The organism is Pseudomonadota bacterium, assembly GCA_018817425.1.
Taxonomy (GTDB): Bacteria; Desulfobacterota; Desulfobacteria; order Desulfobacterales; family RPRI01; genus RPRI01.
The window spans coordinates 1-57671 of record JAHITX010000020.1 but is presented as its reverse complement, the minus strand read 5'-3'; the positions used below and the strand labels follow the sequence as shown (position 1 = coordinate 57671).

General features: G+C 39.9%; 52 protein-coding genes (1 of these 52 running past the window's edge). 41 read left to right on the top strand and 11 right to left on the bottom strand.

The window, feature by feature from the left end; translation table 11 throughout:
• The 15 genes from KKC46_04635 to KKC46_04565 form a co-directional block, all read left to right on the top strand.
• On the top strand, positions 1-303 hold the 3' portion of the coding sequence (locus KKC46_04635) for a DEAD/DEAH box helicase family protein (protein MBU1053103.1). The gene continues 2367 nt to the left of window position 1, outside the view; 303 of the gene's 2670 nt are visible here — the last part of the coding sequence; its start codon lies off the left edge, out of view; the stop codon is at positions 301-303.
• Positions 304-317: 14 nt separating this feature from the next.
• Complete coding sequence (locus KKC46_04630; GenBank protein ID MBU1053102.1) at positions 318-1763, top strand: type I restriction-modification system subunit M; 1446 nt, start codon at positions 318-320, stop codon at positions 1761-1763.
• Positions 1760-3100 carry a DUF1016 family protein gene (locus KKC46_04625; GenBank protein ID MBU1053101.1) on the top strand — a complete coding sequence of 447 codons (1341 nt, stop codon included), beginning with the start codon at positions 1760-1762 and terminating at the stop codon, positions 3098-3100. The genes KKC46_04630 and KKC46_04625 overlap by 4 nt, the downstream gene beginning before the upstream one ends.
• Complete coding sequence (locus KKC46_04620; GenBank protein MBU1053100.1) at positions 3097-4680, top strand: restriction endonuclease subunit S; 1584 nt, start codon at positions 3097-3099, stop codon at positions 4678-4680. Before KKC46_04625 ends, KKC46_04620 begins: the two co-directional genes overlap by 4 nt.
• Before the next feature lie 78 nt (positions 4681-4758).
• The gene (gene radC, locus KKC46_04615) at positions 4759-5418 is read left to right on the top strand and encodes a DNA repair protein RadC (GenBank protein ID MBU1053099.1); all 660 of its coding nucleotides are present in this window, start codon (positions 4759-4761) and stop codon (positions 5416-5418) included.
• Positions 5419-5552: 134 nt separating this feature from the next.
• On the top strand, positions 5553-6245 hold the full coding sequence (locus tag KKC46_04610; protein ID MBU1053098.1) for a Fic family protein: 693 nt from the start codon (positions 5553-5555) through the stop codon (positions 6243-6245).
• A gap of 280 nt (positions 6246-6525) precedes the next feature.
• Positions 6526-6933 carry a hypothetical protein gene (locus KKC46_04605; protein MBU1053097.1) on the top strand — a complete coding sequence of 136 codons (408 nt, stop codon included), beginning with the start codon at positions 6526-6528 and terminating at the stop codon, positions 6931-6933.
• 146 nt (positions 6934-7079) lie between these two features.
• Positions 7080-8147 carry a DUF1016 family protein gene (locus tag KKC46_04600; protein ID MBU1053096.1) on the top strand — a complete coding sequence of 356 codons (1068 nt, stop codon included), beginning with the start codon at positions 7080-7082 and terminating at the stop codon, positions 8145-8147.
• A complete protein-coding gene (locus KKC46_04595; GenBank protein ID MBU1053095.1) occupies positions 8147-8476 on the top strand; it encodes a hypothetical protein in 330 nt (109 codons plus the stop codon). The genes KKC46_04600 and KKC46_04595 overlap by 1 nt, the downstream gene beginning before the upstream one ends.
• Positions 8477-8640: 164 nt before the next feature.
• The gene (locus KKC46_04590) at positions 8641-8808 is read left to right on the top strand and encodes a hypothetical protein (protein MBU1053094.1); all 168 of its coding nucleotides are present in this window, start codon (positions 8641-8643) and stop codon (positions 8806-8808) included.
• Positions 8809-9008: 200 nt separating this feature from the next.
• The gene (locus KKC46_04585; protein ID MBU1053093.1) at positions 9009-9299 is read left to right on the top strand and encodes a nucleotidyltransferase domain-containing protein; all 291 of its coding nucleotides are present in this window, start codon (positions 9009-9011) and stop codon (positions 9297-9299) included.
• Positions 9292-9669 (top strand): DUF86 domain-containing protein, encoded by a 378-nt coding sequence (locus KKC46_04580; protein MBU1053092.1) that lies wholly within the window; start codon positions 9292-9294, stop codon positions 9667-9669. Before KKC46_04585 ends, KKC46_04580 begins: the two co-directional genes overlap by 8 nt.
• 167 nt (positions 9670-9836) lie before the next feature.
• The gene (locus KKC46_04575) at positions 9837-10619 is read left to right on the top strand and encodes a hypothetical protein (protein ID MBU1053091.1); all 783 of its coding nucleotides are present in this window, start codon (positions 9837-9839) and stop codon (positions 10617-10619) included.
• A gap of 106 nt (positions 10620-10725) precedes the next feature.
• On the top strand, positions 10726-11097 hold the full coding sequence (locus KKC46_04570) for a VOC family protein (GenBank protein MBU1053090.1): 372 nt from the start codon (positions 10726-10728) through the stop codon (positions 11095-11097).
• A 290-nt stretch (positions 11098-11387) separates the two neighbouring features.
• Positions 11388-11969 (top strand): flavodoxin family protein, encoded by a 582-nt coding sequence (locus KKC46_04565; GenBank protein MBU1053089.1) that lies wholly within the window; start codon positions 11388-11390, stop codon positions 11967-11969.
• Positions 11970-12359: 390 nt separating this feature from the next.
• On the opposite strand, the gene KKC46_04560 is transcribed toward KKC46_04565, so the two are convergent.
• Positions 12360-12686 (bottom strand): AAA family ATPase, encoded by a 327-nt coding sequence (locus tag KKC46_04560; protein MBU1053088.1) that lies wholly within the window; start codon positions 12684-12686, stop codon positions 12360-12362.
• Positions 12687-13115: 429 nt separating this feature from the next.
• Here KKC46_04560 and KKC46_04555 point away from each other — a divergent pair, with 429 nt between their 5' ends.
• From KKC46_04555 to gspN, 13 genes are all read left to right on the top strand, one after another.
• Complete coding sequence (locus tag KKC46_04555; GenBank protein ID MBU1053087.1) at positions 13116-13655, top strand: lytic transglycosylase domain-containing protein; 540 nt, start codon at positions 13116-13118, stop codon at positions 13653-13655.
• 480 nt (positions 13656-14135) lie between these two features.
• Entirely contained in the window at positions 14136-14996 is an 861-nt protein-coding gene (locus KKC46_04550) for a hypothetical protein (protein ID MBU1053086.1), read from the top strand.
• 13 nt (positions 14997-15009) lie between these two features.
• Positions 15010-17190: a type II secretion system secretin GspD gene (gene gspD / locus KKC46_04545; GenBank protein ID MBU1053085.1), complete on the top strand. Its 2181-nt coding sequence runs from the start codon at positions 15010-15012 to the stop codon at positions 17188-17190.
• Between the two features lie 79 nt (positions 17191-17269).
• Positions 17270-18829 (top strand): type II secretion system ATPase GspE, encoded by a 1560-nt coding sequence (gene gspE, locus KKC46_04540; protein MBU1053084.1) that lies wholly within the window; start codon positions 17270-17272, stop codon positions 18827-18829.
• The gene (locus KKC46_04535) at positions 18816-19991 is read left to right on the top strand and encodes a type II secretion system F family protein (protein MBU1053083.1); all 1176 of its coding nucleotides are present in this window, start codon (positions 18816-18818) and stop codon (positions 19989-19991) included. Before gspE ends, KKC46_04535 begins: the two co-directional genes overlap by 14 nt.
• A gap of 24 nt (positions 19992-20015) precedes the next feature.
• On the top strand, positions 20016-20456 hold the full coding sequence (gspG, locus tag KKC46_04530) for a type II secretion system major pseudopilin GspG (protein ID MBU1053082.1): 441 nt from the start codon (positions 20016-20018) through the stop codon (positions 20454-20456).
• Between the two features lie 126 nt (positions 20457-20582).
• Entirely contained in the window at positions 20583-21044 is a 462-nt protein-coding gene (locus KKC46_04525; protein ID MBU1053081.1) for a prepilin-type N-terminal cleavage/methylation domain-containing protein, read from the top strand.
• 2 nt (positions 21045-21046) lie between these two features.
• Positions 21047-21382 carry a type II secretion system GspH family protein gene (locus KKC46_04520; GenBank protein MBU1053080.1) on the top strand — a complete coding sequence of 112 codons (336 nt, stop codon included), beginning with the start codon at positions 21047-21049 and terminating at the stop codon, positions 21380-21382.
• Between the two features lie 19 nt (positions 21383-21401).
• Positions 21402-22040 carry a prepilin-type N-terminal cleavage/methylation domain-containing protein gene (locus KKC46_04515; GenBank protein ID MBU1053079.1) on the top strand — a complete coding sequence of 213 codons (639 nt, stop codon included), beginning with the start codon at positions 21402-21404 and terminating at the stop codon, positions 22038-22040.
• The gene (gene gspK / locus KKC46_04510; protein MBU1053078.1) at positions 22040-22951 is read left to right on the top strand and encodes a type II secretion system minor pseudopilin GspK; all 912 of its coding nucleotides are present in this window, start codon (positions 22040-22042) and stop codon (positions 22949-22951) included. The genes KKC46_04515 and gspK overlap by 1 nt, the downstream gene beginning before the upstream one ends.
• 194 nt (positions 22952-23145) lie before the next feature.
• Complete coding sequence (locus KKC46_04505) at positions 23146-24258, top strand: hypothetical protein (protein ID MBU1053077.1); 1113 nt, start codon at positions 23146-23148, stop codon at positions 24256-24258.
• A 122-nt stretch (positions 24259-24380) separates the two neighbouring features.
• Positions 24381-24809, top strand: a complete 429-nt coding sequence (locus KKC46_04500; GenBank protein ID MBU1053076.1) for a hypothetical protein — start codon at positions 24381-24383, stop codon at positions 24807-24809.
• A 37-nt stretch (positions 24810-24846) separates the two neighbouring features.
• Positions 24847-25605, top strand: coding sequence for a type II secretion system protein GspN (gspN, locus tag KKC46_04495; GenBank protein MBU1053075.1), 759 nt, complete (start codon positions 24847-24849; stop codon positions 25603-25605).
• 153 nt (positions 25606-25758) lie between these two features.
• On the opposite strand, the gene prsR is transcribed toward gspN, so the two are convergent.
• Both prsR and prsK read right to left on the bottom strand, forming a co-directional pair.
• Positions 25759-27117 carry a PEP-CTERM-box response regulator transcription factor gene (gene prsR / locus KKC46_04490; protein ID MBU1053074.1) on the bottom strand — a complete coding sequence of 453 codons (1359 nt, stop codon included), beginning with the start codon at positions 27115-27117 and terminating at the stop codon, positions 25759-25761.
• Positions 27118-27174: 57 nt separating this feature from the next.
• Positions 27175-29280: a PEP-CTERM system histidine kinase PrsK gene (prsK, locus tag KKC46_04485; protein MBU1053073.1), complete on the bottom strand. Its 2106-nt coding sequence runs from the start codon at positions 29278-29280 to the stop codon at positions 27175-27177.
• Between the two features lie 369 nt (positions 29281-29649).
• On the opposite strand from prsK, the gene KKC46_04480 reads away from it, so the two are divergent.
• The 10 genes from KKC46_04480 (at position 29650) to KKC46_04435 (ending at position 42255) form a co-directional block, all read left to right on the top strand.
• Entirely contained in the window at positions 29650-30939 is a 1290-nt protein-coding gene (locus KKC46_04480; protein ID MBU1053072.1) for an acetyl-CoA C-acetyltransferase, read from the top strand.
• Positions 30940-30949: 10 nt separating this feature from the next.
• Complete coding sequence (locus KKC46_04475) at positions 30950-31108, top strand: hypothetical protein (GenBank protein ID MBU1053071.1); 159 nt, start codon at positions 30950-30952, stop codon at positions 31106-31108.
• A gap of 53 nt (positions 31109-31161) precedes the next feature.
• The gene (gene gyrA / locus KKC46_04470; GenBank protein ID MBU1053070.1) at positions 31162-33585 is read left to right on the top strand and encodes a DNA gyrase subunit A; all 2424 of its coding nucleotides are present in this window, start codon (positions 31162-31164) and stop codon (positions 33583-33585) included.
• Between the two features lie 52 nt (positions 33586-33637).
• Positions 33638-34666 (top strand): NAD(P)H-dependent glycerol-3-phosphate dehydrogenase, encoded by a 1029-nt coding sequence (locus tag KKC46_04465; GenBank protein MBU1053069.1) that lies wholly within the window; start codon positions 33638-33640, stop codon positions 34664-34666.
• Complete coding sequence (gene radC / locus KKC46_04460) at positions 34659-35411, top strand: DNA repair protein RadC (protein ID MBU1053068.1); 753 nt, start codon at positions 34659-34661, stop codon at positions 35409-35411. The genes KKC46_04465 and radC (KKC46_04460) overlap by 8 nt, the downstream gene beginning before the upstream one ends.
• Positions 35408-35674, top strand: a complete 267-nt coding sequence (locus KKC46_04455) for a hypothetical protein (GenBank protein MBU1053067.1) — start codon at positions 35408-35410, stop codon at positions 35672-35674. Before radC (KKC46_04460) ends, KKC46_04455 begins: the two co-directional genes overlap by 4 nt.
• A gap of 135 nt (positions 35675-35809) precedes the next feature.
• A complete protein-coding gene (locus tag KKC46_04450) occupies positions 35810-37006 on the top strand; it encodes a phosphoglycerate kinase (GenBank protein ID MBU1053066.1) in 1197 nt (398 codons plus the stop codon).
• A gap of 21 nt (positions 37007-37027) precedes the next feature.
• Positions 37028-37732: a VTT domain-containing protein gene (locus tag KKC46_04445; GenBank protein ID MBU1053065.1), complete on the top strand. Its 705-nt coding sequence runs from the start codon at positions 37028-37030 to the stop codon at positions 37730-37732.
• Between the two features lie 73 nt (positions 37733-37805).
• A complete protein-coding gene (locus KKC46_04440) occupies positions 37806-38738 on the top strand; it encodes a hypothetical protein (protein ID MBU1053064.1) in 933 nt (310 codons plus the stop codon).
• A 304-nt stretch (positions 38739-39042) separates the two neighbouring features.
• The gene (locus tag KKC46_04435) at positions 39043-42255 is read left to right on the top strand and encodes a hypothetical protein (protein MBU1053063.1); all 3213 of its coding nucleotides are present in this window, start codon (positions 39043-39045) and stop codon (positions 42253-42255) included.
• Between the two features lie 383 nt (positions 42256-42638).
• On the opposite strand, the gene KKC46_04430 is transcribed toward KKC46_04435, so the two are convergent.
• The 7 genes from KKC46_04430 to KKC46_04400 are packed head-to-tail and all read right to left on the bottom strand — an operon-like array spanning position 42639 to position 54183.
• Positions 42639-42998 carry a transporter gene (locus KKC46_04430; protein ID MBU1053062.1) on the bottom strand — a complete coding sequence of 120 codons (360 nt, stop codon included), beginning with the start codon at positions 42996-42998 and terminating at the stop codon, positions 42639-42641.
• 18 nt (positions 42999-43016) lie between these two features.
• Positions 43017-46157 carry an efflux RND transporter permease subunit gene (locus KKC46_04425; GenBank protein MBU1053061.1) on the bottom strand — a complete coding sequence of 1047 codons (3141 nt, stop codon included), beginning with the start codon at positions 46155-46157 and terminating at the stop codon, positions 43017-43019.
• A complete protein-coding gene (locus KKC46_04420) occupies positions 46154-47329 on the bottom strand; it encodes an efflux RND transporter periplasmic adaptor subunit (GenBank protein MBU1053060.1) in 1176 nt (391 codons plus the stop codon). Before KKC46_04420 ends, KKC46_04425 begins: the two co-directional genes overlap by 4 nt.
• Positions 47326-49644 (bottom strand): xanthine dehydrogenase family protein molybdopterin-binding subunit, encoded by a 2319-nt coding sequence (locus KKC46_04415; protein MBU1053059.1) that lies wholly within the window; start codon positions 49642-49644, stop codon positions 47326-47328. The genes KKC46_04420 and KKC46_04415 overlap by 4 nt, the downstream gene beginning before the upstream one ends.
• An 18-nt stretch (positions 49645-49662) precedes the next feature.
• A complete protein-coding gene (locus KKC46_04410; GenBank protein MBU1053058.1) occupies positions 49663-52026 on the bottom strand; it encodes a xanthine dehydrogenase family protein molybdopterin-binding subunit in 2364 nt (787 codons plus the stop codon).
• A 52-nt stretch (positions 52027-52078) separates the two neighbouring features.
• The gene (locus KKC46_04405; protein ID MBU1053057.1) at positions 52079-53530 is read right to left on the bottom strand and encodes an efflux transporter outer membrane subunit; all 1452 of its coding nucleotides are present in this window, start codon (positions 53528-53530) and stop codon (positions 52079-52081) included.
• Positions 53530-54183: a TetR/AcrR family transcriptional regulator gene (locus KKC46_04400; GenBank protein ID MBU1053056.1), complete on the bottom strand. Its 654-nt coding sequence runs from the start codon at positions 54181-54183 to the stop codon at positions 53530-53532. Before KKC46_04400 ends, KKC46_04405 begins: the two co-directional genes overlap by 1 nt.
• A gap of 379 nt (positions 54184-54562) precedes the next feature.
• Between KKC46_04400 and KKC46_04395 the strand changes: the two genes are divergently transcribed.
• From KKC46_04395 to KKC46_04385, 3 genes are all read left to right on the top strand, one after another.
• Positions 54563-55024, top strand: coding sequence for an NAD(P)H-dependent oxidoreductase (locus KKC46_04395; protein ID MBU1053055.1), 462 nt, complete (start codon positions 54563-54565; stop codon positions 55022-55024).
• A 330-nt stretch (positions 55025-55354) separates the two neighbouring features.
• Entirely contained in the window at positions 55355-55675 is a 321-nt protein-coding gene (locus KKC46_04390) for a hypothetical protein (protein MBU1053054.1), read from the top strand.
• A gap of 178 nt (positions 55676-55853) precedes the next feature.
• A complete protein-coding gene (locus tag KKC46_04385; GenBank protein ID MBU1053053.1) occupies positions 55854-56609 on the top strand; it encodes a glucose 1-dehydrogenase in 756 nt (251 codons plus the stop codon).
• A gap of 188 nt (positions 56610-56797) precedes the next feature.
• Here the strand turns inward: KKC46_04385 and KKC46_04380 are convergent, their stop codons facing one another.
• Positions 56798-57502 carry a hypothetical protein gene (locus tag KKC46_04380; GenBank protein ID MBU1053052.1) on the bottom strand — a complete coding sequence of 235 codons (705 nt, stop codon included), beginning with the start codon at positions 57500-57502 and terminating at the stop codon, positions 56798-56800.
• Positions 57503-57671: the final 169 nt, after the last annotated feature.

The window sequence follows — 57671 nt, the reverse complement described above, 5'->3', positions numbered from 1 at the left end:
CTCGCAGATATAATTTCAATGATAAAGCATGCCTCTGATTACGATGTTCCCATTCTTACCGCTAAAGAACGAGTGGAGCTGGTTATTTCCCTAATAGCCGGAGCCCATAATTTTAGTAATGAACAACTTACCTGGATAGCCTATATCAAAGAGCATTTAATTGAGAACCTTGCGATTGCTGAGGAGGATTTTGAAATCATGCCTGTTTTTGAGCGACACGGCGGACGCACAAAGGCTAAACAGATATTTGGAAACGAATTTAATACTCTGGTAAATGAAATTAACGAAGCCCTTGCAGCTTGATTAGGAGAAAAAAATTGTCTGATGTTGTCAATAAACTATGGGGCTTTTGCCATACTCTGCGTCACGATGGAATTGATTACGGTGATTATATAGAGCAACTAACCTATTTGCTGTTTTTGAAAATGGCAAATGAAAAGGGTATTGACCTTTCCAAAATGGAATTTGAAGAAAATAAAAAGATGGTCAAAATGGATTGTTCATGGGAGCCCTTTACTGAGAAATCTGGAACAGACCTGCTTGATACATTCACGCAAATCATGCGTGCCTTAAGCCGTCAGTCCGGCCTTTTGGGTGATATTTTTATACAGGCTATGCCCCGATTTACCAATCCGGTCAATCTGAAAAAAGTTATCAATATGATTGATGAAGAGGACTGGTCGTCAATGGAGGTTGATATCAAGGGCGCGGCCTTTGAAGGACTTCTGGAAAAGTCGGCAGCAGAAGGCAAAAAGGGTGCAGGACAATACTTTACTCCCCGTGTGCTTATTAGCTCAATTGTTAATGTGATGCAGCCCGATCCCCGGGTGGCGAAAGAATACAAAATTTGTGACCCCGCCTGCGGCACTTCCGGCTTTTTGATGATGGCGTATGAATGGTTGATGAAAGTTACCAAAGGCGCGTTGGATAGAAAAGATGTGCTCCGCATTAAAAAACAGACTTATTACGGCCAGGAACTGGTGCCACGTCCCCGCAGGCTTGCGCTGATGAACCTATTTCTGCATGGCCTTGAGCCGCAGATTTACCTTGGCGATAGTATTTATGAACCGGAACGTGGAGAACGCTATGATTGTATCCTGACCAATCCCCCTTTTGGCACCAAAGGTGCGAATCAGGCGCCGGTGCGGGATGATTTTACGGTTGCCACCAGCAATAAGCAGCTCAACTTTATTCAGCATGTGTTTACGATACTAAAACCCGGTGGACGGGCGGCAATGGTGTTGCCGGATAATGTGCTTTTTTCCGATGAGGCAGGTGATGTATTCAAGTACCTGATGGAAGACTGTAATGTACATACTTTATTGCGGCTGCCAAATGGAACCTTCACGCCATACAGTCAGGGCGTAAAAGCAAATGTGATATTCTTTCAGAAAGGTCTTAAAACCGAGAATACCTGGATATATGACTGTCGCACCAATATTCCGGGAGTGACAAAAAAAGACCGTCCACTAACTGCGGCAATGTTTGCAGAGTTTGAAAAATGTTATGAAAAAGACCCCAATGGGCAGGTTAAGCGCAAAGACCTTGGAGAAGAAGGCAGATTTAGAAACTTTTCCATATCATATATTAAAGAGCGCGATTACAACCTCGATATCACCTGGCTGAAAGATAACAATCTGGAAGACCCAAATTCACTTCCCGAACCGCAGATACTGGCAAGTGATGCTATCACGGAACTCAATGCCTGTGTGGACGAGTTGCAGGAAATACTTACTCTGATTGAATCGGAGGAAGTGGAATGAGCAGTAAAAAAAGCAAACAGTCAGCAGTGGGCAGTCAGCAGTTAGGAGAGAGTAAGGAACTGCAGGCTGCTGAATATTCACTGGCAACTATTCAAATTGCCGGCACTAATCTCTTTGACAGAGTTGTGTCCATTCTTGAACAGGCAAAGTCTAATGTTGTTAAAGCGGTAAACAGTAACATGGTAATCGCTTACTGGCTAATCGGACAGGAAATTGTACAAGAGATTCAACACGGGGAGCAGCGGGCTGAGTATGGAAAACAAATCATCGAAAACCTGTCCAGGGAGCTAACTGAAAAATACGGCAGAGGTTTTTCTACAACTAATCTATGGTATTTCAGACAATTTTATACCTTATATGCCGATCGTAATCCCCGGATTCTCCACAAAGCCTGTGGAGAATTCCCGAGTTCTGAAAAACTCCACAAGGCTTGTGGAGAATCTGAAATTGGTCACAAGCCTTGTGACGTTTTTGAAGATATGAGCCTTGCAATTAAAAATCCTTCTGAAATAACAGGATTTTCGCCTCTTTTAAGTTGGTCGCATTACCGCACACTGACTAAGGTAGAGCATAAAAACGAACGGTTGTTTTACGAAATTGAAGCTGAGAAAGAAGGTTGGAGCGTACCTGATCTGCAAAGACAAATACATACTTTTCTTTTCGCCAGATTGCTGAAAAGTCAGGATAAAGCCGGAGTAATGGAGTTGGTTCGTGAGGGTCATATTATTGAAACAGCTTCCGATATAATTAAGAATCCATACATTCTGGATTTTTTGGGCTTGCCTGAATCACACAAACTGCACGAGTCTAAGCTGGAACAGGCCATCATAGAGAACATCCAATCTTTTCTGCTTGAGCTGGGCAAAGGCTTTGCTTTTGTCGCCCGGCAAAAACGAATCTCTACGGAAACCAAAGAATTTTATATTGATCTTGTTTTTTACAATTACCATCTGAAATGCTTCGTATTAATTGACCTTAAAACCGGAGAGCTGACTCATCAGGATGTGGGTCAGATGGATATGTATGTGCGTATGTTCGATGACCTGCAACGGGGAGAAGGTGATAACCCTACGGTGGGACTGATTTTATGCACCGATAAAGATAAAACCATTGTAAAGTATTCTGTATTAAGCGAAAATAAACAGCTCTTTGCAGCTAAGTATATGCTCTATCTGCCCAGCGAAAAGGAACTGGTGAGAGAGCTGGAAGAGAGTCGGCAGCGGGCAGTTGATAGTGGGCAGGGATCAGTTGGCAGGGGGCAGTCGGCAGGGGGCAGCGAGAAAATAGATACTGCGGACAGTGAACTGCAAACTGATGATGAGGAGGAAGTGGAATGAGCGGGGAATTAGTGGGCAGTAGGCAGTGGGCAGTGGGCAGTGAAAAACTGGATACTGCGGACTGTGGATTGCGCACTGACAAGCGTGAGACGCTTCCGAAGGGGTGGATAGAAATTGCTATAAGTGCGATATGTGAGCATATTAGAGGAGTCTCATATAATAAAAACGATATGCGTTTTGAAATGAATGAGAATTATGTGCCCTTATTAAGAGCAAATAATATTAATGGTTCAATAAACCATAATGAGTTACAATATGTACCTAAAGCCATTGTTAATAAAAAGCAATTCCTCCAAAAAGGTGATGTTGTAATAGCAATGTCAAGCGGTAGTAAAAAAGTCGTTGGTAAAACAGCTCCAATTTTAGAAAAATGGGAAGGTACCTTTGGAGCATTTTGTGGTGTATTAAGACCGGTTTCCTCTCTTAATATTGAAATATTTCCTTATTTTTTTCAAACCCATTATTATAGAAATAAAATTTCTGAATTGGCTACCGGAACAAATATCAATAACATAAAGACCACTCATTTTAACGACATCGATATCCCTCTTCCACCCATCAACGAACAAAAACGCATTGTCGCCAAGTTGGACAAAATCATGCCCCGTATTGATTCGGTAAAAGCGCGGCTGGATAAGGTTCCGGCGATAATCAAACGCTTCCGCCAGTCGGTGCTCACTGCCGCGGTTAGCGGGAAACTGACCGAGAAGTGGCGGGAGGAGAATACCGATGTTGAAAGTGCGGAGATATTGTTGGAGAGGATAAAAGATTTTAGAGTCTCCAATGCAGAAAACAAACGGGAATTGAATGCTGTTGAAAAGAATTATCAAGAAGGCGAAATTCGATTACAAAACAAAGGAAGTGACTATGAATTTCCTGAAACTTGGAGATATTGTGAAATAAACAATATTGGCAATGTATATAATGGTAGCACACCATCTCGTAAAGTTAAAAATTATTGGGCCGGCAATATCCATTGGGTTAGCTCTGGTGAGGTAGCTAATTCAAGGATAACAGATACACGTGAAAAAATAACAAAATCAGGGTTTGATAATTCTTCTGTTAAATTGCTACCTAAAGGCACCGTGCTTCTTGCTATGATTGGCGAAGGGAAAACAAGAGGACAATCGGCAATTCTTGATATTGAAAGTACTTGCAATCAAAATGTTGCTGCCATTGTGATAAATCATGGGTTGGTTTTACCTGAATACCTCTTTAACTGGTTATTCATGCAATATGAACGGAATAGAAGCGTTGGCAGTGGTTCAGGCCCCAAAGCACTTAACTGCCAGCGTGTAAAAGAGCTTGATTTTGTACTCCCGCCCCTCAAAGAACAAAAAGAAATCGTCCGTCAGGTGGACAAACTCTTTGCCCTTGCCGATAAACTGGAAAAGCATAACCAAAAAGCCAAAGCACGAGTGGACAAGCTCTCTCAATCTGTCCTTGCCAAAGCCTTCCGTGGCGAACTGGTTCCGCAAGATCCCAACGACGAACCCGCAGAAAAACTGTTGGAACGGATAAAAAAAGAAGTAGATAGTCGGCAGTCAGCAGTCGGCAGAAAAAAGAGGTTGCAACGATGAATACTATTCCATCAACTGCCCACTGCGCACTGCTCACTGCAAACTACCCACTGCCCACTGCTTACTGAGAACTGAACCATGAAAAAAATAAAAGATCTTCCCCAAAACGAACGCCCCCGCGAAAAGCTCCTTGAAAAAGGAGCCGGGTTTCTTTCTGACCAGGAACTGCTTGCAATTATCCTTGGCAAAGGCACCCAAAAAGATGATGTACTTTCGCTATCGAAAAAGATCGTAAAAATCATTGATGAAAAAGGTCTGGAGTTTCAGGCAAAAGATATCATTGAAATTGACGGCATTGGTGAAGCCAAAGCAACTGCCATTTCTGCGGCATTCGAATTTGTCCGCAGACGAATAAAACCGGAAGGATTGAAAATAAAATTTCCCGCAGACATTCTTCCGCTCATCCGGCATTACGGAGACAGGAAACAGGAGCATTTTATTTGTGTTTCTATAAACGGTGCAAATGAAGTTATGAATGTAAGGGTTGTAAGTATCGGTCTTGTAAATAAAACACATGTTCATCCCAGAGAAGTATTTGCTGATGTGATAGCAGAACGGGCTTCCGCTGTTATAGTGGCACATAATCACCCGAATGGAGAATTAATGCCAAGTTCTGAAGATATACAGATTACAAAGAGACTGAAAGATGCCGCTACTATTTTAGGTTTGAACCTTTTAGACCATATTATCTTTAATACAAAAGGATATTATTCTTTCGCAGAAACAAATGGAATATAAAAAACTAAGGTATATATTGGGAATGCCCTTTACATTTAAAGTCATTGCATATCAACGAGACATACTCCTTAGGGAAGTCAGAACGCCAATGCTTTTATGCAAAATGAAATATTTGATATTCAGGAGCTGGGCTTATGAGTTTTGATCCGGAAAAACCTTATAATGATCTTCCTTATTTGCCGCCAAAGGCGGAGATTGAAACCAAAGCTGTGTTAACAAAGCTGGTTGCCGCCAGCCAATTCCTTGCGGAGCTGAGAGGATATGCCGAACTTCTGCCCGACAAAGCCATTATTCATTATCAGTTTGAATCAATTCATCCTTTTTATGACGGGAACGGAAGAACCGGACGAATTATAAATGTTCTCTATCTGGTGATGAAAGGATTGCTTTCAGAACCTCTTTTGTATTTAAGCCGTTATATTATTCAGCATAAAGCCGATTATTATAGGTTGCTCAGAAAGGTAACTACTGAAAATAGTTGGGAAGAGTGGATATGCTTTATGCTTACGGCTGTCGAAAAAACAGCCTGTTTCACTTTGGGGTTAAGTAAAGAGATTGTGACGCCCATGGAAAATGTCCGTAAATCTATACAAAACAAACTGCCAAAAGTATATTCCCATGAACTTGTGGAAATACTTTTTACCAATGTATATACGAGAATAGACCATTTGGTGGGAAAGAATATTGCCTCCCGCAATGTAGCCGGAAGATATCTTAACCAACTTGAATCAATTAATATTTTAAAAAAAGAAAAGGTCGGACGGGATGTTTTTTATATAAATACCGCACTGTATGATTTGTTTAAGACCTTTTCTGATATGCACTGATATTGGTAGAATCAGTGCATATTAGAAAAATGTGCACTAGTGCAGTGCATATTTAAGATTCTCTCAAAATAACATGTCCATGTTGTGGATATGACAATAAAACGTGTCCAAATTATTTAATTTTATGTACACGTTATTTGTATATAATGTCGGGAGAGCGGAACGCTCTTAACTTGTTAACTTGAAACTATGGATTTTTACCAATACTTCATTGATCCAACGCAAACATATTCGGAAGTATTGGCTTTACTTATCAGTATTAATCGTGGGTGATATTATAATGGAAGACAATCGAAAAAAATCTATACCAAATTTATTCCAAGTAGATCTGATAAAAAACAGATACCACATCTTTGATTTAAGCAAAGCTAAGGCAAAGAATTACTACCCAAAAGAGTTGTTGAAATTAATACCGAAACTGTCAAGTTTCAATCGAAACTTTGAAATTGTAGTAGGCAATATTTATAGTACGAGAGCATTTTTTGCAATATCTGAACCAATTGATAATGAAGTTAAATATGAAAGTGGTTACCTTGATTTAAAAATAATTATGAAAGAAAATAATGTTTTTATAGGGGAGGTGGTTACATCCTTGCCTCCGGTATTCATTTTGCAAAAAGGCTCAAAAATAAAATTTAAAAAAGATAACATATTATATAAACCAGATTACAATTCAATTAAGAAGTAATAACGCCGATGATTTTATGTAATGTGAAATATTTGACTTTCAGGAGCCGTGCTTATGAGTTTTAATCCGGAAAAACCTTATAACGATCTTCCTCTTTTGCCGCCAAAGGCGGAGTTGGTAAAGCTATTGGGAGAAACAAACTGATTATGGCAAAGAAAGATTCTTTACCCGTAAATTATTCCAAAACTCTGGACGAAATCAAAACCAGGGTGCGAACGGCCCAATATGAAGCACTCAAGGTCGTCAATAGGGAACTTATCACCCTTTATTGGGATATTGGCCGTATCATTATTCATCGCCAACAGGAGATAAGCTGGGGAAAGTCCGTAGTGGAGCGTCTGGCTTTCGACCTACAAAAGGAATTTCCCGGTATGAACGGCTTTTCCCGGCGAAATATTTTCTACATGCGGGAATTCTATCTGGCATACCGCGATTTACCAAAAGTGCAACCATTGGTTGCACAAATCGGATGGTCACATAATCTTGTTATTTTTCAACGCTGTAAAGATCCTTTGGAACGTGAATACTATATTCGCATGGTCAGTAAATTCGGCTGGACCAAGAGTGTCCTGGCTCTTCGCATCCAGGACCAGACTTATGAAAAGACTCTGTTAGGCCAGACCAATTTCGATAAAAACCTACCCGAACCCATAAGAAACCAGGCCAAGCTGGCGGTTCGCGATGAATACACCTTTGACTTTATGGAGCTTGGAGAAGAACACAGCGAGAGGGAGCTTGAACGCGCCATTATTGCCCGTGTCGAACACTTTCTGCGCGAAATGGGCGGCATGTTTGCCTTCATGGGCAGTCAGTACAGGCTGGAGATTGATGGTGAAGAGTTTTTTATCGATCTTCTATTATATCACCGCACCCTTAAATGTCTCGTGGCCATAGAACTCAAAATCAGCGAATTCAAACCTGAACATGTTGGCAAGATGCAGTTTTATCTGGCAGCCCTGGATGACCGCGTCCGAATGCCAGATGAAAACCCCTCCATTGGTATGATTCTCTGCCGAGAAAAAAAACGCACTATTGTGGAATACGCTCTTAAAGAAAGCAACAAACCCATCGGTGTGGCCGCCTATCGCATCGTAAAACGCCTTCCGGCCGATCTGAAAGGCAAACTGCCTGAACCGAAACAGATCGAGAAGCTGTTGGAAGCTGTTGAGTTGCCAGAAGGATATGAGCGTAGAAGTACTGAGGATGGGGTGTGATGAGGGAGGGTACAATAAAATTACCTGAGGGTTGGGAGAAGGAACGGGCTAAAATCTCAATCGAACGCTATGGTTTAAATAGCATCGTACAGTTACGAGAAGGACGACAAAAAGTGTGGAAAAAATGTAGAAGTATTATTGATGAACTTGTTTTGTTACACTCAAGGAACCAAAAAACACCCACCGCAGACAGTCGTGCAAGAATAAAAGAAAAAACCATACAGCTGCGGTCCAAGCTTAAGGCTGATGAACCTTTCTCTGCAGTTGCAAGAGAGTGCCTTATTGCCAGCGGATACCCCTGTGCACAAAGTTTGGCATCAGCAGGCTGATAAAAATTTACTTGCGAATTGAGCTTCGTAATGGAAGGGGGTTATATTGAGGATGTCCTTTACATTTTAACTTATTGCGCATCAACGAAACAAAAGCCTTGGGGAATTAATAACACGAATGATTTTATGCAATATGAAATATTTGACTTTCAGGAGCCGAACTCATGAGTTTTAATCCAGAAAAACCTTATAACGACCTTCCTCTTCTACCACCACAAGCTGAGATTGAAACCAAAGCAACTCTCAAGAAGGCAATTTCTGTCGGCAGGTCATTGGCGGAATTAAAAGGACTTGGAGAAACCATCCCCAACCAAAACGACATGTCGATGTAAGCGACATGAAGGCAAAACGTGTCGATTAATTAAGGTTATATCGACATGTTATTGATTTTTTTATGATATTGCTTGTACCTGAAGAAGGCTTCTGGTATAAAATATAAACAAATTATATCATAAAGTTAAATTTATAATTGTTTATCAGGCAGAGCAAAGTATTTCAACTATATGGAGTTGGAATGCTACAGGGGAAACTGATGCATAAAAAGGAAATTATCGAAATTTTACGCAACTACAAAAAAGAATTTGCCAAGCAATACGGCATTCAGGGGATCGGTGTTTTTGGCTCTGTTTCGCGCGATGAAGCCGGTGAAGACAGCGATGTGGATGTAGTAGTTCGCATTTCAAAGCCAGATCTTTTCTTACTCGCCGGTATTAAAAGTGACCTTGAGGAAAGGCTTAACCGGTCGGTGGACATCATAACTTACAGAGAAAATATGAATCAATTCTTAAAGTCAAAGATTGATAAGGATGCTTTATATGTATGACAAGGAACTTACTAAAGAAGTTTTGAGCCAGATAGAAAAAGCTGCCGAAAAAATCATTTTCCGCTTTCAGCCTATTCACAAGGTGTCAGACTTCACGGATAGTCTCACAGGAGTTGATAAATTGGATGCTATCTGTATGATGATGATTGTCATAGGTGAATCTTTGAAGAATCTGGATAAAATCACAGGCGGAGTTCTCCTGCCTCAACATCCCGAAGTTGACTGGAAAAAAGCAAAAGGAATGAGAGATATTCTCACTCATCACTATGCCGATGTAAATGCCGAAGCAGTCTATTACACCTGTAAGGAAAAAATACCAAGACTACACGAAACAATCCGGAAAATGATAAAAAAACTGGAAACAGAATAAAGCAAATAGAAGCCAATAGGGTATAGAGGCCGACAAGGTCGGATCTTAACTATTTGCTATCAGAACAAGAATAGATGCGTGTGAATTCTAAATCGTTTTTCTCTTTGCTATTACGCTAATTATTTGATGTTTCTTCTCATTACTGTATATAAAAATAGGATTTCAATATGAACCCAAGAGTAAAAATAGATACAACCAGAACCCCGGACGGAGGCGAGATGGTGCTTTATCAGCATGGTCCGGATTTCTCTATCCATATCAATGGACATGATTTGATGCACAGCCGCCAAAATGAGTCGGAACTGGAGCTGGCGCGACTGGGTTGTGCGCATCTGGTTGGTCAAAAGGCTCCCAGAATACTAATCGGCGGCCTGGGTATGGGCTATACTTTGCGCCAGGCTCTTGATATGCTTAGTCCCAACGCCAATGTATTGGTGGGTGAATTGTTGGGCGCTGTAGTAGAATGGAATCGTGAGTATTTCGGAAAACTAAACGACCATCCGCTGAAGGACGAACGGGTTACTATTGAGACAGGAGATATTGTTGAGCTTATCTCAAGTTCTAAAAGCAGATTCGATGCGATTCTGATAGATATAGATAATGGCCCCAGTGCAATAACTGATTCGCGTAATCGCCGTTTATACAGCAATGAAGGAATCATGGCCTGCCGTCATGCTTTGAGCGAACAGGGGTGCTTGTCTGTGTGGTCGGCCGAGCCGAATAAGAAATTCGAGCGGCTCTTGATGTGGTGCGGATTTCATGTGAGCCGTTTCAGGGTTCCGGCCTATAAAGGAAGTAAAGCACAGTCGCGTTTTGTATGGGTTGCTTCGGAGGACAAGAAGCTTCTGCCCCCTGGTGGTGGAGAACCGCGCCTGCCAAACAAGAAAGATTCGAAGAATGATCGAGCTAACAGAGGAGCCAACAAAGGAGCTAAAAGGCCAAGATCTTAACTATTTATTGTTTGGTATAAAATGGCAGGTTGTAATTTTGTCTTTACCTACCGCAATAATACCCGATCTTTAATAGTATTTAATTAACCGGATTGAGGAATTAAAAATGAAATTCAAATTAGCACATACAAATATTAATGTTCTTGATCTTGAGAAAAGTCTGGCTTTTTATCAGGAAGCTCTCGGGTTACGCCAAGTGCGCACTTACGATCAGCCTGACGGCAAATTTAAGCTCGTGTATATTTCTGATGAAGCAAACAACTACCAGATTGAACTTACATGGTTAAGCGATCGGGAAGAAGCATACAACCATGGTGACAATGATCTGCATCTCGCATTTGTTGCCGATGATTATAAAGCTGCTTACGACAAACATAAAACAATGGGCTGTATCTGTTATGAAAACCAAGAAATGGGAATATATTTCATTGAAGATCCGGATGGATATTGGCTTGAAATAATTCCTGTTAAAAAGTAAGCGGTTATTAATATATCTGTAAATAAAGCCTGATTGCCGAAATTGAAAATTATCTTTTATATATATAAATAGTAGGGCGGCATTTCATATGCCGCCATGTGTAGGCTTTTTAAACATAAACCTGAGAGCCAGTTTCAAAACGTCCCATTTTGGCCGATCTCTGCGTTGGGATAAAATTTTAATCCTCGAAATACTACATGTATTCCTGCGGTTAAAATTTTAACCCGCCTTGACCTTGACCAAACTGAAACGTTTTGAAAGTGGCTCGTCAATCAAAAATGGAGGTTAAAATGAAGGTTGTTGCATTTAACGGCAGTCCCAGAAAAAACGGTAATACATCAATATTGATAAAAACAGTATTCGAGGAGCTGGAAAAAGAAGGAATCGAAACAGAGGTAGTCAATCTGGCCGGAAAGGATATCAAAGGATGCATAGCTTGTTACAAGTGTTTTGAACAGAAAGAGAATGAGTACAAATGTTTGTCAATAGATGATTTCATTAACGAATGCATTGAAAAGATGATCAAAGCTGATGGAATAATATTGGGTTCTCCTACCTATTTTAGCAATGTTACAACAGAAATGAAGGCGTTTATTGACAGAGCTGGACTGGTAGCATATGCAAATCCCGGATTGTTAAGGCATAAAGTTGGTGCTAGTGTTAGCGTAGGCACTGTAAGTGGAACGACCCAGGCATTAATGATGATGGATTCTTTCTTCTTATGCCTTGAAATGTTTATTGTGGGAGCAAACTATTTCAACATGGCCCTGGGTAATGATAAAGGAGATGTTGAGAAAGATGAGCGGGGTCTCGGAACCATGAAAGTGCTTGGCCGGAATATGGCTTTTTTGCTGAAAAAATTAAACGGATAGAATAAGCAACTTGCCAAGGGAGTAAATAAAGAAAGATCGCTGAACTGGGATACTGTTGAAAAGTACTTCTTACTGTTCGGATTAAGCTCTTTGTTTACGGAACTGAAAAGGAAATACATTTCATGATAAGCGATAAAGAAAAACAGGAATTGCCGGATATAGCAAAATCCGATTACACGACACCAATAATAAAAATCATATAGGGTAAAAATAATCGAACGAGAAGATGTCAGTAACCTATGGATTATGTCCCTCTTCTTTCCCGGTAAATGGATTACTGTTGTTCTGATGTTTGTATCAACCATGCTATAAACAAATTTATTCCCAATCTGTTCGGCAACTGAGAGCAAGATTCTATTGAGTAGTCTGGCGTCGATTTCTCCGCCATATTTATGGAAAATCATCCCGATATGTGGCCAGAAGGTCATGCTGGATTTTGATACATGCCTGCATGTCTTTGCTATCCAGCCAGATCTGGACTGCCTCAGGCATTCCGCCTATAAGGCGATACTGTTGATAAAGATCCATGCACCTGGCATGCAGAGTTTGAGGCACTGCCTTTTCCGGATTCAATTCGATCAATTTAAGGCCGTTTCTATCTGCGAAATCCCGTACAAGCCAGGTCTTACCAACCCTACGCGCACCTCTAATGACCATTGGTTTACGATTGGGGCCTTTGAGCCATTCATCAAGTTTTCTTGAGGCAAATCGAATCATGATCGGTATTGAACGGGTAACTTTATATGAATATAAATGGGGTGCTAAGCAATTAAGATAATAGCAATAATATCAGTTATATGTTGCCAGTATAATCTTAGTTATGGTAAATCGGAACATTGTTTTGATAAACGCTATATGCAATATCATTAGAGGTGGCATAATAATTGAATATGAGTTTATAGGGATCTGATTATACCCTTTAATACAAACAGGTAATTTATGAATATTTTTTCAATATCTAAAGAGTTTTTAATACCGATACACAAAACAAACGATTTGTCTGAGATTGCCGGCAAAGTTGGATCTGGTGGTGAACCGGATACCAGCAACTTTCAACTTTTATTCAATGAGATTGTTTCAGCGGCAAATCATGAGCAAATTCAAGATATAACATCTCCAGTGGCAGTGAAACTCATTCAAAACTTGATGGACTTAGAGCTTCTCGATATGATGGACGAGGAAATAGAGGATAAACCCAGTTCCATTTCCATTAGGGAACCTCAAACGGTTATAAACGATCCTGGCCTTTTGGAAGCGTCAAAAACTCAACGCACAATAAATGAAAATGATATTTTATCATCAAAAAACAATTTTGATACTGTTATAGAAAAAGCTGCAGAAATTCACGATATAGATCCGGAACTCATCAAAAGCGTGATTCAGGTTGAAAGCAATTTCCAACCGGAAAGCACCTCATCGGCTGGTGCCATGGGACTTATGCAGCTCATGCCCGGGACAGCGAAAGAGCTTGCAGTTAAAAATGCATATGATCCTGTCGAAAATATCATGGGCGGGACAAAATACCTGAAGGGGCTTTTAAACCGATATGGCGGAAATATTTCTCTTGCACTTGCTGCATACAATTGGGGAGCTGGTAATATTGGAAAGAATCCCAACAAAATGCCTCAGGAAACGAAGAATTATATAATCAGAGTTACACAGCTTTACAGGGAAAGAAAAGCTTAAAACAGTTAGCATAATTATCTGGATAAACCCATATCGTTTGGCCTATTAATCTCTTACAGAGTCCAATCTTGTTAAATATCATCAGGCATGGCCGCATCGGAATTGAACAATTAATTTCCCAAGAATATAAATTTAAAATTGAATAAATTATATAATAATAACAGCCTGTTGAATTATTAAGGAATCTTTTAACGCATTGCGTGCAAAATTGCTGTTATCCTTATTTATATCAGTAACTTGTGCATATAAGTTATCTCATAAATATATAAGCTGATAATGAGGGCTGATATAGCTTGTAACCTATTAATATAGTATAATATATTAATAGGTTGATAACCATATGATATGAATAGGGAAAAGAAAAGATCGGTGCTAACTTCGTAAATTAATTAAGATAAAAAAAGATTATCATTGACTTATTGAGATAACATGATAAAGTTATACAGAATTTTTAAGTTTGCCTGCCCTGGGGGTCAAAATATGCTTTATCGAAAAGCAAATGTCTTGAGTGTTATTAATGTAATTGTTTTAATTGTGCTTATCGCTTTTGTGTTGGTTTGCTTAAGGACTTTAATTGCAAGAGTTTATAATGCTAAAGATATTAAAACTCCGGCTCTTTTTCAGACTGCAAATTTTAAACATATAAAAAAAGGTCTGATGGAATATGAATCCATTCTAATTTACAATCCTTTTGGTTTCAAAGCAGGTGCCTTAAAACCCTTAAGCGGTTCGTCCGGCAAGCCACATTCTATTTCAGATATTAAACTTATAGGGACTATTTCAGGTGATGAAATGTTCAGTTTTGCCGTATTTGCAGGCAGTGACGGCAAACAGGAAATATTTAAGTCAGGTGAATTCATACTGGGAAACGGCTTGTTAAAACAAGTGGAGAAAGACAAGGCTTTTGTAGAAAAAGAAGATGTGATCTATGAAATTCCCATAGTGGAATCTATAGCTGCTGTGAATCAGAAAACCGCGTCCTTTAGTAATAACTTACCTTCTTATGTAAATAAACTTGATAAAGGAGAGTATGCTATTGATCAGAAACTGGTTGAAAGTGCTTTGGAAAATCCGGGTCGTTTCCTTTCTAATATCAGGTTAATTCCAAATATGAAAAATAACCAGCAGGAAGGATTTCTTTTAAGAGATATAAAAAAAGGTGAAATACAAGATAATCTTGGATTAAGAAATGAAGATATTATTTTAAGGGTAAACAATTTTGATATTACAAACCCGGAAAATGCTCTTAAGGCTTTTACTGCCTTAAAGGGTACGAACAGGGTACGGCTTGATATCATAAGATCCGGTAAAAGAACTACAATGACCTATCAAATCAGGTAAGGATAAGGCGAGCATGATCGGCAAAAAAATTAATTGGATGTTTTTATTGGCTGTATCTTTTATACTCATTATGGGTATTTTTCCGAATGGTTTTGCAGCATCAAAGGATACGGAGAAGATAAGCTTTAATTTTGTGGATATCGACCTTCCTGTAGTAGTAAAGTTTGTAAGTGAAATTACCGGAAAAAATTTTATTTTTGATGAGGATGTCAGGGGCAAGGTTACAATTATTGCTCCATCAAAAATCAGCATAAATGATGCATTTGGCCTTTTTACATCAGTGCTTGCATTAAAAGGCTATACAGTTATTCCAACCATAGCCGGTATGTATAAGATTATCCCTACTGCGAATGCAAGGCATAGCGGAATGGAAGTAACAAACGACGGCCTTCCGACTAATGAAAATTATATAGCCAGACTTATTACGATCAAATATGTTTCTTCTGCAGAAACGCTTAAATTTATTGCTCCCATGGTATCAAAAAATGGTTATGCATCAGTATTCGGGCCTGGCAATATGCTGCTTGTCATAGATTCGGGAATAAATGTAAGAAAGATAGTATCCATTATAGAATCAATAGACCAGCCGAGTGTGGGAGAGATGCCGGAAATTTTATATCTTAAATATGCCGGTGCCGAAGTAGTTGCCAAGACAATAAATGATAATATCAGCAATCGTGGGATACTAAATGGAATATCGTCTAATGCATTGCCCGGCAGTGCAGGAAAGGCTGTTGCAGACCAAAGATTAAACGCAGTGATGCTGTTCGGGGATAAAGCAATGAAAGAATTAATGCGCTCCTTTATTTCCCTTCTTGATGTGCGTTCTCCCGATGCACAAGGTATGATCAATGTTTATTTTATGGAGAATGCAGATGCAGTTGAACTTGCAAAAGTATTGCAAGATCTTATTAAAGCGGGACAGGCAAAGCAGGCAGCAGCTTCCATGTCGGTGTTTGAAACTGCCGGGGGCATATCCATCACGGCTGACAAAGCGTCAAACGCTTTGGTAGTAGTTGCTACACCTACTGATTACCAGAATTTGTTACGAATCATAAAGCAACTTGATAAGAGAAGAAAGCAGGTTTTTGTGGAAGCCATGATTGCCGAGGTTTCTATTGGGAAATTGCTTGAACTTGGCTCAAAATGGCGCGCTGCTGTTACAAGGGATGGAGAGCCTATCTTCGTGGGAGGAGTCGGAGAAGTTGATACCTCAACAATCAGTTCCATTCTCTCCGGCATGACGGGCCTTTCAATGGGCGGAATATCCAATTACTACACAGTCCCGGAGAGTTTAGTGTCCGGAGCAACTTCCGATGTTAAAGTTCCGGGAATTACTGCATTGTTTAGCATGAGTGAATTTAAAGATGCTGTAAATATTCTCTCAACACCGCAGATTCTTACTTCAGATAATATGGAGGCTGAAATCCTGGTTGGTGAAAATATACCTTTGATCTCATCGAGAGAAAGGGATATTAGTACCACCGCAACCGTTCTTACTTCCATAGAACGTAAAGATGTTGGTGTGCTTTTGAAGATTACACCTCAGATAAACGAGGGTGAATATGTAAAACTGGATATATATCAGGAAATTTCGGCAGCGAAGGCAGATTCTGAAAATATTATAACATCAGTTGGTCCTACAATGACAAAAAGATCAACAAGAACATCCGTATCGGTAAAAGATAAGCAAACGGTTGTGATTGGTGGATTAATGGAGGAAAAAGATGAAGAATTAATTACAAAAGTTCCCTTTTTGGGAGATATTCCCGGGTTGGGCTGGTTGTTTAAATTCAGGAGCACAAGCAGGACAAAGACAAATCTGTTAATATTTTTAACTCCTTATATTATTAAAGAATCTTCTGATCTTTCCACGCTTACTCAAAATAAATTTAATGATTATATGCATAATGGAATACAGTATGTCGCCGATGAATTGATGGTTCAATTTAAAGAGGGTATTCCTGAAGAAGTAATCCGTACAATATTATCGGAACAAAAGGTATCAAATATTGAAACCACCAGCAGCGGAGTTTATCATATTAAATTTGACAAGAATGTAGATCTTAAGAAAGCGATAAATAAATTTTCTTTAATTCCGGAAGTGCAAAATGTTGAGCCTGTTTCGAGGATTAAGATTCACGAATCAGGAGAGAAAAACAGTAATCAGGAATCTGGGACAGCGGAACAGTAATAAGGTGTAAAGCTGAGATATATAAAAGAAAGTTTATAAGTTTATAAGCAAAAACAGACAATAGAATATATTAAAGATAATGATCTGGACATTAATCGATGAAAAAATAGCTGCTCCGGCAGCAGGAACCACGATAAAACATATCAAAGATAATGATGTGGATATTACTCTGTTAAGGCAGGTTCCCTACTTCTACTCAAAAAACAATCTTATTATGCCGCTTAGGATAAATGACGGTTTTCTGGTTGCTGCGGTCTACGGTAATAATGGCCTTTTGGCTGCTGTTGAACTTGCGGGAAAATACGGACTTAAAGCACATCCTTTAAGAGCTGAGCAAGGCATTATTACTGAGGCTATCAGTAAATTTTATGGCCAGATCAGTAATGCCGAAGAAGTGATGGACAATATGGATGCAGAGGATCTGTCTTCTGTGGCCACTGAGTTTGAGAAGCCGCGGGATATCCTTGAGCTTACGGAAGATGCCCCTATCATAAGGCTTCTTAATGCCCTTTTCCAGCAGGCATTCAAAGAAAGAGCAAGCGACATTCATATAGAGCCTTACGAAAAAGATCTTGAAGTCAGAATGCGAATTGACGGGATACTGCACAAAATTTTGCGTCCTCCTAAAATTATCCAGGAAGCCCTTATAAGCAGGGTAAAAATTATGGCAAATCTTGATATTGCTGAAAAAAGACTTCCGCAGGATGGCCGGATAAGGCTTCTTATCGGAGGCCAGGATATCGATCTTAGAGTATCAATTATTCCTACATCATTTGGCGAAAGAGCAGTATTAAGGCTGCTCGACAGGAAACAGGGGCTTATCGGTCTTTATGAAGTAGGGTTTGATAAAAATGATGAGGTAAGATTTGAGAAGCTGCTTGAAAATACAAGCGGTATCATCCTTGTAACCGGACCGACAGGAAGCGGCAAAACAACAACCCTTTATGCTGCTTTAAACAGAATCCATGCTGAAGGAAGAAACATTATCACAGTAGAAGATCCTGTGGAGTATCAATTAAAGGGTATAGGGCAGATGCAGGTTAATCCAAAAATAGGCCTTACATTTGCATCCGGATTAAGATCAATATTAAGGCAGGACCCTGATATTATAATGGTCGGTGAAATACGTGATTTTGAAACTGCTGAAATCGCCATCCAGGCCTCTCTTACGGGGCATCTTGTTTTAAGCACTCTTCATACCAATGATGCTGTAGCAGCACTTGCAAGGCTTGCCGATATGGGAATGGAGCCTTTCCTTGTTGCTTCTTCACTTGTTGCTGTTGTTGCCCAGCGGCTTGTCAGAACTATTTGCCCTCATTGCAAAGAAGTATATCAGCCACCATCTTCGGAAACAGCGTATTTCCCTTTACCTGTTAAACAATTATACAAAGGTAAAGGATGCAGTGAATGCAGACAAAGCGGCTATCTTGGAAGAACGGGGATTTATGAAATTCTTTCCATAGATAATAAACTTAGACAAATGATTGCGGCGCGTGTTGATGCGCAGACTATCAAAGATTATGCCGTTTCCAAAGGAATGAGAACTCTTTATTCGGAAGGCGTTGATAAGGTTATGGAAGGCATTACTACATTGCAGGAAATCTTGAGAGTTACGCAGAAAGACTATGCCGATATTTAAATATAAAGGGTATAATTCCAAAGGAGCTGAAAAAACAGGTACTATAGAAGCACAGGGGCGTTTTGATGCCATTTCTGCCTTAAAGGCAAAGCTGATCTTTCCCACAGATGTTCTGGAAGTAACCAAAAAGCCGATAAGAAGTATATTTCAGAAAAAAGACGATACTTTTCTTCCGGATCTTACAAGAAATCTTTCGATGCTTCTTGCTTCAGGAGTACAGTTAATGGATGCTCTGCAATCACTTTCTGATGAATATACCGGATATTACGGGGATTTGTTGGTTCAAATAAAAGAAAGAGTATCTTCCGGCATGAGTCTGCATAAAGCACTGGAGGTTTATGGGGATTTTTTTCCGGAGTATTATATTAATATGGTTCAGGCCGGCGAGACAAGCGGCTCTTTAGATATGGTGCTTGTAAAGATTGCCGATTTTCTTGAAACACAGGCTTTCATTAAAGCAAAAGTAAGATCGGCAACTGCATACCCTCTTTTAATGGCCGGCGTAAGCTTATTGATTCTCTTCTTTCTGTTTTCTTTTGTAATGCCGAAGATTGTAAGAATATTTTCAGAAACAGGCGGTTCTCTGCCTTTTCTTACAGCAGCAATTATTGCGGTGACCAATATTGTTTCCAAATACTGGTGGGCATTCATTGCGATATTTTTTTCTACAGCCTGGTTGTTAAGAAAGTTATTTAAAAAATACAGAACAAAAATTGATGGCATTATTTTAAAACTGCCCGGTAATATTATTCAGAGCCTGTATTATGCTAGATTTGCAAGGACAATGGGTGCTCTTCTTGAAGGGGGTATTCCATTACTTAAAGCGCTCAAACTTTCTGCAAAATCTATTGGCAACAGAAAACTGGAGCTTAATGTTCTCGATTCCGTAGAAAAGGTAGCAGCCGGACAGCAGATGTCTTCTTCTCTCTCCGGATTTCCGCCGCTTTTATTAAGGCTTATATCTACCGGTGAAAAAAGTGGCAATCTTGCTCAGACAATAAACAGAGCGGCTTTGGCTTATGAACAGCAATTTTCCAGAAAAATTGAAAAGGCCTTATCTCTTTTTGAGCCTGCAATGGTACTTTCAATGGGAGTTGTGGTTTGTATTATTGTTCTTGCGGTTTTACTTCCAATTTTTCAGATGAATCAATTGGTAAAATAAGGCTTAGAATTATTGGGGAGAGAAATGCAAAAAAAATATATTTCGATAAATGGTTTTACTTTAATTGAACTTGTTGTTGTGGTTTTTATTCTAAGCCTTTTAGCGGCGATAGTAGCTCCAAAGATCATCGGAAGAACTGATGATGCCCGCATTACGGAAGCAAAAGTACAAATTAAAAATTTTGAGACTGCCTTAAAACTTTTTAAAATTGATAATGGCTTTTATCCGGATACTCAACAGGGACTTGATGCTCTTTTAATAAAGCCTGAGACAGGTCGAATACCTAATAACTACAGAACGGGTGGGTACCTGGAACAGAAAAAGATACCGCTTGATCCGTGGAGCAATTCATACATGTACATATCTCCAGGCATAAACGGAGATTTTGATATCATGAGTTTCGGAGCTGATGACAAAGAGGGCGGAGAAGGCAAGGATGCGGATATTAAAAATTGGGAAATGTAAGCCTAAGGAGCCACTTTCAAAACGTTTCAGTTTGGTCAAGCTCAAGGCGGGGGAAAATTTCAACCGCAGGAATACATTAAGTATTTCGAGGATTGAAATTTGAGCCCAACGCAGAGATCGGCCAAAATGGGGCGTTTTGAAACTGGCTATAGCGGTTTTACTCTTATAGAATTGATGGTTGTGGTTTTTATCATTTCCGTAATGCTCATGGTATCTTTCCCATATATTGGCTTCCGTGAAAGCGGCAAGTTAAAATCCGAAGCAGCGGTTTTAGCATCGGTTCTGCGTTATCTGAATGATAGTGCAGTGACTATGAAAGAGACATATGCCGTTAAATTTGATCTGGGCCAAAAAACAATCAGATATAAAGGCCCTGAAGGTGAAAAAACAGAGAAAATTAATGAGCTTTCAAGTGTTTTGTTGCAAACCAGAGGTATAATATCTGAGGGAGAAGTAATTGTGTTTTATACTCCATTGGGTGCTTCAGAAAGTTTTATGATTAATTTAAAAAGTGATGATTATACTATTTCTGTCAGTTCAAATTCTCTAAGTGGCAGAATAACTATAATAACACAGCATAGGGTTTGATGATGCACAAAGGGTTCACTTTCCTTGAAATCATGATAAGCCTCGCAATTATAGGAGGACTTCTTTTTACCCTGATTTCTTCCCTTAATTACCATCTCGGTGTAGCTGAGAAGCAGATAGTCTTAACTACTATCGATAGGTTAGCACATGAGAAGATCTATGAAATGGAGAAGAATCCTTCCGAAGATCGCGGAAATTTTCCTAAACCTTTTTCCGACATTCAATATGAAACCAGGGTGTCGGATTCAACATTTCCGGGTATGCTGGAAATCGGAGTAACTGTAATAAGTGGGAAAGAAAAACTTATACTATCTGAAATAATAACCGGAAAAAGATAGTTATAGAGAAAGGGGTAAGGTGAAAGAATCAAGGATTAATGGATTTACATTATTAGAAATCCTGATATCGATAGCCATATTGTCTGTGGTGCTCACAGCTCTTTATAATACCTTTTTTCTTTCTCACAAAGCGCTTGCAGCCGTTGATGGAACCTTGCTTAAACTTCAGGAATCCCGTGCTTTCGTTGATATATTAAAAAGAGAGATAGAATCCGTAATTTATTCTCGTGATAACAGCTACACTGTGTTCAGGATGGATGACAGAGATTATTATGGCCACCAGGCCTCCCGGCTTACCATGAGCTCATTATCTCCTTTAACAAACGGTATGGCTAAAATAAACTATACCACGGAAGAGAGAGATGGCAGATTGATCATAACAAAAGAAATAAAATCGGCTTTTTTACAACCGGATTTATATCAAAAAACACAAAGCAATAAAATTGATATGATAGAAGATGTTCAATCTTTTACCGTAGAGTGCAAATATGGGAATCGCTGGGTAAAAACATGGGACAGCGCATTGACAAAAAATGTTCCGAACGAGATAAGGATTTTAGTTACGTTTTATATTTCAAATAAAGAAACACGGGATAATACCGGCAGACTTTATGTGATTTCCGATATAGCAAAACCCAGAATAGGGAAGAACTTATAATGGCTTCTAATAAGGGGATGGCTCTTATACTGACGCTGATGATCCTTGCGATAATGACAACAATGGTTGTTGAATTTGTGCATGAAGTATATTCAACCAATGCAATTTTAAATAACTGGAGAATCAGCCGCCAACTTTCGTTGACTGCCAAATCAGGAATTACTATTGTTAAAAAAATAATTAAAGATAATCAGTCACGTTATGCATATACATATCCGGGTAAATATGAGGTTCCTTTGGGAAACATATTTGGTGAAAACGCCGATGGGTCCGGCGGCAAGGTTTTTGTGAATGTTGAGGATGAGAACGCAAAATTTAATGTAAACAGTATTGTCTGGCCTAATGGAACTACTAATGAATCTTCAATAGATTCATTTAAAAGGCTTTTGAAAAATATAAAGCTTGATGAGCAAGTTGCATACAGGGTTGCTGACTGGATAGATCCTGACAGCGAATCAAGGATGGGAAGATCCGAGCAGGGTGCTAAAAATGCTTATCTGGACAGCATTGATGAGCTAAAACTTATAAATGGAATGGATTCTAAAACGTACGAAGTATTAAAGCCTTTTATTACTGTATATGGTGCTGAAGGTGTTACATCTAATATTATAAATATCAATAGCGCATCATTGCCGGTAATTATGGCCCTTAATGCTGAAATTACAAAAGATCTTGCAGAAAGAATTATAAAGTACAGAGGTCTTGAGCCTCTGGAAACTCCAAGTGATCTGGTTAAAATAGCAGGTTTTGAAGGTTCTTTGGGGCAGTCACTTCTCGGTATGCTTATAGTAAAAGCCGTAAATTTTAAAATAACATCTTTGGCAGAGGATAATAAGATAAAGAGAATCATAGAATGTGTTGTGGAAAATAAAGGCGATAAATTATTAACCAAATACTGGTGTGAAAGGTGAAAATAGCCAAATCGTGAATAACGCTATAATCATGAGCCAGTTTCAAAACGCCCCATTTTGGCCGATCTCTGCGTTGGGCTCAAATTTCAATCCTCGAAATACTCAATGTATTCCTGTGGTTGAAATTTTCACCCGCCTTGAGCTTGACCAAACTGAAACGTTTTGAAAGTGGCTCTCATGCAAATTGGAGCATTATGAAAAAAATCGGTTTTATTGATATTCATCCGGGCGGTTCTATTTCTACTTTTTGCATAAAACAGGATGAAAGTGAGAAATGGCAGGATAATACTCTTGTTTATATTTTTAAAGAGAATTCCGGAAAAATTGAGCTTGAAAAAACACTTGAATATTCATCCGATGAGAATTTAGAGGATATCAATGATTTTTATCTGAGTATTCCCATGGAGTTATTAAATTTCAGGATAATTAATCTTCCATATTCAGATAAGGAAAAATTGGGTAAAGCAATTCCTTTAGAACTTGGAAGCCTTATTGAAGGTGGTGACCCTGAAGATATTGTTTTTGAAACAGTTGTTCTTAAAAACACCGATTCCGGATTTGATATACTGGTAGTTTATGCCGATAAAAGCTGCATTAATGCTGTAATTGAAAAGCTTTCTCTGAAAAATATTGATCCACGCATTATAACATCAATAGATCTTGCTAATATCATTCAAATGGGTGAAGACACACTTTTTTTTGTTGAACGCCTCGCAAGTAAGGAAAATAAGGAAGAAATTGACAGAACAGGTTCAGCAGCAAATGAACTTTTTCACCCGACCATAAATTTAAGATCCGGCCCTTTAGCCTATACAAAAGATATTGCCAGAAGAAAACGTATCCTGAAAAAAACAGTGGTTTTAAGTTTTTTACTGGCATTTATTATTAATGCCAACATTGTTATCAATCTGACAATAACAAATAAAGATATTTCTTCACAGAAGAAAAGTTTAAGGAACATGTATGCAGCTTTGTTTCCAGAAGAAAAGAAAATAGTTAATGAAGTATATCAGTTAAAATCTCATATCAAAGAGATGAAAAAAAAGAGTGATGCCTTAACAGGAGTAAATCCCATCGATTTTCTTCTAAAACTTTCTCAGGAACAAATAGGAGGAGTTATTTATAATGAAATCTGGTTCGAAAAAGAATTTATTAAAATGAAGGCCGAAGCAGTTTCAATGGAAGTTGTTGACAAGGCCAGGGGGAAGTACTCAAAATACTTATCAGATGTTTTGATCACAGATATTAAACCGGCAACCGACGGAAATGTTTTCTTTACTGTTGTTGCTAAAGAAAGGCCTGAATAAAAATGGACTTAAGGCAAATCCCGGAAAAATTATCGCAACATATCAGTAGAACATATTCGCGTAATGATATTATTATACTATTTCTTCTTCTGTGTTTTTTTCTTCTTACTATTCCTATGCACATGCTTAATAAAAAAGCAGAAAAAGAACTATCAGCTCTAAAAATAAGGCAAAATGGTTTTTATACCTTAAGCGATGAATACAAGAAGCTGAATGTGCACATAAGTGCTATTGAAAACAAAAGATCTTTGTCAAAGGCCGACAGTATTATTCATGCTTTAGATGAAGTATTCTTGCCGCTTGGTATTCAAGGGAAAATAAAATCTATAAAAAGTTTGGAAGATAGAGAAATAGAGGGCAGGATGAATGAAAAAAGCGCTGAGGTTATGATAGAACAGGTCAGTCTCAATGAACTGGTAAATATTTTTTATAAAATTGAAAATGTGCCTATGCTTCTTAAGATAAATAAAGCATCTATAAAAAAATCATTTGCATTCCCTGAACTTTTAGATATTTCCATGAGTATATCATTATTTACCGAAAAAGTTTGAATAGCTCATATTTAACGGATAACAAGTTTAACTAAAAATGAAAAAAGCAGCTTTTTTTATTGCAGTTGTATTCTTTGTCTTTTGGGGGCTATGGATAATTGCAATTCCCAATAAATTTGTGTCGGACTATATCTCAAACTCTCTTAAAAGATATAACATTATTATAGATTTGGATAGTTTTGAAAAAGGACTTTTTTATAGCATAAAAAAACAAAATGTTCAGATAAGCAGTACTGATGGTACTTTGATTTTAGTAATAAATAATTTAAAAGCCGGAATAAATTTTGCCTCTTTTTTAAAATTATCTCCGAAGATAGATATTCATTGCAATATCAATAAAGGAGATGTTGATGGAAATATCGGTTTTAAAAAAGGTACCGGCCTTGTTGCACGAATTAAGGGAAGTGGTATTGATATTAAAGATTTGCCTGTAGTTGAAAAGTTATATGGAATCAGTGGTACAGGAGATATTAATTTTGATTTTTTGAAAATAAAAGATAAAAGTAATATTAAGTTTTCTTTAAATAATGCAGATATAAAAAGTATCGGACTTATTCCGTTTGATTTGTTTAAAAAAATGCGTGGAGAAATGTTTGAGGAGAATGGATTAATTACCGTAAAATCTTTGGCAATGGAAGGGAATGGAATATATGCCAGGGCCAAAGGTTATATAAAAGGAAATAAAAGAGATTTGAAAATGGAGATAATGGTGAATTCTTCTTCTGATATGAAACCGTCATATCTTGAAGCTCTTGAAAAATACAGGGTCTCACCCGGTTATTATGTAATTAGATGAGCCAGTTTCAAAACGCCCCATTTTGGCCGATCTTAAGCGTTGGGCTCAAATTTCAATCCTCGAAATACTCAATGTATCCCTGCGGTTGAAATTTTCTCCCGCCTTGAGCTTGACCAAACTGAAACGTTTTGAAAGTGGCTCAGATGAAAGATGCTATTCTTTCGGGATTTCAAACTTTTCCATAAGATCATATAAAGTCGGGCGGCTTATGCCAAGCTCGGAAGCAGCTTTTGTCAGATTGCTGTTGTTTTTGAAAAGTGCTTTTAAAATTAGTTCTTTTTCTAAAGCTTCGCGTGCTTCCTTGAGCCCCATACCTTCAAATTTAGCAGGTGCAGAAGTTGTCATCTCAAGATCTTCAGGGCTTATTTTACCGCCTTCAGCCATTATAACGGCACGTTTTATTCGGTTTTCAAGTTCTCTGATATTTCCCGGCCATTCATATTGCAAAATAGCATTGATTGCCTCAGATGTGTAACCTTTTATTTTTTTTCTGTTTTCATCTGTATATCGCTCAAGAAAAGCTTTAGCCAAAAGCAACACATCTCCTTTTCTTTCTCTTAAAGGAGGAAGGGATATTGAAATTACTCCCAGACGATAATATAGATCATTTCTGAAACTTCCATCTTTCATTGCCTCTTCCAGATCGCGGTTTGTAGCAGAAAGAACACGGGTATCAACTTCAATTACTTCCCTTCCTCCTACTCGTTCGATAACTTTTTCCTGAAGGAATCGCAGAAGTTTAACTTGAAGAGAGAGCGGAAGTTCGCCTATTTCATCTAAAAACAGGGTACCACCTTCAGCCATTTCAATACGGCCTTTACGTTGCGTATGAGCACCTGTGAAAGATCCCTTTTCATGTCCGAAAAGCTCACTTTCAAGAAGATTTTCAGGTATGGCGCCGCAGTTAATAGCAATAAAAGAATTAGATTTGCGGTAACTAAGACTGTGAATAGCACGGGCGACCAGTTCCTTGCCCGTACCGCTTTCTCCTGTTACAAGAACAGGAGCATCTGTTGTTGACACCTTTTTTATTATTGAAAACACTTCCATTATTTGGGGGCAGGTGCCCAGCATGCCTTCAAAGGAGTTGCCGCTCAACCGGCTTTGTAGAATACGTTGTTCCTGTTCAAGATGAGATACATAAAAAGCGCGTTTTAAAACAATCTTAAGTTCATCTATTTGTATCGGTTTGTAGAAAAAATCATATGCACCTTGTGCTACAGCACGCAGGGCGTTTTCTTTTTCTCCGCGTCCGGTAATGATAATTACCTTGAGCTGTCTGTTTTCGGCAAGGATTTCAGACAAGGTCAGAAAGCCCTCTTCCACACCTGCAGGATGTGGAGGCAATCCCAGATCAAGTGTAATAACAGATGGGGTTTCCTTTTTAAATACAGCAAGAGCGCTCTTTCGATCTTCGGCCAGAAAAACCCTGTAGTCGTTGGCCAAAGCCCACTTCATCTGTGTTCTCAAATCTTCATCATCATCTACTATCAATATTTTTGGTTTTTTCATCCCTTGTCCTTAAATATTGTGACTTATATCTCTTGACAATATATGAACCGTTTATCTTTATTTACTGCTTATCGGCAAAAACACCCTAAACATTGACCATTTATTTTCTTTGCTTTCAACCTCTATCCTGCCACCATGAGCTTCAACAATTGTTTTACAGTGAAACAAACCGATTCCCATGCCTTGCTTTTTTGTTGTCCTGAAAGGCCGGAACAGATCATTTGCTATAAATTCCTCAGACATTCCGCAGCCATTGTCATAGATAGAGATCTGCACCCAATTTTCTTGACTGGCAGTTTCAACTATAATTTTTCCATCCTGTTCTATGGCATCACAGGCATTCATAAGAAGATTTTCGAGTACTTTATTAATTTGTTCAGGATCTATAAAAACCAAAGGAACATTGTTTAAATTTTGCAAAACAGACGCTTGGGTATATCCTTTTATATCAGATACTGCAGATGTAATCATCTCATTAAGATCAGTCTTTTGTACATAAAGTTCCAGCTTTTGGCTTAAAAGAGAGAGGCGGCTGCTCATGCTGTTTATCTTTAATACGCTTTGTGAAATTGTTTTAAGAGCATCGGCACGAAACTCAGGATTATCTATAAGAACAGGCAGGTTCTGTGTTACAAGAGAAAGTTTTGTCGCAAGATTTTTCAGGTCATGCATAAAAAAAGCAGACATGGCCTGGAATGCCTCTAGTTCTTTTACTTTGCGAAGATGTTCCGAAAGCCTCAAGTTTTGCAAAATAGCAGCCGCCTGATCGCCAATGGTTCTAACAAGCTCGGTTTCTTCAAAAGAAAGGGGCTCATAAAAAACTTTTTCGCTTAACGTCATAATCCCGATAAGTTGACCTGCGGCATTTAGCGGGACACAGTATCTTATGCGCGATTCGCGAGTTTCTGCATCATAGATGCGGTTTAGAGACTTCACCCAGCCGGCTGTATTTCCTTTAAGATCAAGCAAAACAGACTGTTCTTCCATTGTTCGGGTAAGATCGGCTATATTATAACCTGAAAAACTCATTGAATCTGCTTTTGCATCCGTAAATACTGTTGAACCTTCTAAAGACATTCTTTCCTGTTTATCGTCAACTATCCAGATGCTTACGGATAGAATCTCCATAGTTTCAGAAACCATGTTTACAATAATGCTGCAAAGATCTTTTGTTTGTGTAACAGAAGCGGTTCTGTTTGTAAAATCTCCCCAGATTTTCCGGTAGTCATACTGGGGTCGTTTGAAATGACGGCTTATGAAACGTTTTCTCTTTACCCGCAGACGGTCTGAAAGAAGCAGACTTAATATTATTAATAAAGCTGTAAATGCAAAAAATATTATTAGATAAGTATTATCTAACCATGCAAAATGAACGGAAAGCCATGTTAGAGCTCCTACTAATATAAAGTAGATGCCTGCGATAAGCATTGTAAATGAATTATATAAAAGCTGATGGGAAAGCTGGATACTGGCATTAAGAGGTTTCCCACGTAATAGTGACCGTAAAATAAGGATTGCGGCTACAAGAAGAGCTCCTTGATTAATAACATAAAGACCTGTAGTTACACCTTTGAAAAGCAGTACATAGCTGTAAGTGAAAAGACGTATTCCTATTATAGCTCCCAGGCCGAGAAACATGAATTTGGTTTGCCAGCGTATATGACCTGTGGCATGTCGGAATGTTTTTTCAAAATTCATCAGAATCAGGATTGCAGATAATATCCAGATAAGATGCCATATATATCCTGATCTTCCGATTGCGATAAAAAGTTCGGAGGTTTTTGTTAAAACGGGTTCTCCCGAAAAGAAGGAGTCTCTGAAAAAAATGGCTATTAATACAGGCAGAATAAAAAATGAAATAATGACCCATTTCCATTTTGATATCTGTTCCATATAATTAGCCCTGGCAAAGCTTATGCTGAAAAGAAGCCAGACAGATGGCAGAAATGAAGCGGTTATTGACTGGAATTGCTGTCGTATTAAAAAATTATCTATAGATAATGACTGGAAAAGAACCCCGGTTAATGCAGCATTTACTGAACATAAAATCATGCCTGCTGCAAAAATACGATGAATAAAAGAGCGAGGTTCCCGCCACAGCGCAAGAAGCGCAATTCCTGCTGCTACCGCAGCTGCAATATATGAGATAGTTATGTTAAACATTGTTTAGTCAGATGAAAAATTTAAGTGTTGTTGATATATACGATTTGATTTTATATATATCTGAGTTTTTAACTCTCCATTATAGTGAACAATGTACAGAGTTTATAGCATACAGCATTGGAATGCAAGTTTCATTTTAATGTTATGATTCAGGCAGGATTATTATTTCTTATTTTCTTCTAATCATTGACCTTTTATCTTCTTATGTGGTAATAAACTTCCGGCTTAATTTTTCAAAGATGCATGAATCGTTTTAATAAAACGGTATTTTCTGATGATTAATTGATAAACTTGTTAAATAAAAAAATAGTACTTTAAAACCTGACGGTTGCATTATTTTAAGCCGTCAAAATCAGGAGGTTTTTTGATATGAAAGAAGTTGTAATAGTTGGAGGCGCAAGAACTGCTGTAGGGTCATTTGGTGGAACCTTAAAAGATGTTTCTGCTATTGATTTAGGTGGTCTGGTTATAAAAGATGCTCTTAAAAGAACGGGGCTCAGGCCTGTTGTTGGAGCAAATACATTAGATAATGCTCCGGAAAAATTGAAAGATAAAGGTATAACCGAGCTTGAAAGCAAATATTTTGATTGGGATGATTCAAAACAAGCAATTGAAATTGATGAAGTTATAATGGGAAATGTGCTTCAGGCCGGATTGGGGCAAAATCCTGCAAGACAATCAATGATACGTGGTGGTATTCCGAAGGAGACTCCTGCCTTTACTATTAATAAAGTGTGCAGTTCAGGACTTAGGGCGATTGCTTTGGGCGCAACTTCCATAATGGCCGGACAGGCCGATGTCATAATAGCCGGTGGACAGGAAAACATGAGCCTTGTACCGATGGCGCTTCCAAAAGCCCGCTGGGGTTACAGAATGGAAATTACCGGAAACGGCCAGATCCAGGATTTAATGGTTTTGGATGGATTATATGAGATATTTTATGGCTATCATATGGGATTAACCGCTGAAAATATTGCTGCTATGTATGGGATCAGCAGAGAAGAGCAGGATCAACTAGGCGCACTCAGCCATGAAAGAGCTATGGCTGCAATAAAAAACGGCATATTTGCCCAGGAAATAACCCCTGTTGTGATAAAAACGCGAAAAGGTGACACTATAGTTGATACTGATGAGCGCCCAATGGAAACAAGCGTTGAAAAAATGGGAAAATTAAGACCGGCATTCAAAAAAGACGGAACCGTGACAGCCGGAAATGCTTCGGGAATAAATGACGGAGCTGCGGCAGTTGTTATGATGAGCCTTGATAAGGCCAAAGAGCTTGGACTTGAACCTATTGTTTATGTCAAGTCTTTTGCATCCGGTGGTGTTGATCCGGCATATATGGGACTTGGGCCTGTTCCTGCTATTAAAAAAGCATTGAAATTAGCCTCCATGACATTAAATGATATTGACATGATAGAATTAAATGAAGCATTTGCATCGCAGGCTATCGGTTGTATGCGCGAACTTGGTATTGATAATGACAGACCGAATGAACTGGGAAGCGGCATTTCTTTGGGGCATCCCATTGGCTGCACAGGTGCTCGCCAAATGGTTTCAGGAATGAACCAGATGAAAAGAAAAGGATATTCTACAGGGCTTATTTCCATGTGTATAGGCGGCGGTATGGGAATGGCCATGGTTATTGAAAGAAAATAAGGATTATAATATGGATCTTAGCAGAAAACTCGGGATTCTCATTTTTTGTGGTGTGCCTGCCATAGTCGGCGGGGGTATAGCATATGCTGCTTTTGGCAGTTATACTTATGTGATTGCTTATGAAATCATTCTTTTCCTTTTTGCCGGAGTATTTGTCGGCAAAGCATAGAGAACAGATATCCATTCCGGTAGCAAACTTTAAACAAAAGGTTTTGTATTATTATGCAAACTGAAGAACTACATGAGATCAACTTAGAAACAGAAATGAAAAAGTCTTATCTCGATTACGCCATGAGCGTTATTATCGGGAGGGCTTTGCCTGATGTTCGTGATGGTCTTAAGCCTGTTCATCGCCGCATTCTTTATGCCATGCGCGAGCTTAAGAATGATTGGAACAAACCGTATAAAAAATCAGCCAGAATAGTCGGTGATGTAATAGGTAAATATCATCCGCATGGTGATACGGCGGTTTATGATACTATTGTTCGAATGGCCCAGGATTTTTCATTAAGGTATCTGCTTGTTGATGGCCAGGGCAATTTCGGCTCTGTAGATGGAGATCCCCCCGCAGCAATGCGTTATACTGAAATCAGAATGACGCGCCTTGCCCATGAAATGATGGAAGATATCGATAAAGAGACCGTTGATGTTGTGCCGAATTATGATGAGTCTTTAACCGAGCCTTCAATACTACCTGCTAAAATTCCATGTCTTCTGATAAACGGATCATCAGGTATTGCTGTCGGAATGGCGACAAGTATTCCACCGCATAATCTTACCGAAGTAATAGAAGCAATAAAGAGTCTTATAGATAACCCCGATATTACATGTGAAGAGCTTATTAAAATAGTTCCGGGTCCGGATTTTCCGACAGCCGGTATAATTTACGGGAGAAGTGGAATATATGATGCTTATTCCACTGGAAGAGGTAAAGTAAAGGTTCGTGCCAGGGTTTTCGTTGAAATAGATAAAAAGAGCCAGAGTGAAACTATAGTGGTTACAGAGCTTCCATATATGGTCAATAAAGCATCCCTTATAGAAAAAATTGCCGAACTGATCCGTGACAAGCATATAGAAGGAGTAAAATATGTAAGGGATGAATCCGACAGACAAGGGATGCGGATTGCTCTTGGCCTCAAGAAAGACCAGATGGCCAAAATTATTATAAATCAACTTTATAAGCATACCCGGATGCAAAGCACATTCGGGATCATCTTCCTTGCTGTTGTAAATAACAGACCGGAAGTTTTAAAATTAAAGGAAATTCTTGAGTATTTTGTACTGCACCGCAAGGATATTATTATAAAGCGGACAAAGTTTGAATTAAAGAAAGCTGAAGCCAGGGCTCACATACTTGAAGGGCTCAAGATAGCGATAGATAATATTGATGCAGTAATTACATTGATTAAAAGCTCTAAATCTCCCGCAGAGGCCAAACAATCACTTATATCTAAATTCGATATGACTCCTATTCAGGCTCAGGCTGTGCTGGATATGCGTCTTCAAAGGCTTACAGGCCTTGAGCGGGAAAAGATAATTGAGGAATATAATAATATAATAAATGATATTGCAAGATACAAAGAGATCCTTTCTAACGAAAAGATAGTGTTAAATATAATAAAAGATGAACTTACCCAGATAAAAAGTGAATACGGTGATGTACGACGCACTGAAATTACGGATGAAACGGAAGATATTTCTATTGAGGATTTAATAGTTGAAGAGGATATGGTTGTTACTGTTTCCAAGAATGGGTATATAAAGAGAACGCCCGCAAGTATTTATGATGCGCAAAGTCGCGGAGGCAAAGGTAAAACCGCGATGGCAACAAAGGAAGAGGATTTTGTTTCATTGCTTTTTGTCGCATCTACTCACCACAATTTTCTGTTTTTTACAAATCAGGGGAAAGTTTATTGGTGTAAAGTTTATGATATTCCTGAAGCCGGACGGACAAGCCGGGGTAAGGCTATAGTTAATTTATTAAACTTTGCACAAGATGAAAAACTTACTACCGTTCTTGCTGTAAAGGATTTTGAGCCGGGATCTTTTGTGATCATGGCAACAAAGCGAGGGCAGGTTAAAAGAACGGATATCATGGCATACAGCCGGCCAAGAGTAGGAGGGATCAAGGCTTTAAAACTTGATGATGGAGATGAGCTTATAGCAGTGCGTATTACTGATGGTACGCTTAATGTTTTTGTTTGTTCAGCTTTGGGGAAATCTATTCGTTTCCACGAATCGGATATACGGGCAACCGGCCGTGTTACCGGAGGAATGCGTGGGATGCGTTTGTCCAAGGATGACCGGATAGTGGGAATGGAGGTTTTAAGCCATGGGCAGACACTTTTTGCGGTTACGGAAAACGGTTTTGGCAAAAGAACATCTATTGATGAATATCCTGTTCATAAAAGAGGAGGAAAGGGTGTCATATGCATAAAAACCAGTGAAAGAAACGGCCAGGTTGTAACAATAATTATTGTAGATGAGGATGATGACCTTATGCTTATGACAGACTCCGGTAAAATTATTCGTACTCCCATAAGCGGTATTTCAGTTATCAGCCGCAACACCCAGGGAGTCAAGCTTATGAACAGAGAAGAGCCTGAAAAAGTTATCGGAGCGGTGAGGCTTGCTGAAAAAGACTAGCCCAGGGTCGGGAGAATATACCATATAAGAGGATATGGATGAATTTTAGATGATGGATATATCAGAAATAAATAATGCAAATATCGGTGTGATTGGGGCAGGAAGCTGGGGTACTGCGCTTGCCAATCTTTTGGGTAATAAAGGATTTAAGGTTGATTTCTGGGTTTTTGAAAAGGAAATAAAAGAACAGATCGAAGAATTTCGCGAGAATAAGGTTTTTCTTCCTGATATAGTACTTTCTTCTAATATTATTCCTTCAAATAATATTGCCGATGCGGTTAAAGGAAAAGATCTTGTTCTTATAGTTGTTCCATCCCATGTGATGCGCGAAACAGCTATGAAAATATCGGGCTTGCTTGATAAAAAAACAATAATAGTTTCTGCTTCAAAGGGAATAGAAAATGGTACGTATCTTACCATGACCGGTGTTCTCAAGGAATGTATAACCAATATTTGTGAAGATAATTTTGCTGTTCTTTCAGGGCCGAGTTTTGCCAAGGAAGTAGCAAAAAACTTACCTACCGCTGTAACAGCAGCATCAAAAAATCCTGATGTTGCAGCTTATGTTCAGCTCTTGTTCGCAACTCCATTTTTCAGGGTATATACCAATGATGATATAATAGGTGTTGAATTGGGGGGTGCTGTCAAAAATGTTATAGCTATTGCTGCAGGAATTATAGACGGTCTTGGCCTGGGATTAAATACCAGAGCAGCACTTATAACAAGAGGACTGGCAGAGCTAAAGCGACTAGGGCTTGCAATGGGTGCAAAGCCTGAAACATTTACAGGTCTTGCCGGTGCTGGTGACCTGGTTCTTACCTGTACAGGCGATTTAAGCAGAAATCATATGATCGGTAAAAAAATAGGCGAAAACAGGAAATTAAAAGAAATTCTTTCCGAAATGCGTATGGTTGCAGAAGGTGTAAATACTACAAAATCGGTTTATAATCTTTCAAAAAAACTTGGTGTTGAAATGCCTATTACCCATGAAGTATACAACATATTATATGAAGAAGTTTCTCCTAAAGAGGCTGTACTCACGCTTATGACTCGCGATCTTAAGCAGGAAGTGGATGAGTAAAGACAGCATACAGAAAAAGGGCGAAGGCCACAGACAAAGGCTTCGAGACAAATACCTGACTTCAGGCCTTTCCGGTTTCCATGATTATGAAGTAATAGAACTTTTATTAACTCTTGCTACCCCGCGCAAAGACTGCAAGGAAGCTGCAAAGGTGGCTTTAAATAAATTCAAGACATTTCAGGCAGTCCTCGAAGCTTCCCCATCTGAATTGTGTAAGATAAAAGGCATAGGACCTGTAAATCTTTTTGGGATCAAGCTTGTTAATGATGTTGCAAACAGGTATCTTGAAAAAAAATTGATTAATAAAGATCCTATAAACAATTCCAAAGCATTGTTTGATTACCTTAACCATAATTTAAGGGATAAAAATATTGAGTGCTTTGAGGTGATATTTCTCGATGCCAAGAACAAAGTCATAAGAGCCGAAACCCTTTTTAAGGGTTCGCTTACTTCAAGTTCCGTATATCCAAGAGAAGTTGCACGGGCTGCTTTGGATTATCATGCAGCAGCTCTTATTTTCGCTCATAACCATCCGTCAGGTGATCCTGAACCTTCCGCCGAAGACATAGCGGTTACAAGGCAGCTTGTTTTTGCATGCAAGGTAATGGGTGTTTCCGTCCATGAACATATTATAATTGGGGACAATAAATATTACAGCTTTGCAGATCACGGTTATATTGAAAAGATTAACCGGGAATTTAATTTGCAGACTAAAGAGTTTGATGCGGGAAGTTTGCCGAAATGAATGCCGACAACACAAAAAATCCGGATTGTTTCGGGAAAATGGATATTGTTTTCCCAATGGCCGATGACGGCTTAAGATGTTCGCCGAAATCCTGTCTTGCATGCGATTTAAAGACCGATTGCTTAAAAACAGCTATGAACCGGGAAGAGGGCCTAAGAGTACGTGAAGAATTAACAGACAAGTATTATGAAGCAGGCATGATCGGCTTTTTGAAAAGATGGTCTGATAAAAAAGATCTGCACCGCAAGATAAAAAATAAATAGACTTTCAGATAATGTTTTTGGCAAGGCCAGAAGGAGCTCCCTGAGTAAGGCATGCAATTAGTATGTTGTCGAAGGGGGGCGACTGATAACGCAGTCCAAAAACTTTATATGGAAGTCTAAAGCAAGGAGGAAGTTTTGAAAACTATAAAAGACATTAACCTTTCGGGTAAACGTGTGTTTATAAGAGTTGATTTTAATGTGCCTTTAGATGAAAAGCTTAATATAACTGATGATACCAGAATAAGTTTTGCACTTTCCAGCTTAAAATACGCGATAGAAAATAAAGCAAAGCTTATTATTGCATCTCATCTTGGCAGACCGAAAGGAAAAGTTTCTCCTCAGTTCAGTCTTTTGCCGGTAGCAAAACGGCTTAGTTCTTATTTGGACAAAGAGGTTAAGATGGCTCCCGACTGCATAGGGTCTGATGTGGATTCTTTGATATCTTCAATGTCTGAAGCAGATGTGTTGCTTCTTGAAAACTTAAGATTTCATCCTGAAGAAGAAAAAAATGACGATAATTTTGCAAAAGAACTGGCAAAGCTTTGTGATATATACGTTAATGATGCATTTGCCGTATCTCATAGGGCGAATGCTTCTGTTGCCGCAATAACAGAGCATGCTCCTGTGTCGGTTGCCGGATTTTTGCTTGAAAAAGAGTTGGAATACTTTAAAAAAGCCATGACAACCCCGAAGAGGCCGCTTGTGGCCGTTGTGGGAGGAGCAAAAGTTTCAAGCAAGCTTGCAGCTCTTGAAAATATGATTTTGCGCGTTGACAAACTGATAATTGGCGGTGCAATGGCAAATACTTTTCTAAAAAGCCAGGGCATTGATGTAGGGGATTCAAAGGTAGAAGAAGATCTTTTGGAAGTTGCCGCATCAATAATGAAGAAAGCTTTAAAAAAAGGTGTTAAATTCTATCTTCCTGTTGATGGAATTGTTGCTGATTCTTTTTCTCCCGATGCAGCAACAAAAATTGTGCCTGTAGCCAAAATACCGGCAAAGTGGATGATGCTTGATATAGGGCCTGAGTCATCTCTGCTTTTTTCAAAAGCTTTAAAGGATGCAGAAACAATAATCTGGAATGGCCCTCTCGGAGCATTTGAAATGGAAGCTTTTGCCAAAGGAACAATGTCTATGGCAAATGATCTGGCAAATTCTAAAGCATTAACCATAGTTGGCGGAGGAGATACTGATTCGGCTGTCCATAAAGCAGGTAAAGCAGGCAGTATAACTTTTATTTCAACAGGAGGCGGTGCTTTTCTTGAGTTGCTTGAAGGCAAGACCTTGCCTGCTGTTGCAGCTTTGGTCAAAGCCCAGCAAAAAACAGTATAAGAATAAAAACTGTTTTTATCTATGGAAAATCTTCGTTCTCATAAATTTAAAATTCTTTTCGGCATCTGTATTATTGCTGTTGCAGTTGTAATATATATTTTCAGGACTCCCTTATGGACTTTGACTCTTTTTTATTGGAACCTATTATCCGACAGGGAACAGATTAAAACATTTATTACATCGTTTGGAATCCTTGCCCCTATTGCTTTTATAGCTATCCAGATCCTTCAGGTTATTTTTGCTCCTGTTCCCGGAGAAGCAACAGGCTTTATAGGCGGATATCTTTTTGGCGCTTTACAGGGGTTTATTTATTCAAGCATAGGGCTTGCTTTTGGTTCGTGGATAAATTTTCTTATTGGCCGTTTTTTAGGCAAGCGCTTTATCAGAAAAATAATTCCTATAAATTATCTGAATAAATTTGACTCAAGTATTAAGCACCAGGGGGTTCTAGTGCTTTTTGTGCTATTTGTTTTTCCCGGTTTTCCCAAAGATTATCTTTGCCTGTTTCTTGGCATGAGTGCTCTTCCGATTAAAGTATTTATTCTTCTTGCCACTATAGGGCGCATGCCCGGAACTTTGATGCTAAGTTTTCAGGGAGCATCCCTTTATGATAAAGCGTATGGGCCCTTTATAATTATAACGGTCATTTGTATTGTCTTTATGGCCATTGGATATAAATACCGCGATGCTATTTATCAGTGGGTTGATAAAATTAACAACAAGTAATACTTCAGTTCGCGCTACTCACGGTGGGTTAAAATAGGTGTGAGCTGCAAGCCCTTTATGGAAGTATGAAGCAATGAAAAAGACAATGTTTAAGAGAAAACATATAATAACCGTGGCTCTTTTTATAGCAATGGTTACCTTAGGTTCTCTTTCAACCTGGTTTATATGGAACTATACAGTACGCAGATTATCTGAAGAAGCTATGGAAAAAGCTCTTCTTGTAGCACGATCAATTAATTATAAACGCTTACAAAATCTGCAAGGCAACTTAAACGATCTGAATACACCGGATTATGTCCGAATCAAAGAACAATTGACCCAAATCCGTAAAGCCCATAAAACATGCCGTTTTCTCTACTTGATGGGACGCAAAAGCAATGGAACGGTTTTCTTTTTTATAGATTCCCAATTGCCGGGTTCGAAGGATTATACGCCACCTGGTCTAATCTATAATGAAGTGTCAGAAGAATACCTGTACACATTTAATACCGGAAAGCCCCGTGCTGTTGGCCCAATTGAAGATCGTTGGGGTATCTTGATGACTAGTCTTGTTCCAATATACAATCAGGAAACTAATAATCTAATTGCGGTACTGGGTATGGACATTGATGCCAAAGATTGGAAGAATATGGCCATAGTGCAGTGTCTGCTTCCGGTAAGTCTAACCATGTCGATAATTTTTCTTACTGCTCTTTTACTGATAATAAATCGGAACAGATTAATAGTTAAAATGCACTATGATGAAATGAATGAATTCAACACAGAACTGCAACTAGCTTTGAAGCACGTTAAAAAATTACAGGGGCTTCTTCCAATTTGTGCTTCATGTAAGAAAATTAAAGATGACAAAGGTTATTGGAATCAGATTGAATCTTACATTGTAGAGCATTCTGAGATTCAATTTAGTCATGGGCTTTGTGAGGAATGTTCTGAAAAACTTTATGGTAAAGAAGATTGGTACAAAAAATTGAAAAGAAAAGAAAAAGCGAACCATATAATCGAATAGCCGGAGGTTTTTAAATTAAAAAAGCCTGTTCATCTTGTCGGTTACTGTGCAAAAAAATGTTCTTATGCAATCCGTTTCCCCTTTTTATATAATACCCAATGACATTCGCCCTATAAAGGTATATTTTATGCTTGACGCATTAAATTTTATTATGATAATGATAACTTCGGTCGTGTTACCCGTATTATTTTTCTGTAGACATCGGGCTAAAAGACTATTTTCTACTTCCCTGTCTTTGGTTTTCCCGAAAACAAATCCTTTTTAAGCGATAAGCTGTTTTTAGAGGATTGGAAGATTATTTTTCATGAGAGGAACCAACGCCTCAATATCCAAAATATCGCGGCCCGCGCTCACGAACGTCTTTTATAGAACAAGACTATTTGAGGCGCTGGAGATTGGCAGTAAACCCATTATCTGGATCTCCGGCCCTGCGGGCTCAGGAAAGACCACGTTTGCTGCGAGCTATTTAGATTCAACAGGGATTCCGTGTCTTTGGTATCGTGTGGACCGGAGTGATTCTGACATAGAGAATTTTTTCTATTATATGGGGCTAGCGGCAAAGAAAGCAGCTCCACGTTTCAAAAAGCCGCTTGAAACGTTAAGACCTGAATATCTACAGGGAATACCGGTTTTCACACACAGATTCTTCGAAGACCTTTATCGCAGGTTGAAACCTCCTTTTGCAATTGTTTTGGACGATTATCAGGAAGCACTTGAAACCTCTGCCTTTCATGAGATTGTTAATATAGGCTTGTCCGATGTACCTGACGGTACGCGTGTATTTATTCTAAGCAGGAATGAACCGACCCCGGCTCATATCGGGTTGCGTGCAGGTAACAAGATGCATTTTATCAGATGGGACGATCTTCGCTTTACACTTGATGAATCGAAACAGTTCACGCAAATTGCCGGAAAGCAAGAGCTGACGGACAATGAAATCACAGGCATGCACAACAGCATCGAAGGCTGGGCTGCAGGTCTTGTTTTGCTTATGGAAAACAATGCCTACGCTGCAACAACGCTGAAACCGCCCCAAAAACTATTGCGTAAAGATGTGTTTAGCTATTTCGCGAGGGAGGTTTTCGACAGGCTTGATGAAAAGATGCAGGGTTTTTTGTTAAAGACAGCATTGCTACCGGCAATGCCGGCGAAGATTGCGGAAAGGCTGGCTGGAAAGGGTGCTGAAGATATGCTTGAAACTCTTAGAGGCAGCCATTTTTTTACTGAGCTAAATTTGACACCTAAACCTGTATACAGATATCATTCCCTGTTCAGAGATTTTCTGATTGCCCGCATGAGAGAATCTTTTAGACCGGAAGATATCTTGCAGGAGCAAAGGCGTGCTGCATCGCTGCTTGAGGAATCAGGTCAGCTGGAGCATGCAGCAGATCTTTGGATTGAATGTGAAGATTGGGAGGCACTTTCGGCTCTTATATTGAAAAACGCTGAAATGCTTCTTAGTCAGGGCAGGATCCAATCTCTGGCCGGCTGGCTTACCCGGCTGCCAGATGATACACTTTCTAAATCCCCATGGCTTTATTATTGGCTGGGTATGTGCCGCCTCTTATTTGATCCTGCTTCTGCAAGACAATATCTTGAAAAAGCGTTTGATGAGTTTAATATAGCCGACAACCTTGCGGGGGCCCTGCTTTCATGGTCTTTTATTATAGAGAGTTTTGGTTATGAGTTTGCTGATTTTACCCCGCTTCAGATGTGGATCAAGCGCCTATATCAATTAATGGACAGGAGGCGACTAAACTTTCCCTCAGTCCAAATTGAGACCAGAGTAGCTGCCGGTATGGTGTTTGCTATGACAACCGCTTGGCCTTGGCACGCCGATATGGAAGATTGGATAAAGAGGTCGCTTAAACTTGCAAGAGAATGCGGTGATCAAACACTTTGCTGTACAGCATTTTTTTCGGTTTGTCTTCATTACGCATTATCCGGAGATTTTAAAAAATTCTCCTTATTGATGGAAGAAATGCGCAATATGACCAGAAGGCCCGGAGCTAGTCTGTTTGTAAAAGCTATATTTATTGTACTTGAAGCCCATCTTTGCCTTGCCTTTCATATTGGTTCTGATCATAGAGATGCTGCAAAAATTATTTCAGCAGCACTTGAATTCTCTGCCAAAACAGGCATCCATTATTTTGATTACCTTGTTTTATATACAAAGGCTTTTGTTGAATTCGAAGCCGGAGATCTCGCGGCAGGAGATGAAAGCTTGCGTGCTCTTGAAGCTATATTGGATCCCAGGCAAAGACTTCGTGTTGCATTTTTTCATCGTCTTTTAGCTTATCGTGAGTTTGTGGCTGGAAATTTCTCTAAGGCATTGACTCGTGCCGAAGAAGCACTTAAAATCTCAGAAAAGGGTGGTTATGTCTATGTGACGGCAAACAGTCATTTGGCGATAGCTCGAGTGCTGCATGTAATAAACCAGACCGATAAGGCCCAAAACCATATCCAGTCGGCTATGGATCTTTCATGCGGGTCAAAGCTGTTTTATTTTATGTGCCTTCTTGCCAAAGCACACTTTGCTTTCGACACGGGCAAAGAGGAAGAAGGTCTGAGTCTGTTGCGGCAGGGTTTTCTAATCGGAAGTGAGCAAAATTATATGGGTTTTGTATACTGGTGGGATCCAAAAATTATGGCATTTCTTTGTGCAAAAGCTCTTAGCGCAGGTATAGAAACTGACTATGTCAGACAATTCGTTAGCAATAGGAAACTCATAGAATACCAAGTCCCGGTAGAATTGGAAGGCTGGCCCTGGCCTCTTAAGATTTATACATTTGGTGAATTCAGGATTGAACGGGATGGAAATAATCTGGATTTCAAAGGCAAGGCTCCTCAGAAACCTTTGGCACTTCTTAAGGTGCTGATTTGCCTCGATCACAATAATGTACCTGAAGAAGATATTGTGGACGCACTTTGGCCTGAAACCGACGGAGATTTGGCCCATAAATCCTGTGAAATAACACTTCTGCGCCTCCGAAATATTATAGGAAAGGAGGTCGTTTCGGTCAATGGAGGGTTGGTCTCGCTGTGCAATAAATATTGCTGGACAGATCTTAGAGCGATCAGGAGCCTGTTGGATCAGGCTGAGAGCGCTTGGGCAAAGGCAAAGAGAGAGCGGGAATTCAAAGCAGCCATAGCCTTGACTGGCAGGGCTATGGGCATATACAAAGGAGACTTCCTTCCGGCGGACTCTACAAAGAGCTGGGTTATGACTGTCCGTGAGAGCATAAGAAACAGGTTTCTTGACCTTATAATTAACACCGGAAAATACTGGCAGAAAGCCGGGCAATTTGAAAAAGCAATAGAGCAGTACAAACGGGGGCTGATGCTGGATAGCCTGGTGGAGGAGCTCTATCAATCTCTGATGCTCTGCCAAATCAACCTTGGGCGCCGGGCCGAGGCCGCAAGAATTTACGAAAAATGTAAAGCTGTTCTTTCAAAAACCTTGAACATATCTCCATCCGAAAAGACCAACACGATATACAAGTCCATAACTTCTTAATAAATTTCATATAAATACGTATTTAGCAGGCCCTTTATATAATCTGGTATTTTTTTGTAAAATCCTTAATCTGTAGGCTATCTGTAGCTGCTTGTCTGTTATGATATTTGTTATAAGCAAACAATTACATATTGAATCAAAATATTATTTTGACAAACGCTATTAAATATAATGCAAATATTAAAATAACTATGAATGAGTTGTAAAAGGGGGGAGTTGTGGAGTGCTACATAATACGTATTTACAGAAGAGATAAAATAAACCCGGACATTGTTTCAGGAATAGCCGAAATATCGGGCGTTGAGAAGCCCATTATTTTCTCGAGCATTAAAGAAATAGAAAATATATTAAAGAATCGCTCTGAAGAGATATGTCCGGTTGGTCTAAAATTCCCACACAAATCTGCCGGAAAATAAATATCCTTGAGAAGTATTTCTGATACCAAATTCGGATAGGGCGCTAAGGGTTATAGAAAGTTTATTCCCTGTATTCCAGTATATGGATGGGCCGGCCTGAAAGCGTCTTATGCCTGAATTATGGATTTTGTGGCCGTTTACTGTCTTGTTCTCTCCGAATGTGGCGTTGAAGTTTCCACCTGCCAATACACCGGGGTATATCATATATCCAACATAAATTTCCAAAATCGTTTCATTACCTTCATTTATGTCTGCATCTGTATTTTTTGTAAATATATTATAAAAAAGACTCGTCTCAATATTGAATTTGCCCAATTGTTTTGCCATACCCAAAACGGGTCTTATTTAATCTGTAGTTGGCAATTTTCTGAAACGAGAGAACAAAGCTAAAAAATCTTCCAGCAGCATATATAGACATGGGATTAAAAGCAAAGTAATAAAAGTAGCGAAGAGTACTCCAAACCCAAGGCTGATTGCCATTGGAGTAATGAATCTTGCCTGTATGCTTTTTTCAAGCATGATGGGTGTTAAGCCGGCAAAAGTGGTCAAAGATGTAAGGATAATTGCCCGGAATCTTAGCTTGGCTGCTTTTATTATCGCATCATAAGCGTTATAATTTTCTTCCGTCCTTAATCTGTTTGTGCGGTCTATAAGTACCAGCGAGTCGTTTACTACAATCCCTGAAAGACCCACCATACCCATAAGACTCATCATACTTAAGTTGAAACCAAGAAGAATATGACCGATTACTGCTCCCACCAGTCCGAAGGGAATTGCAGCCATAACAACAAGTGGTTGTGAAAAGGATCTGAATGGAATGGCCAGAAGTGCAAATATCCCGAATAGAGCAAAAATGAATCCTCTGTTGATATCGGCTAATGATTCGTTTTGTTCCCGGCCTTCTCCTTCAAGGGTGTAACGCAGTCCCGAATACCTGTTCAGAAGATTCGGAATAAATCTCTGAGTCAGATCGTTTCTAATATCATTGGCATTTCCAACTTTTTCATTAACATCTGCTGTTACCTTGATAACCCTTCGGCGCTGGGCCCTTTCAATTGTGGCATAGCCCTGTTTCATTTCTATTTCCGCTACAAGATTGAAAGGCACCTCATGGCCTGAAGGTGTACGAATCCTCATTTCTTCGGTATTGGCAAGAGACTTTCTTTCTGATTCGGGATATCGCACTAAAACCTTGACTTCATCATTATCCAGCTGCAGGCGAAGGGCTTCGGCGCCGTAAAATGCGCTTCTTACCTGCCTTGCCAGGTCGTTTAATGTAAGCCCAAGGGTGCTGGCAGCCGGTTTCAATTTAAGCTGCATCTCCTGTTTGCCGGGTAAAAAACTGTCGCTTATATCAAATACGCCCGGATATTTCTCAAGTTCATTTTTTAATTCATCTGCAGCCAAAAGAAGTTGTTCGTGATTATCCATGGAAAGGTGAATTTCAATGGCATTTCCGGCATTGCTGATATCGCTTTTGAAACTTACGGTTTCTGCATCGGGTACTATTCCTGCTTCTTTACGCCACAGATTTACAATTTCCCCGGAGCTTAAGTTGCGCTGTTCAGATTCTAACAGCTGAATCCATATTTGTGCCAGATGTCCGCCAACATCGTTGTTTCCGCTGTGTCTGTCAAAATGCGAGCCCACCATGGATATACTGTATTCAAAATTTGACGGAGCACCTGCAGGGTTCTTTTTATCAATTTCATCCAGAACTTTTTTTGCAGCTTTTTCAAAATAGCTTACTACTTCTGAAGTCCTGGCAGGCGGAGTTCCTGATGGCATGGTTATCATGCATTCCAGCGTGTCACTTTCTACTTTTGGAAAGAAAGTGTATTTTATTAAACCCGCCTGCCAAATACCAAACGTAATAAATATAATGGCAATTCCAAGAGCAACTGAAGCATAACGCCATTTTACGCAAAATTCTACAAGCCTGGCATAGGGCCCGTTAACAAAGCGGTTTAGCCATCTTGCGCTGAACTTTTCGTGTTTAACACCTGGGCTGCTGTTTCTTTTCAGTGCTTTCGAGCGGTTTAAATGGGAAGGAAGGACGAACAGTGATTCTATCAAAGAGCCGGATAAAACCAGAATTACTACAAGGGGAATATTTCGTGTCAGTTTTCCCATCGTGCCTCCAGCCATTAGTAGTGGCCAGAAGGCTACCATAGTGGTTAACACTGAAAAAATAACAGGCCTTCCCACCTCCATGGTTCCAATGATTGATGCATCAAGGGCATTTGCACCCTCTTCATATTTCCGGTATATATTTTCACCCACTATTATGGCATCATCAACAACGATACCAAGTACCATTATAAAAGCAAAAAGAGATATCATATTGATGGAGACATCAAACTGGGGTAAAAACATCAAACCTGCTGCAAAGGATACCGGAATTCCGAAGGTTACCCAAAATGCAAGCCGGATTTCCATAAAAATGCCAAGAATTATTATTACCAAAAAAAGTCCCATGGCCATATTTTTCATGAGAAGTTCAATACGGCTTTTCAATATTTTGGACATATCACCAAAATATTCGATATCTACGCCTTTCGGCAGACTTGGCTGAATTTCTTTAATATATTTCTTAACAGCTTTTACAACTGAAAGTGCACTCTGGTCGGCAACCCGGAAAACATTTATAATAGCCGCCGGTTTTCCCATAAAATGTGCAAATACATCCACATCCTGAAACCCGTCACTTAGTTTTGCAATATTGTCCAGAGTTACCCTGCTTCCGTCAGGCCGGTTGATAATTGCAATATTGCGATAGTCATCGGCGTAATATCTCTTTCCTTTGGTCCGAATAAGAATTTCACCGCCTGCTGTTTTAACGCTTCCGGCAGGAAGATCGAAACTGCTTCTGGTTATAATATCAGCAACATTTGCAAGAGTAAGGCCATATCTGCGCAGAGTTTTTTCGGAAATTTCAATATGGATTTCTCTTTCTCTGACTGCACCGATATCTGCCTGGGTAACCCCCGGAAGATTGGTAAGATCGTCTTTTATTCTGTTTGCAAGATGTTTTAAAGTCGATTCCGAAACATCTCCGTAAATGGCGATATTAATAACCTGGCTGCGCCGCACAATTTCCCTGACAACCGGTTGTTCAGCCTCTTCCGGAAATGTAGTAATATGATCAACTTCCGCCTTGACATCATCAAGAAGTTTTTTTAAATCCCAGTCTTTCATTACTTCAACGATTACAGATCCAAAACCTTCTCTTACGGTTGAATCTATTCGTTTGATGCCGGCAAGTCCTGAAATTTTTTCTTCAATTTTTCGGATTACTCCTTCTTCCACTTCAGCCGGTGAGGCACCGATGTATACTACCGAAATGTTGATTTTATCCAATACCAAATCAGGAAAAACCTCAAGTTTGATACTGGTTCCCACAACTATTCCGCCGATAAGAAGAAAAAACATTAAAAGATTTGCGGCAACATGGTTTTGCGTAAACCATTTAATGACCCCGTTCATGATTGTTCCACTCCATCTTTTGCAGGTACATTGCGCACTTTCATTCCATTGGTTACTTCCTTAATAGGAGAAACCACAACCTGTTCCTTATCTGAAAGGCCGCTCTTAAGCACAATACCTGCTCTCGAGCGAAGGGCAACCTCAACAGTTCGAAATTCAAGTCTTCCATCTTTATCTACCACCCAAACTACATTATCCTGATGAATGGCGGATCTGGGAATAATGACTCCGTTTTCAATAGATTTTCCCTGAATGTTCACGGATGCGAAAAGGCCTGGAGCCAGCGGCGGTTTTTTCGCGTAAGGCGCATCGACTTTAACCACAATATTTACCATTCGTGTCAGTTCATCCACTTTTCCTTCAGCCCGTACCACCGTGCCTTTCCATATTCTTCTTTTCCCGGCTATATCAACATATACTATTGCATCTGAGCCCTTTCCATTTCCACTTGTAAACCCCGGAACATCAAACCATTGCAGGTTTTCGGTTTCCATTGGAAGTACAATCTCCGAAGCTTCAATGGAATAAAGAGTGGCAAGCCCCTGACCAAGAGAAACATATTGACCGATATCTACATTTTTTTTACCGACCTGCCCGTCAAACGGGGCTATCAGCCGGGTTCTTGCCAGGTTCAGCCTTGCCCGTTCAAGCTCTGCCCGCTGGGCTTCAAGCTTTGCCTTTGCAGTGGCCAGCTGAGGTTCCTTGGCTACCAATGGGGGAGGGGGCTGATCAGGATGAAGTGCTTTCCAGTCAGATTTTGCAACGGATGCTTCCTGTTCGGCGAGTATGAATTTGCTTTCTGCATCTTTAAGCAATGCTTCTGCGAGTGTCACGGCTATTTCATAGTCGGCAGGATCGATTTTCAGGAGAACTTCGTCTTTTTTATACTCACCGCCGTTTACAAGAGCTGGTGAAATATAAACCACCTTGCCTCCAACCTGTGGAACAAGCTGGATTTCTTTAAGGGGATAAACTGTCCCGTTACCCTCGATCGGCACTGAAAATGTTTTAGCCTCAACAGCAATGGTTCTTGCAAGTGGAACGGCTATAGTTGCGCTTTGTTTTTCAACAGGAGGACGGGAAGCTTTAAGAAACATGTTTCCGGCAAATCCTACAGCTATGAATATGATCACCAATACAATTTGAATTATTCTTTTATTTATTTTTTTCATGTAATTATATTCTTTTCTTCCAGTGCTTTTAATATTTTTTCAGCACTTATGGGCAAACTGTTGATATTTACTCCTACAGCATCAAAGATTGCATTTGCAATTGCAGGACCTACAGGAGCAACGCTTCCTTCACCGCAGGCCTTTGCACCGAAAGGTGCGTTCGGCTCATCCGTTTCCACTACAATTATATCGGTTTGAGGCATTTCAAATGCCGTTGGCATATGGTAGCCCAAAAACGACGGGTTTAAAATGAGTCCGTTTTCCATATTCAGATCTTCAAACAGACTATATCCGATTCCCATATGAAGGCCGCCTTCAAGCTGGCCCTCCACCATAACAGGGTTAACCGGTTTGCCGACATCCATGGCAAAACAGAAGTTCTCCACATCAACCTGTCCGGTTTCCCGATCTACCTTAACTTCGGCTGTTCCTGCGCTGAAAATGTATGCCGGTGCGTAATTTCCCTTTCCTGTTTCAAATATGGCTTTTATTTCGGCAGCGTCGACTTCGTGACGCCATATGCCGTGCCCTACGACTTCTTTACCTTTATTGTCTTCCTGAGAAGCCCAGATAGCTTCTCTGAAAGTCATGCCTTTATCAGGAGATCCCTTGATGTAAATTCTATTATCTCCTGCCTCAAGATCATCAATTCTTGCTTCAAGGCGTTTGGCAACTGCCTCAAAAAGCCTGTCTTTTGCATCGGCGGCGGCTCGCTTTGTGGCCATGCCGGAGTGAAATGTTATCCTTTGACTGGCAGAACCTGCGCTGTAAGGGCATACATCGGTATCACCGGATACAATCCTGATTTTATCCATATCGATTCCCAATTCTTCGGCTGCCATCATGGCCATTACAGTGTCAGATCCCTGACCGATATCCTGAGCACCCGAATAAAGAGTGGCAAAACCCTCCGTATGAAGTTTTATCATCGCCGCGGCAGTATAATTAGCCGGAGTAATGTTGGCTGCGCGGCTGCCCCCTGAAAGAGAGCCTCCGCTTCCTATACCGACGCCTTTGTCTATTTTACTTAACTTTCCGTGTTTTTCCTTCCAGCCGATGCACTTTGCAGCTTTTTCTATGGCTTCGGTGAATCCGCAGCTGGTTATATCCATTCCGGTTCCAGTCCTGTAACCGGTAGTAACGGCATTTTTGAGACGCAATTGTACAGGGTCCATTCCCAGCTCCCTTGCTATCAGATCCATGTGCATATTTTCTGCAAAATGCGCCTGAGGAGCTGTATAGCCCCGCCTTGCGCCTGCAACCGTTTTATTTGTATATACTCTTATAGAATTTAAACTTATGTTCGGGACCTTATAATCTATTCCCAGAAAAAGAGTTGAAAGAAATGGCCCCGGTAACCCCGAACCGCTATATGCGCCCCCATCCATTATACATTTTACCTGCTTGGCGACAAGAGTTCCATCGCGCATAACACCTGTTTTCATATCAAAAATAATGGGATGACTGACTCTGGTGGTTCCAAACTCTTCCTCACGGGAAAGTATAATCTTAACCGGTCGGCCGGTTTTTCTTGAAAGAGCGACACAACAGACATCCAAAGGAAAAAGTTCCGCCTTGCCTCCGAATCCTCCTCCCACTTTGGGTATAATCAGCCTTACCTTTTCTTCAGCAAGACCCAGAACATACGCAAGAATGCTTCTGACATTATAAGGGTTCTGGGTCGAGGTATATAAAGTAACCCGGCCGTCAAGTCCCCAAACACCGATTGAAGAATGAGGCTCCATTGCACAATGCGCCTGATACCTGGTTTCATAACGATGCTCGAATACTCTGTATGATTCCTTGAATCCCTGTTTTACATCTCCAGATTCTGTGAGAACCTGGTTGGATATATTCCTTTCAAACTCATCATGAATGAGCGGAGCGCCAGGCTTTAATGATTCGAACGGATCAAATACTGGCGGCAGTTCTTTATAGTCCACACGGATAAGTTCTAATGCCTCCATTGCCGTATCTTCATTAACAGCTGCTACAGCCGCTACTTCATCTCCTATATAACGCACCTTATCCAGACAAAGAGCAGGTTGGTCCCATATGGGCCGGTTTGAGGCAGCAACACCCATCTTCCTGTCTCCGATATCTTTACTTGTTATAACCGCTTTCACTCCGGAAAGCTTTTGTGCTCTGCTTATGTCTATGTTTAGAACGCGTGCATGAGGGTAGGGGCTTCTTAATATCTTACCGGTTAACATACCGGAAAGTTTCAGGTCATCAGTGTAAATGGCCTTTCCCGTGACCTTTTCCAGAGAATCAACTTTATGTAAAGGCTTGCCCACTACACAATATTCTTTCATTGATTTCTCCCTCAGCTATTATTTATTAATGTCTTTGCAATCTTGCATCTGTTTATTGGAGCTTTTCTCTTGTTTTTCCAGCGCCTTTAATATTTTTTCAGGGGTTAAGGGCAGGTTTTTAATTCTTACACCAATGGCATCATAAATGGCGTTTGCAATAGCAGGAGCAACAGGGGCAAGACTTCCTTCCCCGCATGCTTTGGCGCCAAATGGGCCCAGCTTTTCATTTGGTTCAATCAAAATAATATCCATTTTTGGCATTTCATAAACAGTAGGAAATTTATAATCAATATATGAAGCGTTCATAATTAATCCATTTTCGGTTTTTATATTTTCCATAAGGCTATAACCCAGACCCATGTGAAGTCCCCCTTCCAGTTGGCCTTCCACACCGACCGGGTTGATTGCTGTACCACAGTCCTGGGCGAAACAGAATCTGCTTACTTCAATTTGGCCTGTTTCTTTATCTATCTTAACCTTGGCTGCACCGGCACAAAACACATATGCCGCACAATAATTTCCGAATCCTGTTGCATAGATTTGTCCCAATACTTCCGGTTTCTCATCATGCCGGAAATGCCCCCGACCAATAATTTCCTGCCCATTATGATCTTCCTGGCAAATCCAGATTGCTTGCCTGAAAGTCATTCCTTTTTCAGGTGTTCCCTTGACGTATATACGATTGTCCTTAGCCTCAAGGTCTTTAATGTTTGCTTCAAGTTTTTTGGCTACTGCCTCAAAAAGCTGTTTTTTTGCATCTGCGGCTGCCAGCCTGGATGCATTGCCTGCATGGAATGTAACTCTTTGACCCCATGTTCCGGCATCATAAGGACAAAGATCGGTATCACTAACCATAAACATTATCTTGTCCATGCTGATGCCCAGCTCTTCTGCTGCTATCATGGGAAGTACTGTGCTTGAACCCTGCCCGCAATCCGTAGCTCCGGTGTAAAGGGTGGCAAAACCCTCTTTGTGCAGCTTTATCATTACAGAAGTTGTATAATTCATCGGTGTTATGTCCGGAGCATAACTGCTTCCCGAAACAGAGCCGCCGCCTCCCATTCCGACTCCGACAGCCTCTTTATTCCGTTTGCCGCGTACGTCTTTCCAGCCGATACAGTTTGCTGTTTTTTCTATGGCCTCAGGAAAACCGCAGCTTGTAACCTTTATACCGGTGCTGCTGGTATAATTGGGGCCGATAGCATTTTTCAGACGAAATTCCACAGGATCCATTCCAAGATCTTCTGCGATTTCATCCAGATGTGAACATTCGGCAAAACGCACCTGGGGAGCTGTATAGCCGCGCCTTGCACCTGCAATGGTTTTATTGGTATAGACCCTTAATGCATTCAAACTGAGATTGGGTACCTTATAATCCAGACGCAAAAAGAGAGTGGAAAGAAAAGGGCCTGCTCCACCTGCTCCACCTGCTCCGTAAGCTCCCCCGTCCATTATATTACTGATTTTCTTGGCAAGAATAATTCCGTCTTTTGTAACGCCGGTTTTAATTTCAACAGTTATGGGATGACTGACCCGGCTGGTGCCAAATTCCTCTTCTCTGGTTAATGTTATTTTTACCGGGTAACCGGCTTTTTTTGAAAGCAGGGCACAGCATACATCCATCGGCATGAGTTCAACCTTTCCCCCGAACCCCCCTCCTAAAGCTGGCACAATTACTCTTACCCTGTCTTCGGGAAGGCCCAATACCAATGCCAAAACTGTTCTGATCTGATACGGGGCCTGCGTGGAAGTCCATAAGGTTATCCTGCCATTATTATCCCAACTCCCCAGCGATGTATGTGGTTCCATGGCACAATGGGCATGACAATGACTTTCATACCGGCCCTCATATACCTTATAGGAATCCTTGAAAGCCTGCTTAACATCTCCTGCTTCAAGTAAAACCTGGTTTGAAATATTTTTTTCAAATCCTTCATGAATGATCGGGGCACCAGGTTCCATAGCTTCATACATGTCAAATACCGCAGGCAGCTTTTTGTAATCCACTTTGATAAGTTCAAGAGCCTCCATAGCTGTATCTTCATCAATGGCTGCAACAGCGGCCACTTCATCTCCTATATATCTGACCCTGTCAATACAAAGAGAAGTCTGATCCCATAAAATATCGCGTGTCGCAACAGATGTGCCCATCTTGAGGGAGCCGGTATCCTTGCCGGTAATAACTGCTTTAACTCCGCGAAGTTTTATTGCTTTGGAGGTATCAATATTTAAAATTTCTGCATGAGGTAAAGGGCTTCTTAAAAGCTTGCCGGTAAGCATTCCGGCCATTTTTACGTCATCCGTATAAATAGCCTTACCGGTTACTTTGGAAACGGCATCAGTTCTTGGAGTGGATTTACCTACTATAGAGTAATCTTTCATTTTATACTCCATAAACAAACTAATTTATTTCTATCAGTTATATTATCAATTGCTATAAACCCCATCCACCGCCCAAAGCCCGATGAAGGGTTACACGGTTTTGTAAAATGGTAAGGTCGGATGCAATGATTTCTTCTTCGGCCAAAAATCTGGCCTGTACAGCGTCTAATACCGTCAGATAGTCCACTATCCCCCGGTCATAGCGAAATTCGGCCATTTCCTGGGTTGCCTTTGCCTCATTTAAAAAATCATTCAGCTGCTCTCTTCGCAGGATCTGCTGCTTTCTTATCAACAGGGCGTTTTCAACCTCGGAAAAAGCCGAAAGTACTGTTTTGGCGTAATCGGATACACCTTGCTGATAACGGGCTTTTGCAATATCGTATCCGGCTTTCCGGCTGCCTGCATCAAAAACAGGAGCGGTTATTCCGGAGGCAATGTTCCATAATTCACTGGCCGGTGTAATCAGACTGCTCAGTTCATCGCTGGCATAACCAAAACTTGCGGTTAAACTGATTGCAGGAAACCTGTTGGCTTTTGCTTGTCCCACTCTGGCATTTAAAGCCATAAGTTGGGCTTCTGCAGCCCGGATATCGGGCCTTTGCATAAGCAGACCCGAAGGTAAACCACCGGGAACAGGGGGCAGATGATCAATATAATATTTTGACTTAGTTTTCTGTGAAGTATTTTCCGGATATTTACCGCATAGTATGGCAAGATTGTTTTGGCTTACTTTCAATGCCTGGAGCAAAGTCGGCTGAGCTGATTTAACCTGAGAAAGGCTTCTTCTGGCCTGTCTTACTTCCAAAGCATCGGTAAGACCTGCGGTGTAGCGTTTGTCAACTAAATTTAAACCGGTCTGATAATTATTAATGCGCTGCTCATTTAGCTGTATCTGGCGGTTTAAAGATTCAATTTTAAGATACAGACTAACCACTTCAGCGATAACGCTATGAATAATCGTATCCCTGTTTTCTTCGGCCTGCAAAAGATCAGCCTTAGCCGCTTCATTTGCTCTTGCCAGACGACCCCAGAGATCCAGCTCAAAGGTGGCAGGCATAGACAGGCCATAAGCATTTGTGGTAATGCGTTGTTCAGAAGTTACAAACCCGATGCCACCTTCGGGCAGAGCGGTTGGAGTAGTAGTATCTGTTATTAACTGATTGCGTTTTGCCTGCCCGGCGATATCCACATTCGGAAAACGATTGGCTCCGGTTTGAATCATCCGGCCTTTTTGCTCAAGAATAACGGCAGCCGTTTTTCTTATATCAGGATTGTATTTAAATGCTTCGTCAACAAGATCATTTAATTTCGGATCACCGAATTCGCGCCACCAGAAGTCTTTTGCACCGGACAATGAAGTCAGCTTTTCTTCTTCCTGAATATAGGCTTTTGGTATATTGATTCCAAGTTCCGGTCTTAAGTAGTTTTCGCCCATTTTCATACAGCCCGAAATGAACATAGAAGATATAGTTAAAATATAAAGTACCCAAAATAAAGGCTTCATCAACAAATCTCCCCGGAATTTCCATATAATCCATGCAAAGCAAAGGAAACAATGTGTTCTGTCAGCTGATTAATAAAGGTTTCATTATATTCTTTCCCGGTGATTGTAGTAACAGGAAGCTGTGCAAGGGAAAAATACAAAGACATTGCGATCATGCTGAAAATATTTAACTTTATTTTAATTTCATCCATATTTTGAGGCAGATACGGTTTTAATTGTTTTATCAATACCTCAAAAAAGGGTACCATTCCTTCCTTGATAACAATTTCAACGGCTCCGGTAGGATTATTAATTTCTCTGTGCATCATACTATTTAAACTTTGATTGCCTAAATTATTAAGATGTTTTTCTATAAAAACAAGAGTTAAGGTTCTTATAATAGTTTCAAGATTAATTTCAGTCTGTTTTGCAAGGTTGTCTTCGAATCGGGTTTCTATTTCGGCCAAACGGGGAAGAAGTTGATATCGAAACACGTCGAAGTAAAGATTTTTTTTATTGCCGAAATGATAGTTTACAGCTGCAAGGTTGCATTTTGCAGCTTGTGTGATTTCTCTGATTGATACACCATTGAAACCTTTTTTAGCGAATAATTTTTCTGCTGTTGCGAGAATACGTTCTTTCGTTTTATCAGTTGAGACTGCATCGGATTTCATGATTTATCCTTAAGAGATAATAATATATACAGATAATTATATAATACAAAAGCATAAAACGTATGAATGAAACAAATGTATGAAACAATCATTTTAATGTCAAGAATTTTTATATAAATTATATTTTGACAAGGGAATAATATGCAAATATGAGTGTTAGTCCCATTGGTCAAGCTCAAGGCGGGAGAAAATATCAACCACAGGAATACATTTAGTATTTCGAGGATAGCGCTAATGGTTAGCGCTTATGCTTCACTACGTGTCACTTCGTGCGAAATTTGAGCCTAACGCAAAGATCGGCCAAAATGGGATATTTTGAAACTGACTCCAATATTTATGAATTAAAACCTACAATATGTTGAATAACGGGGATTTGTCAATGACTGCTATTCTGGTGATTTATCACTCTCAAAACGGAAATACAAAAATGATGGCCGAATCAGTTGCCAAAGGTGTGGCAAGTGTTGAAAGCGTTTCTGTAAATCTTAAAGCCGTAGCCGATACAACACTTGAGGATCTTAGAGACTGTGATGGCATAGTAATAGGCTCGCCGGAGTATTTCGGATATATGGCGGGGATGATAAAAGATTTTTTTGACAGAACATATGAAGTAGTGACGAATAATAAAAAAGAATTTCACAGGCCATATTCTACTTTTATCAGTGCTGGAAATGATGGAAGAAATACTCTTAATCAGATCGAAAGAATTTGTTTAGCCTTTCCGTTTCGTAAAGTATACGAACCGATTGTTTCCAGAGGTGATATAACAAAAAACATTTTGGAAGATTGTTTTGAGATGGGGCAAACCATTGCGGCAGGTTGTGACTTGGGGATATATTAATTATACTTGCAAAAGCAAAACATCTTTATTCTAACTTGGTTTTACCATCTGAACAACATTTGTTACTCCAAAGTCGAGTTGCACTATAACTTAACCAAGGAGTAATAAATGAGCAGATTTCATAAATTATCACAAACAATTTGGTACTGCCAGTATCATAATATTATTGTATGGACATCCAAATAATAAGAAAATATATAATGTATCAAGACGATAAAGATAAGGGCAACGCGACCTTTTCCCCCTTTTTGGGCAAAGGCATTTTTATCCCCTTCCAGGGGTTAAAATAATGTCGGCCCTTTTGGGGTTGGATTTTTACTAAGGCAAATTGTGGCGCTGTCCCGGAGTCTCTTATGGCATGGACTGATTTATCTTTATTTGTTTGCACCTTATGCTTTAAGAAATGTCGGGCCTCAAAAATGGGATGATATAGAAAAAGATGTAGCTGATGATTTTTGGGGTCAGGTTCAGGATCTGGCCACCAACATGGGAAGCGGTATTATTTTAGAAAGAGCCATTTATTCTCCTTTATTTTTAGAAAGACATGATGCTACAATGCTAAAATGTGGCATATGCCAGATAGGCATATATAACGGATATAACCGGAAACCGTCCGTTTTCAGGTTGGCACAACTACCGTACTCCGGTTGAAAATTATATATGAGAGCAAGCACCCATCCTGGGCCTGGCGTCTTTGGGGGCTCTGAGGCTGGTGTGCAGGTAGTTGTGGATAATATGCTGAGTTCGCATATTTCTCGGTTTTTTTGAAGCTTATAAATCCTAAATTGCCGGAAGACTTTTAAACCCATATAAAAACAGGACGGGGAATATGAAATTAAAAGATAAAGTTGCGATTATAACAGGTGGTGCTGCCGGAATAGGCAAGGCTATTGCGATTGGGATGGCAAAAGAAGGTGCTAACATTGTCATAACTGACTTGATTGAAGAACGGCTTCAAAAGGCTGAAAAAGATTTAAAGGCCATAGGCGTTGAAGTCCTTGCTCTGAAATCGGATGTATCGATTATTGCGGACAACAAAAGCATGGTAGAAAAAACTATCGAAAAGTTTGGCAAGATAGATGTACTTGTCAACAATGCAGGTATAGGAGGCTCATCAGCCCCATTCCTTGAAAAAGATGAAGACACATTTGATAGGGTTGTGGCTGTAAATCAGAAGGGTGTGTTTTTCTGCACCCAGCTTGTGGCAAGAGAAATGGTTAAGAAAAATTACGGAAAAATCATCGGGATATGTTCTGCTCAGGGAAGAATTGGTGTGCCTATGAATGCAGAATATACAGGAACCAAAGGAGCGATGATTGCAATGACTAGGGCGATTGCGGCCGAACTCAGCCCGATGGGAATTAATGTAAATGCTATTGCCTGTGGTCTCACAACCGACACAGAACAATTTATGGCATTTAATTATCCTGAAGAAATGACACAAATGATAGTAAATGTAACCCCCATGAGGCGGACAGCTTCTGTAAAAGATTATGTTGGGATAGCAGTACTTCTGGCTTCTGATGAAGGTTCTTTTATTACAGGTCAAACTATATCCGTTGATGGCGGTATTAGTATGCCTTAATAGGCATGCAGAGGACACCGTCAAATGTTAGGAACCAAAAGAATGACGGATTTAAGTTTTTGGACAACGAGATATTTTGTAAGAATCAGAGGATACACAGCCACAGGAATACTTTATGTATTCCTGTGGCTGAAATTTTCTCCCGCCTTAAGCTTGACCGAACTGAAACGTTTTAAAAGTGGTTCTAACTATTTAACCGTATAACCGCGGCCATCAAGACAGGCACCTATAGCACGCTGATAATCTGCTCGTTTTCGGCTCATCTCTGTTCCGGCCATATTGACAGGTGGTTGTGTGGGATCAAAATTAGTCTGGTTTACAGCCCATCTATGGCATTGATAACGATCATCTGCCTGTTGCTGTTCGTTCTGGCCCAGCCGGGGATAGACAAACATCTTATCTGCCGGAGGGGGTGCTTCGCTGACTTCTTTCTCCGGTGGCTCAACAATTACATACCCATCTCCTCTGTGGGTGTAATATACTTCATTTGCATAGTAATATGGTACATTTCCTACCCATATCGTTGTATAATAAGGTGGCAGAAAGGGAGTTATAAGGCCTATCGGAGGTGCAACGATAGTAAAGCGTGGTCCATACGGACTATACCATATGCCTCCTGAGAAAAAATATCGTGAGCCTCTGTACTGAACCGACCTATGCTTATTCGGTAATCTGTCTATGTACTGATTTCGGGCTGGGTAGTGACGATTGTGATGATAACGCGAATCATTATAATTATGATCTTTTCGTTCATGATTTTCATATTTACGATAACTTTCACCTTTTCTTTCTGCATAAGCTGTCTGGGAAAAACCAAACAATATTAATATTGATAAGAGGATAAATGTCAGTTTAAAGAATAAGCTTCGGTTAATAATATTAAGATATAACATGATGGCTCCTTTTGTTAATATTGTGTTTACTGAGCCACTTTCAAAACGTTTCAGTTTGGTCAAGCTCAAGGCGGGCGAAAATTTCAACCGCAGGAATACATTGAGTATTTCGAGGATTGAAATTTGAGCCCAACGCAGAGATCGGCCAAAATGGGGCGTTTTGAAACTG

Excerpts from the sequence above, each read along its gene's own strand:
- prsR (MBU1053074.1), bottom strand. The coding sequence starts at position 27,117 with ATGAAAAAACCAAAAATATTGATAGTAGATGATGATGAAGATTTGAGA.
- KKC46_04600 (MBU1053096.1), top strand. The coding sequence starts at position 7,080 with ATGGCAAAGAAAGATTCTTTACCCGTAAATTATTCCAAAACTCTGGAC.
- KKC46_04415 (MBU1053059.1), bottom strand. The coding sequence starts at position 49,644 with ATGAAAGAATATTGTGTAGTGGGCAAGCCTTTACATAAAGTTGATTCT.
- KKC46_04520 (MBU1053080.1), top strand. The coding sequence starts at position 21,047 with ATGCACAAAGGGTTCACTTTCCTTGAAATCATGATAAGCCTCGCAATT.
- gyrA (MBU1053070.1), top strand. The coding sequence starts at position 31,162 with ATGCAAACTGAAGAACTACATGAGATCAACTTAGAAACAGAAATGAAA.
- KKC46_04385 (MBU1053053.1), top strand. The coding sequence starts at position 55,854 with ATGAAATTAAAAGATAAAGTTGCGATTATAACAGGTGGTGCTGCCGGA.
- radC (MBU1053099.1), top strand. The coding sequence starts at position 4,759 with ATGAAAAAAATAAAAGATCTTCCCCAAAACGAACGCCCCCGCGAAAAG.
- KKC46_04425 (MBU1053061.1), bottom strand. The coding sequence starts at position 46,157 with ATGAACGGGGTCATTAAATGGTTTACGCAAAACCATGTTGCCGCAAAT.
- KKC46_04500 (MBU1053076.1), top strand. The coding sequence starts at position 24,381 with ATGCTTAATAAAAAAGCAGAAAAAGAACTATCAGCTCTAAAAATAAGG.
- KKC46_04570 (MBU1053090.1), top strand. The coding sequence starts at position 10,726 with ATGAAATTCAAATTAGCACATACAAATATTAATGTTCTTGATCTTGAG.
- KKC46_04555 (MBU1053087.1), top strand. The coding sequence starts at position 13,116 with ATGGACTTAGAGCTTCTCGATATGATGGACGAGGAAATAGAGGATAAA.
- KKC46_04395 (MBU1053055.1), top strand. The coding sequence starts at position 54,563 with ATGACTGCTATTCTGGTGATTTATCACTCTCAAAACGGAAATACAAAA.
- KKC46_04565 (MBU1053089.1), top strand. The coding sequence starts at position 11,388 with ATGAAGGTTGTTGCATTTAACGGCAGTCCCAGAAAAAACGGTAATACA.
- KKC46_04605 (MBU1053097.1), top strand. The coding sequence starts at position 6,526 with ATGGAAGACAATCGAAAAAAATCTATACCAAATTTATTCCAAGTAGAT.
- KKC46_04440 (MBU1053064.1), top strand. The coding sequence starts at position 37,806 with ATGAAAAAGACAATGTTTAAGAGAAAACATATAATAACCGTGGCTCTT.
- KKC46_04620 (MBU1053100.1), top strand. The coding sequence starts at position 3,097 with ATGAGCGGGGAATTAGTGGGCAGTAGGCAGTGGGCAGTGGGCAGTGAA.
- KKC46_04405 (MBU1053057.1), bottom strand. The coding sequence starts at position 53,530 with ATGAAGCCTTTATTTTGGGTACTTTATATTTTAACTATATCTTCTATG.
- KKC46_04505 (MBU1053077.1), top strand. The coding sequence starts at position 23,146 with ATGAAAAAAATCGGTTTTATTGATATTCATCCGGGCGGTTCTATTTCT.
- KKC46_04580 (MBU1053092.1), top strand. The coding sequence starts at position 9,292 with ATGTATGACAAGGAACTTACTAAAGAAGTTTTGAGCCAGATAGAAAAA.
- prsK (MBU1053073.1), bottom strand. The coding sequence starts at position 29,280 with ATGTTTAACATAACTATCTCATATATTGCAGCTGCGGTAGCAGCAGGA.
- gspE (MBU1053084.1), top strand. The coding sequence starts at position 17,270 with ATGATCTGGACATTAATCGATGAAAAAATAGCTGCTCCGGCAGCAGGA.
- KKC46_04475 (MBU1053071.1), top strand. The coding sequence starts at position 30,950 with ATGGATCTTAGCAGAAAACTCGGGATTCTCATTTTTTGTGGTGTGCCT.
- KKC46_04550 (MBU1053086.1), top strand. The coding sequence starts at position 14,136 with ATGCTTTATCGAAAAGCAAATGTCTTGAGTGTTATTAATGTAATTGTT.
- gspN (MBU1053075.1), top strand. The coding sequence starts at position 24,847 with ATGAAAAAAGCAGCTTTTTTTATTGCAGTTGTATTCTTTGTCTTTTGG.
- KKC46_04590 (MBU1053094.1), top strand. The coding sequence starts at position 8,641 with ATGAGTTTTAATCCAGAAAAACCTTATAACGACCTTCCTCTTCTACCA.
- KKC46_04380 (MBU1053052.1), bottom strand. The coding sequence starts at position 57,502 with ATGTTATATCTTAATATTATTAACCGAAGCTTATTCTTTAAACTGACA.
- KKC46_04420 (MBU1053060.1), bottom strand. The coding sequence starts at position 47,329 with ATGAAAAAAATAAATAAAAGAATAATTCAAATTGTATTGGTGATCATA.
- gspK (MBU1053078.1), top strand. The coding sequence starts at position 22,040 with ATGGCTTCTAATAAGGGGATGGCTCTTATACTGACGCTGATGATCCTT.
- KKC46_04400 (MBU1053056.1), bottom strand. The coding sequence starts at position 54,183 with ATGAAATCCGATGCAGTCTCAACTGATAAAACGAAAGAACGTATTCTC.
- gspD (MBU1053085.1), top strand. The coding sequence starts at position 15,010 with ATGATCGGCAAAAAAATTAATTGGATGTTTTTATTGGCTGTATCTTTT.
- KKC46_04535 (MBU1053083.1), top strand. The coding sequence starts at position 18,816 with ATGCCGATATTTAAATATAAAGGGTATAATTCCAAAGGAGCTGAAAAA.
- KKC46_04435 (MBU1053063.1), top strand. The coding sequence starts at position 39,043 with ATGAGAGGAACCAACGCCTCAATATCCAAAATATCGCGGCCCGCGCTC.
- KKC46_04430 (MBU1053062.1), bottom strand. The coding sequence starts at position 42,998 with ATGGCAAAACAATTGGGCAAATTCAATATTGAGACGAGTCTTTTTTAT.
- gspG (MBU1053082.1), top strand. The coding sequence starts at position 20,016 with ATGCAAAAAAAATATATTTCGATAAATGGTTTTACTTTAATTGAACTT.
- KKC46_04455 (MBU1053067.1), top strand. The coding sequence starts at position 35,408 with ATGAATGCCGACAACACAAAAAATCCGGATTGTTTCGGGAAAATGGAT.
- KKC46_04410 (MBU1053058.1), bottom strand. The coding sequence starts at position 52,026 with ATGAAAGATTACTCTATAGTAGGTAAATCCACTCCAAGAACTGATGCC.
- KKC46_04575 (MBU1053091.1), top strand. The coding sequence starts at position 9,837 with ATGAACCCAAGAGTAAAAATAGATACAACCAGAACCCCGGACGGAGGC.
- radC (MBU1053068.1), top strand. The coding sequence starts at position 34,659 with ATGAGTAAAGACAGCATACAGAAAAAGGGCGAAGGCCACAGACAAAGG.
- KKC46_04560 (MBU1053088.1), bottom strand. The coding sequence starts at position 12,686 with ATGATTCGATTTGCCTCAAGAAAACTTGATGAATGGCTCAAAGGCCCC.
- KKC46_04480 (MBU1053072.1), top strand. The coding sequence starts at position 29,650 with ATGAAAGAAGTTGTAATAGTTGGAGGCGCAAGAACTGCTGTAGGGTCA.
- KKC46_04465 (MBU1053069.1), top strand. The coding sequence starts at position 33,638 with ATGGATATATCAGAAATAAATAATGCAAATATCGGTGTGATTGGGGCA.
- KKC46_04445 (MBU1053065.1), top strand. The coding sequence starts at position 37,028 with ATGGAAAATCTTCGTTCTCATAAATTTAAAATTCTTTTCGGCATCTGT.
- KKC46_04595 (MBU1053095.1), top strand. The coding sequence starts at position 8,147 with ATGAGGGAGGGTACAATAAAATTACCTGAGGGTTGGGAGAAGGAACGG.
- KKC46_04625 (MBU1053101.1), top strand. The coding sequence starts at position 1,760 with ATGAGCAGTAAAAAAAGCAAACAGTCAGCAGTGGGCAGTCAGCAGTTA.
- KKC46_04610 (MBU1053098.1), top strand. The coding sequence starts at position 5,553 with ATGAGTTTTGATCCGGAAAAACCTTATAATGATCTTCCTTATTTGCCG.
- KKC46_04525 (MBU1053081.1), top strand. The coding sequence starts at position 20,583 with ATGGGGCGTTTTGAAACTGGCTATAGCGGTTTTACTCTTATAGAATTG.
- KKC46_04585 (MBU1053093.1), top strand. The coding sequence starts at position 9,009 with ATGCATAAAAAGGAAATTATCGAAATTTTACGCAACTACAAAAAAGAA.